Below are 57149 nucleotides of genomic sequence, written 5' to 3' on the forward strand. Positions count from 1 at the left end.
ATCTGCAAACGATGGACAATCGAGCCAAATCGTTTCATCCTAAATCCGATCCATCAAATGCCGGGACTGAACAACTAGTTCATGACTGGAGCCTTTTTTCATGCAGAAGCAAGTTTTCTTTGACGCCGTGCGCGGACCTCTGTTTGGCGGAGCGCTTGCGGTGCCCCAGGTACAGGGAATGGATGGCATTCTAGACAGAGCGCTTGCCGATCGCACACCGCTGCGGCATCTCACTTACATGCTCGCCACGGCTTTCTGCTGCCCGACGAGATGCGTCGTCTGAAGGCTTTGGAAGACGAGAACAACCGCTTGAAGCGGATCGTTGCCGACCTGACGCTGGATCGCGAAATGCTGCAGGACGTCATCCGCCGAAAGCTCTAAGGCCTGCCCGCAAGCGCAAGCTTATCGACGGGATGCTGGTGGATTGGGGGATATCGATCAGACGGGCCTGCAAGGTCCTGACGTTTGACACCTCGAGCTATCACTACAAATCCCGAAGAACCGGGCAGGCCCCTCTCGAAAGGCGGATTAAGGAAATATGTGAAACGCGTGTGCGGTTCGGATATCGGCGCGTGCATGTCCACTTGCGCCGTGATGGATGGACGATCAACATGAAGAAGACACGTAGGATTTACAGCGAGTTAGGTCTCCAATTGCGCAATAAGCGCCCCAAGCGTCGGGTGAAGGCAAAGCTTCGGGACGACCGCCAGATAGCCGTTGGTCCGAACGATGTATGGGCGATGGATTTCGTTCACGACCAGCTCGCGACAGGTAAGAAATTGCGCATCCTGACCGTTGTGGATACGCATTCTCGCTACTGCCCCGCGACCGACGCACGGTTCACCTATCGCGGTGAGGATGTGGTTCAGACGTTGGAATGTATTTGTAAAGGGGCTGGCTATCCCAAGACGATCAGGGTTGATAACGGCAGCGAATTTATCTCCCGCGACCTCGACCTTTGGGCTTATGCCAACAACGTCACCCTGGACTTCTCTCGGCCTGGAAAACCGACCGATAACGGCTTTATCGAGGCGTTTAACAGCAAGCTGCGAGCAGAGTGCCTGAACGCGCATTGGTTCTTAACCCTTGCGGATTCGCGCGAAAAGTTGGAGACTTGGCGTCGATACTACAATGAGGACCGTCCTCACTCGGCAATCGGATATAACGTCCCGATTGCCATACATAATCCCGGTGGCGCAACCAGCCCGTCATCGTGAAGAAAGCCGGAAAACTCTAACATCCGGCGGTCCAATGTTGGGGCTCAGTGCAGAAAACCCCAGACTCTCCTTAAAACTGAAGGGAAGATGGGTCTCAGGTCAGGCTGATTGTTACATATGAAGGTAGACCACCGTCTGTCGAGGATGGTAGCACACGAATGTCGCGCAACTCCCTTCGAACATCCGAACGCGAGAAAGTCTGCTTCTCGGTGTCTCTGGTGAGAATTATCGTGTAGGGATCATCCCACCGCGGTCCGCCGACTAAGACCGCGAAATGACGGTCATCATCTGCCATGGCGGCGTGATAGAGCCGGGGGTCCCACTCTCCGTAAAGCTCTTCGAAACCTCCGTCGTGATCCATAGCGTCGGCGCTCCGATCTGTCGCTTCTCACATCAGAAGCCAGTTCTAGTTCTCCGTCCCCTTGAATTCGCGCTCGAGAAGCTCCTGAGGTACTTTCACTGCCTTCCAATCGTTACCGTCGAACGTTTGGATGCCGTGTTTGGAGTCGAAGTAGTACAGTACGTCGCCTACCGCTTGCACCTTAAGAGGCGTTGGAATGCTCTTGTTAATGTTCGGGTCAAGGACGGGTTTGAGTGGGGTAAGTATGTGTTCGTCGAACCAGTGCAGAGCATAGTCCGAGGCAATGACCATCCGATCACGGAATTTAGTGATCGAACGCAGGTTCTCATCGTTCCCCTTAAATGAAATGTCTTGAAATCCGTCGCGGGCGTTGCCGACGAGAATCACGCCGTTGTTTCCGACTGCCCAAACGCGATCATTGGTCTCGATTAGAATATCCGAAAGAACTGCCGGCTCAGAATAAAATTTCCCCGAACGCGGCGTAGCCACCATTCGCCATTCATTGCCGTCCCAGTGATGGAGGCGACCTTCGTTAACGCGTGTCTGGCCTTCCTTCGCGGACTCCTCCAAGTCAAGCGCCTCTTCGTAGCGTCCTTCTTTAATCAGTTCACTTCGCCGTTTTTTCTCCTCGTCCGTCAGGCCTCTAGCGGAATTTTCCGGGAAATAGACGACACTCATGTACATATCAGTGCCGGTGTCGCCACGTACCGTGCCGAAAGCGAGGTATTCAAAGCCCTGAGGGGCTGTAGGCAGCTTCTCCTTGTGAAACCATTCGGTCTTTTCTCCGGCGATACGATAGAGTTGGGAATGATAACCAGCTACCAAGATCATATCATCAACGAGGGTCGCTGAGTTAATGTATCCTAACCCGGTCGCATCCTCGGAATACACGCCAGCACCGATAATCTTCATGTGTTGAGAAGCTTTGCCCGGCCAAATTGTATAAACATCCCCTTCGTCACTAACAGCGTGAATGACGGGACGACCTTCGCTATCGAGTTTTCCGGTCAACCCGTCGATCTTGCGAGGGACGTCCGCCCGTGACCAAGGCTGTTCGAAATTCCCCTCATATGTGAGGATGTAAGAGTAGGAATCGTCGCTGTCGTTTTCACTAAATACGGCACAGAAGGTGTCACTGTCGAATGCAATTGCCGCGTCTAGTCTTATTATCTTATCCAATGTGGCCACTCCTCACCTCAGTAACTCCCCGCTTGTAATCTATCTATTACGTCCTTGCCTCCTGGCAACTGCGGAGGCCGAAGAGTCGTTCTACCGGGCTGCTCCTCATTTTCTCCCACTTGGGCCATCGCCGCCAGCTTTGCCATTCTCTTGCACTTTTCCGGTAATTCGGGAACGCGATCTATCGCCTTGTTGACCTCTCCTCTAATTTCACCAAGTGGTGCCGTTCCCTGTGGTCTATAGCGCAGGCCGAGCGCTGAGAGTGCGGGATTAAGGGACTTATGGACTGCGTCATCATCGGTTCGGTGCATCCCGGTCGTGAGACAAATTGCCTGTCCCTCGTTGTAAGTCGGAGAATTCTTGATACGCCCAGCTTTGGAATTCTTTTCAGCCTCATTGGAAGGCGCGTTGCCAATGCGATAGACCATGTCGGGTATGATGTGGTGGGCTTCACCCGGGCAGACCATTTTGACATATTTGTAAGGCCCAACGACACATGGCCATTCGTCCTTGTTCGAAGTGTCGATCCTCACTCCCTCTTTCAGAGCGGTCGCCAACCGTCTCGATCGATCAATCTTCAGATGTTGTTCGAGATATTTCCGTTCCTGTTCGATGTAATTCTCGTCGGGACTGCTGAACGGGTCATTGTAGGCATCGTATATATGTGTCGAAATACGCTGCTTCGTTGCGTCGTACAGAGCTTTTTCCTCTGTACCAAGCGGAGTTATTCCCTCCAGCGCCCTGCTAGCGGCATTGTCCGCCAAAATTGCGGTGTCCAGATCAGGCGTTCCGCCGCTCGTAATGAGCGCCATAGGTGCAGCCACGCTGCCCAATACCCTGCCGAAAATTCCAAGCCTCTGTAAAATCGTGCTGGTCCCCGACGGCGGCGGCGTGGGAATCTTAGGTAGCGAACTGGGTTTCGCAGGATTATCGCGCATCAGTTCTTTAAGAAGCCTTTGGCCTTCCGGCGAGCTCGTGTCCAACGCGACCTCGATTGGCTTTGGCTGCGCTCTCAAAGACCCTCTTATTGGATCATTCTCTTTCGGGGGATCGAAGGTTTGAGTGCCGCGAACGAAAATTGCTTCACCAACCGTGTTACGGCTGTTCATGTGGAAACGATCGAGGTGACGAATGACGTGCGAACCCTCGGCGCGAACCTGATCGGCGTGACCGATAGGTTCACAGATGTCTCCGACCGTCCCCGATATGCGGCCCTTGCGGACGCCTGGCCTATCGCCATGCACATGCGTCGTGCAAGAGCGCATGACCATGGCTTTCTTGCGCGTAAAGCGCACAGACGGTGTGTAATCTTTATCATCACTGCAGAAATCCATGACCGTATACGGGATCGGCACGACAGACGAACCCACCGGGGTCCAGCAGACGTCTGGTGATAAATAAACTATTTTAGCTTCGTCTATGTCCCGAAGCCCTTCACGAGGTTTCTTTGTTGTCCATGGGGCCGGATAGTCCGGTTCACCGGTATAATCGTCGCGAGGGATGCTCATGCCATCTCTCCCTCATTGACCTTGGCAGTCTCGACTTCCGGCGGTATTAACCGGACACGCGTCAAGGTGAGGGTCGTCTCACCTGCATCTGGCAACGGAAATCTCACCCGCCAGGTTAGCAGGACCCGCCCATCGTTACGCCAGTCGAACTGGACACCGTCCAGTTCAAGTACGTGCCAGTCGTCTCGATCCTCGCGAGAGCAATGAACGCCGAGCTTGAGACCAGGCAGCTCGCCTCGGGCGACCAGGTAGTGAGGATGCAAGTTTGACAGCTCATATGCTTCATCGCCCCGAAGATGGGGAGCCGTGATCAGGTCGGGATGTGCGGACTGCCAGAAGCGACGATCGAAATCGCGCGGCAAGAGAGGGTGCCGTTGTTCCACCCAGTCGTCGTCGTAGGTTCCCGCATGTTGTTGTCGCGAACGCCACCACGGCGACACGAGACCCAGCCCCTGAGGCTCCGGCGTTTGCCGCCAGTCCAGCGGCTCATCGGGTGCGGTGATCTGAGGCGCTGGTACGGGCTGGGTGTTGGATGGCATCTCGAGGTTGACGATGCCGCATCCGAGCGGGTTCCTGCGTTCAACGTCAACAGGTGTCTCCGTTTCGATGTCGCCAGTGCCGGGGATCGCTCCACCATAGGCGTTGCGCCAGCAGACGCTGACACTCCTTGCTGGTTCGGGTTCCGTCAGCGTCCAGTCGGCGATGACACGCTTTGGCTCCTTTGCGGAAAACCCGGCCCACTTCTCCTTGATCACGGGCTCCCAGAAGCGTGGCCCGGAAACGTCGATCTCCTTGAACACCAGTCCCAGCTTCAACGAGGCTCGCCAGGACGGCTCAGGCTCTCCCGAAGGAGACCAGGCATGTCCGAGAAACGTGACGTCAGTTCCAGGTTTGTCGGGGGTGAGATCGCTCTGGCGCAAAAGGGCGGTTTGATGCGGATCGCCCTCGTAGGCGTCCTCCCACTGGAAGCTTTCCTGCTCCTCGGCGATCTCAAGCATACCGTCCTGAACATGCGTGAATGTCGCGCGAACGGAGACGACACAATCCAGTTCGCCCTCGGTGTCGAATTGACGAAAGGCCATGGCGGGAAACGGAAGTCGATTATCAAGCTCCACGTGCCAGCCCCTCCATCAGTTCAGATCGATCGGCTTGCCGCGAAGCTGGAAATGATCGGTCGCCACGAAGTTGAAAGTCTTGCCGAGGATGATAACCTCGCCGTTGGACTTCATGATGAACTTGGAATCGCCGCACTCGATGACGAACTCCTCGCCGACCGCGATCTTCTTGAACTTGCCCACGCTTTCCAGCGAGGTCTGCCCAACATTCGTGACCTTGCTGACACCGATCTGTTCGGCATGCGCGACACCCACGCTATCTGACTTGAAGGTGCTGACGATGGTGTTCATGATGCCGGGGAGCGGGAAGAGACCGGAAGCATCGGTGCCCACACCCGTACCTGAGCCTGCAAGCGCCGTTCCTGCGTCAGACCGCGGGCTGGGGCCTGATACCACACCCTCTCGTGACGACATGCCGCCAGCGCCAAGGAAGCCGAGGGCGGACGAAGCGAGTGTCGTGGCGAATGCCGCCACGCCAGGACCACCGCCGCCCGCGATATGAGCGGCCTGCGACAGCAGTCCGGCGGTGTGACCCGATAGGGCTTGCACGCCCGCCATCGCCATCATCGCCATCGGGCCTGTCCCGCCAACGACCGTATTTACCGATCCCCCAATCTCATGCTTCTGGTTGCCCGAGACTTCAACGGCACGGTTGCCGCCAACGGAGGCCACCTCGTGGCGGTCGATGCGCTTCGTGCGGTCGTTCAGCACGCGGGTCGTCTGGTCCTTTTGTGCGTGGAAGAACTGGTTCTCCTTGCCTGCTTCATCCTCAAAGGTGATTTCATTGAAGCCATCGCCCTTGTGCGTGTTGGAGCGCAGGACCATCCGCGTCTTGTTAGCGGGAAGATCGTAGGGCACCGAATTTTTCGGGTTGTTGACGACACCTGTCACCAAAGGTCGATCAGGATCGCCATCCACGAACGCGACCATCACTTCCATGCCGATGCGTGGAATGACCTGCGCACCCCATGTGCCCCCGCCCCATGCCTGACTAACCCTTACCCAGCAGGTATCCGTCCCATCCTTCTTCGCCTTGCGGTCCCAAGGGAACCACAGCTTGATGCGACCATATTGATCTGGGTGGATTTCCTCGCCCTCGGGACCCGCGACGATCGCCACCTGCGTGCCCTCGATCTTTGGGCGCTTGGTCGTGCGGTGCGGGGTGAGGGGCACGCGGGCGGGAATGGCCTCGAAGGCGTTGCGGTATTCCGGCTCGTTGCTGTTGGTCTCGTAAGAGCGATCCACGATGGTATGGCTGGCCCTGATGATGACGTGCTCTTCGTATTCGTGCTCGGGATGGGCTTCCTCATAGGGCGTAAAGCGACGACCGGCTTCGAGAATGCGCGATGTCGAGCCACCGAAAACGCGATCGTGGTCCGCCTCGATCGATTGTGCTCGTAGTTTTTGGGCTCGCTCGGCTTCTTCCACCGTTTTGATACGGGCCGGGTATTCATAAAGCTCTCGCTTGGTCGCGTCCGGCATCTGCACCAGAGACGGTGTCATCGTACCCGGCACCATCGAGGGCGTTTCGAAATTCCAGTCGGCGCCCGCGCGCTGGCCGGGCACATAGGAAAAGCGACGTGCCCAGTCATTGATGTGGTTGCGATCCGATGATCCCTGTGCCAATCTCACTCTGCCTTCGCCTTGAGCGGAATGCGATGGCCCAAGCCATCCATTGGCGGTATCGGCCACATGCAGCTTGTGAGAGCCGTCCTCGTGGCTGAACCAGTAAAAAAGTCCATCTTCCTCTAAACGTCTGAGAAGATACGACAAATCGTCTTCGTTATATTGCACGCTGTAGATTTGCGCAGGTGGTGGTGAAAGGATGCCTGACGTATCCGGTGCTGGAATGCCGTGCTCGGAAAACAAGGTTTCAACGATATCGATCGATGTCTTGTTCTGCCAGATGCGGCAATCCGAGCGGCGGGACAGAAGCCACATCTGCGGACGAATGGTCATGGCATAGGACCGCAAGCCACGTGTGATGGGTGGCCCCTCATGCAGGTCGGTCACGAGGCCGTTGAAGGGTCGGCGCACGCCACCATCGTCTTCACCCTGCTGAACCTCGACCGAGACATCGACCAGACGACCGATCAGTTCCTCTGGCTTCACCGCTTCCTTCTTGGCGCGAACATTCAACTGTATCTCGAAGAGTTGCGAAACGCCCTCGTTGATGACCATCCGTTCCGGCAGCAACTGGTCTTCGCCGAGCGGCGACTTGACCTTCAAAACACGGCTGGCCTGGATGAAATCGGACGACGAAGGCTGGTCGGTCATGGGGAACCCCGGTGATCGGATGAGACAAAATATCAATCAGCTGTCAAAATCTGGTCGGAATGCAATCAATCATTGTGGCAAAAGCAAGGATTCTACGAAAATAAGGCGCAGACAGCTTGTCCATCGCGGACATGACATTTGCACCGTCGCGAAATCAGCGTGAGCTCAACGATAAGGTCTTCGGATAAACGTCGCTGATCGGGCACTCGTGCCCTAGCAGGATGACGGAACTTTTAATCGAAATACGGGAGCGTCACCAGAAGCAATGAGGGCTACATATGACCATCGAAAACAACCCGAGAATTATCAAAGTTACCGGCACAGTATCGTCGGCGAATTCCACCCCGGCGTCACCAACGACCATGTTTGGGGAATTTGGCGAAAACCCACGTTCGAGGAGCTTGTGCAGGCGTGGCCGTCGAAAACACCTGTGCCCGATGGAGCGGAATGGTGGTAACTGACGATCGAAGAACTCAGACGGGCTGGGCGGGCGGCGAGCCAAAAGAGAGTATAACAACAGCCGCAGACGACGCCACCGTAGTGTCGGCCGAGAACCGGGGAACATCGGCAAACACGTTGCGTTCAGCGTCTAAACTCCCGCACCAAGGCCAAAGCAGATCAGGATTATGAGGTGTGAGGCATACGGAAGAGGTGTTATCCATTGAAGATGGTAACAGTGCGAGCCCACCGTTTCTCAGTGATGGCCAGCTCGCGGAGATATCGCTGTCGCTCCCCAGAAATTCAGACCTCACGGCAAAGGCTGAGATATTGAACGGGAGTCGAAAGATAACGCTTCATGACCATTCGCTCTGGCGAAGTAGCGCTCGTGATCTTGGCGGCAATCCCATCCTTAGCCTTTTGCGAAGATGCCCCGAAAACTGTGCTGGACACGGAAGCGACCGATGGCCTGTCGGTAACGTGACGCCGCTTGTGGCTCCCGTCCCCAAACCGCGTCCAGACGACAGCAAGCTGGCAGACAGCATTGATTCCGGTGAACAGGGCGGCTAACAGAATCAATGGCGGATAAAACTCGTGAGACCAAGCCGCTTGACTTAGCCTATCATTACAGTTGCGTATTTTTATGACTTCTGAATCTATAGGTCTCGAAGGTTCGGAGGTCATGGATGATGGGTGCATCGATCGAGACAACGTTAGAACTTTGGGCATCGTCGCTGCGTGATGTTAAAGTGCGTATGCGCGGATATCGATCGAGCCTTGTACTTGCCAAAGAGTTGGACCAGCGATCCGGCAAGGCGTGCCGCCGCTCATGTTCCTGAAGCTGTAGCCTTCGCTACCAAGCCTGCCCTTGCTGTCGATATGATCCGGCGAGCGCTGACAGCCAAAGTGCCGTTTTCATGGGTGGCAGCAGACGCTGTGTATGGCGTCGGAGACGTCGAAGGGGCGCTACGCCGAGCCTGCAAAGGTTACGTTCTTGGGGTTAAATCTGACCATCATTTTGGCGCTTGGTCAGGTAAGCCTTTCGTCGCAGGAACCGCTCTTGAGATTGCCCGTGATCTCGATCCGGCTGCATGGCAGCGCCTTTCCGCCGGTGATGGCACAAAAGGCGCCCGGCTTCATGACTGGGCCTACTGCGAACGAGCCGATCTCGATGCTGACGAATACAGTGAGACGCAAACCGGGCTTTGGACGCGTGGCTTGTTGATCCGGCGCAATATCCAGTAATAGTGATCTCGCATTCTTCACGACCTGGTGCCCGGCCGGAACAGGCATTCAGACGCTCGTATCCGTCGAAGGTCACCGTTGGGCGATCGAAGATAGCTTCGAGACAGCCAAGAACGAACTCGGCCTCGATCATAACGAGACCCGCTCGTGGCATGGCTGGCATCGCCATGTCTCGCTCGTCATGCTCGCCTTCGCAATGATGGCTGTCATCCGATATCGCGCCAATAATGCGGCACCCCGAAAAAGACCGAGGATGCCGACCATCAGGATCTGATCCGCTGGTCCATCCAAGAGGTCAGACGCCTTGCAAACAAGCTTGCTCAGCGGCGTATAAAGCCCGCCTATATCATCGCATGGTCACGTTGGCGACGAGCGCACCAAGCTGCCGCACGACCCGCTCATTTGAACTAAAAATGCAACTGTAAGGCTAACAAGCCGTCCAGGAAAAGGTTCGCTGATGCGGCAACGCGCTCCTGCGTAAACAATCCGCGCATACGCACTTTAACGTCACGCAGCGACGATGCCCAAAGTTCTAACGCTGTCTCGATCGATGCACCCATCATCCATGACCTCCGAACCTTCGAGACCTATAGATTCAGAAGTCATAAAAATACGCAACTGTAATGATAGGCCCAATCGACATTCACCGTAGCCATAGCATGATGGCTGCGAGATGGATGAAGCCTTTGAAGTGGATGGTTGTGCGTTCGTAGCGGGTGGCAAATCGTCTGAAGTGCTTGAGCCGATTGAAGCAGCGTTCGATGCGGTTACGATGCTTTTAGACGAAGGGATCGTGAGGAATGAGTGCCTTACGGGTACGGTTGGACGGGATGACCGCTTCTGCGCCCATGTCTTTGATCGTTGCCCGCAGGGCATTGCTATCGTAGCCGGTTCGGCAAGATAGGTCGAATTCGGACTGGATTTCTCGTAGAAAAATGTGAACCAACTGCTACGAAAAAAAATAGATGCCCGAAAACCGACGGCAAATCGCCTCAAACGAGGCTAGAAAAGTCGCATGTTATTTGACCTTCCAGACCATGACACACTCTATGCAGCTCTACTCGCCCGGAATGAATGTTTCGATGGGCAGGCCTTCGTATGTGTTTCATCAACCGGCGTTTTTTGCCGTCTGACATGCCCCGCGCGCAAGCCGAAGCGCGAGAATTGTACGTTCTATCCCACGATCGGGGAGTGTGTTGAGGCTGGCTTTCGCCCCTGCAAGCGTTGCCACCCTCTCCAGGCAGCCGCACTTGCCGATCCTGCGATTACAGCCCTCCTGCACGCTTTGGACACGCGGCCGGATCTCCGTTGGTCTGAAGACCATTTGATCAGGCTCGGTTATGACCCCTCAACCGTTCGGCGAAGCTTTAGGCGGCAATTCGGAATGACATTCCTAGAGATGGCGCGTCAACGGCGACTCCGCGAAGGGTTCGAGACGTTGGCTGTCGGCGGGAAAGTCGTTATGGCTCAACACGAAGCGAGCTTTGAATCGGCCAGTGCGTTTCGCGCCGCATTTGCTCGTCTTCTCGGCCAGTCTCCATCTGAGTTGCGACCGGATAAGCTGCTGCGGGCAACATGGATACCGACGCCACTGGGCGATATGATCTCCGTCAGTAGCCGAAGCCATCTTCATCTTCTTGAATTCGTGGATCGAAAGGGCCTTCCTGGGGAGCTGAAAAAGCTACAAAAGGACTGTAGGGAGGGTATAGGCATCGGCATCATGCCTCCCTCAGAGCAGGCTACGGCAGAACTCATCGAGTATTTCGCTGCCCGTTCCGACAGGTTTCTGACGCCACTTGCAGTGCCCGCCAGCCCCTTTACTCAACGAGTATGGGATGCCTTGCGCGAAATTCCTGCTGGCGAAACCCGAAGCTACTCTGAAATTGCCCGCCAGATCGGACGCCCTACGGCAACTAGGGCCGTGGCACGCGCCAATGGTGCCAATCAAATCGCGCTGATGATTCCTTGCCATAGAGTCATCGGAGCAGATGGGTCTCTGACTGGATATGGCGGTGGCCTTTGGCGCAAACAGCGGCTTATCGAAATCGAACGCCAGCTCAGATCAGTAAATAAGGAACACATTGCGTGACATCTCAAATCGAAAATGCCCAGTTTTTCCGAAGCCTACATACGCCTCAATCCCCTCTGTTCCTGTACAATGTCTGGGATGCCGGTAGCTCAAAGGCCGTGGAGCGAGCTGGTGCGAAAGCTGTTGCGACCAGTAGTTGGTCCATGGCTGCCGCCCAAGGTTACGAAGATGGCGAACAGTTTCCCCTAGAGGATATGCTAGCAGCCGTCGCAAGAATTGCAAAATCGGTGAACGTGCCGGTCACCGTTGACTTCGAGGGTGGGTATGCTGCCAATCCTGAAACTGTCCGACGAAATGTTCACAAATTATTGGAAATCGGCATTGTCGGCTTCAATTTTGAAGACCAGATCGTGGATGGCCCCGGTCTCTACAGTGTTGAGGATCAAGTCTGTCGGATACGAGCGGCTCGCCATGCGGCCGATTCTATGGGTGTTCCAGCATTTATAAATGCCCGGACGGACGTCTTTTTGAAGGCCGATCCGGCAACCGCACACGACGGTCTCATGGCGGAAGCGCTTATACGCGAAAAGGCATATGCGTCGGCCGGCGCTGACGGCTTCTTCGTGCCTGGATTGACTGATGATACGTTGATCCGCCAAGTCTGTGACGTGGCAACTCTGCCGGTCAATATCATGACGACGAGCACTCGAGAATTTGGCAAGTTAGTCAAGTCAGGTGTCAGCCGTATCAGCTTAGGACCGGTACCATATATCGCTCTGATGTCTGCGCTCGAAAAAAGAAGCGAAACGGCCCACGTAGTTTGAACGGATGCACTGAGCAGTAGAGCATATCTGTGACCCTTTCAATGTTCTGGAGACGTCATGCTCGAAGGAGCTGCTTCGCGCCAGAGCGGTCAATGTCAACCAAGCTGTCCTCTAAACCCACGTAGAAGACGAAAAGAACTCTAGACCAGACGCGTCCAAGGTCGACGGCTCATTCGGCTTCGGTGCGGCGGTGAAGCCTGCATGGTTTGAGAGGAACACTCTTCACGGCCGTTGTCTTGGTCAACGTGGGGAAAGGTCCTGGCTACATCGGCAAGGCTCACTGCCGCAAACCTTTTGCGCAAAAGCTCCTCCGCCTCATTTAAGACGTCCTTGACCGCTTGCTCGATAGGACAACCAGGCATGTCGAAGGCTGGTCCGACCGCAAATATGGAAGGCTCCCCGACAGCGCGATGAATGTCGAGAAGGGTGAGTTCCTCAAGAGGACGAGCCAGGCTGACAGCGAGGAAGTTGGCCGAGCAAGGAAATTAGCGCGACGCGCCCTGGAGCGAATTTCACCACGTCACGGCCATTTCAGACCTCCCATGGATCGATGTGGTACTTGATTATGGGGAAGCTGCCGATCAGTTGCTAGTTGGCAACGGTGTGATGATATTGGGTTATGCAAGGTAATCTGATGGCTTCAAAATCATGGACCATCGCGCCGTACCGTGACCAAATCAGAATCATCGGCGGGGGCTGGTACTGAAAGGTTTTTTTATGAAGCGCGTTCTCAAGCTTGTTGGTGTACTCGGGCTCCTTGCCTCTTCCGCACATGCAGCCGATATGGTCACTCCGACTGAGCCAGTTGTTGCATCCAACCCTGGTGGGTTCTATCTGGGTTCGCTCAGCAGCGTGTCGTTCATGGACGACACCGGCTTTGGCTTTGCTGGTACAGGTGTCAGCACGGATTACGACACCGGCTTCTACAGTGCATTGCGTGCAGGTTACAGCTTCGGCTCTTACGGCATCGTCTCTCCACGCCTGGAACTGGAAGTCGGTTATGGCACAGCTGACGTGAATGAACACACCATTGGTGGCGTCAACTTCGGCGGTTCGTCCTTTGGTGAAGCGCGCGCGATCCAGGGTTATGTCAACGGCTATCTCGACATCAACACATCGACGGCCTTCACGCCCTACCTCGGCGGCGGCGTTGGTGCTATGAATCTCGAATTGCACCGCCAAGGCGTCAGTGGCATTGCCATGGACGATGACGACACGAAGTTCGCCTACCACCTCGACGCAGGCGTTGGTATCAAGCTGGATACGATCTCTTTCTTCAGAGACAGCGCGTTGTTCAGCAACACGACGTTCGATATCGGTTACCGTTACACAGCGGCTGACAACTTCAACTTTACGGCGACGGACGGCAGCACGTCCAACACCGATTTCAGCAGCCATGCGATCACCGCAGGCTTCAGACGCCAGTTTTAACAACCGGCGTCTAGCCCAAACCCAACCAAGGTTTTGGGCCGGGCAGGGCATCCGTGGAAAAATGAGGGCTCGTGGCAATGCCGCGAGCCCTCAATCGTTTAATCGATGTCGCAATCCGGCTGCAGCAGAGCGGTGGGTTGGGAAAAGCATAACGCCCTCGGAGACCATCCGGGGGCGTTTTTGTTGAGTGCTACCTGGCGTGTCTGCCAGATGTTTGACAGCCTCAGTGCACGTTTAAAACATGTGCGTGATTGCTGGCCAGCAGAAACGACTCGCGCGCTTTTTCGATGTCGCATTTGCCTTCGATCGCTTCCAGGCAGTTGCGACGTGCCTCTTCATATTCGGCGCCGTGATCGTTGGGCCAGCGATACATGAGTATATCGAGCGCGATCAGCGGACTGTAGATTTCCAGGGCTGCGCAGAGCGGCAGATGGATCGCCACCGGTTTGACCCAGCGAGCGTGATGGCATGGTTCCGTTCTATGGATGAGCATTGGGATCCTCCTCCCGTCGTCCGGCTCGGAAACACCAGATTCACGAATTAGTTCCCGCTCACGTAAAATGTGAACGATCCAGGGGTTCCCTTTTCGGCAGATGAATGGAATATGAACAACTTAATGAACTGAAGATGAACGAAAATACGAATCAAGCGTTTACCGCTCACGATGTAGGAGATCCGATCATGTTCAATATGTCTGGAATTCAGGAAAGCTTCTTTGGTGACCGTCTGGCCGGCGTCGGCCAAGCTATCACGTCTGCACTGGCATTCGAGTCTGGTCTCGAGAAGTCCAGCATCATGGCGACCGTCGACAACGACGTCATCTATCTGGAAGGTACGGCTGACTCCGTCGAGGCAATCGATATCGCTATCAACCTTGCGTCATCCATTACGAACTGCCGTATCCTGAGCCACATCGAGCCTTGCTACTGATGTGAGCATGCTACCGGGCGGTTGCCGCCCGGTCTTCGGCTGCTACTGAGCGTTGCCGATCTGCTTGCTGAGCACGGTATCGCCGCGCTTGATATCCAACTTTTCTGCTGCACCGCCATTCAGCTCCAGAACGTAGCGCACGGCGCCGTTTGAGCTGATGATCGCTTCCGAATGTGGAACCGCGTTCGGGTGGATGTGCTCAATCTTTCCCTCTTTCGAGATGAACAGCATGTCGAGTGGAATGAGCGTGTTGCGCATCCACATCGTGACATCGCGGTCTTTTCCAAAATCGAACAGCATGCCGTTCGTCGGCGCCATCGTCTTTCGATACATCAGTCCCTGTTGGCGCTGACCGTCCGTCGTCGCGAGCTCAACGGTGAACGGATGCGTCTTCCCCTCTGCGGTCTGGATCGTCAGTTGCTCGGATGGAAAGGTTTCTGCCGCCGCCGCGGGTAGCGCAGCCACAACGCAAAACGTGAGCGCAGCGAGGGCGCTCACGATGGACTTCGGCAACAATGTCGCGATCATCAGTGCGCCATGCCTATCGGTGCCGGATTGTCGGGGTGAATTTCAGCCGCCATCAAACCCTTGTCACCATCGCCAAAGCGCACGAGAACCACTTGACCGGGACGAAGCTCGGCGAGGCCGAAGCGGCGCAGCGTCTCCATGTGGATAAAGATGTCTTCTGTGCCTTCGCCACGGCTCAAAAAACCGAAACCCTTGGTACGATTGAACCATTTGACGATCGCACGCTCCAGCCCGCTGGATGGGGTGACCTGAACATGGGTCCGCACAGGCGGCATTTGCGACGGGTGAATTGCCGTGGACTGATCCATGGAGAGAATCCGGAATGTCTGGTAACCGCGATCCCGGCGCTGGATGAGCGCTACGATGCGCGTGCCTTCCAGAATTGTCTGGTAACCGTCGCGCCGCAGGCAGGAAACGTGTACAAGCACATCCTGCATGCCATTATCCGGCACGATGAAGCCAAACCCCTTGGCGACATCAAACCACTTCACGACCCCGGTGATCTCGATGAGGTCTACCGCATCACTCGAAAAGTCTTCGAATTCCGCTATATTTTTCGACGACATTCTTTCAGCCATTTCGCCCCAGCCCCTCTACGCATACACCACTACCGGTCAACTGATTCCCTAACGGTAGATTAACATCTTGGTAACGGTTTCGCGCAAGCCCTAGTTTTTGATTTATCCACCTGCTTTTATGTCTTTGGGCTTGCTCAAGGCTGACTTACCTGCCGTAACGGCAAGTTTAGAAATCAAAGGAGAAGTACATGCGATATCTGCACACGATGGTTCGTGTAAAAGACCTCGAAAAATCCCTGGAATTTTACTGTCATCTTTTCGAGCTTGTCGAGGTTCGCCGGATCGAGAATGATAAAGGCCGCTTCACGCTGGTGTTTCTTGCTGCCAAAGACGATGTTGCCGCCGCACGCGATAACAAGGCGCCGTGCCTGGAGCTCACCTATAATTGGGATGCAGAGGATTATACCGGCGGGCGCAATTTCGGCCATCTGGCCTATGAGGTGGATGATATCTACGAGACCTGCGCGAAGCTTCAAGCCGGTGGCGTAACGATCAACCGCCCGCCGCGGGACGGTCATATGGCGTTCGTGCGCTCTCCGGATGGCATCTCCATCGAAATATTGCAAAAAGGCGCAAGCCTTGCACCAGCCGAGCCGTGGATATCCATGGAGAATACTGGCTCTTGGTAAGGTGATTCCACGACCTGTGGATTGTCATATCTCCGCATGAGCGTTGCCAGATGAGCATTTCGTCCCTAAACCTACGAGGTGCTCATCGCTTTGAGGGAACGCTGCGCGACAGCGCCGGTCTGTTTGAAACGCATCTGCGGAGGCCTGGCCTTGAACATCGTAAACGGCAGTTCGGCATATAAGGCTCAACGCTGCCTGGCTGCCGCTTTTCTTTTGGCACTTACCGGCTGCGTTTCGGCGGTATCGGAAGACAAGGATGCGTCGGTGGGCGTGGCGCCAGCCGTTGCCGCAGCTCCCCCCGGCGCACCCACGACGGAACAGGCTCAGCTCGCTGCAAATCAACACGCTGTTCCCGGTTATGTGGACCCGGCCATGGTTTCCGGCAACGGAGCCCAGGCGCCGTCGCCTGTTGCAGCCACTGCGCAGGCGCCGGGCACGCCCCAGGTTTATGGGCAAGCGCCACAGATGTCTGGCCTTGCGACACAGCCGACCGGTATTTCTGCGAGCTCACTGAGCATCTATGCGAGCTCCGCTTCCCCTGTGATACCCGCAGCAGGCTCTTCAACAGAAAACATTCCAGCCTACTCGGCGTCGCCCAAAGTCGCGCCGGCTTTCAACAGCGTCTATTCGACACCTGAGGGCGCGCAGCCGCCGCAGGCCGGTCCGGCTCCCGTGCCACAAGAAAACTCCGCAGTCGCGCCGATGCCCAATACCGCACCGAAGATGGCTGCGCAAACCGAACCTGTCAGCGGCAAGCTTCCCGCCGATCCGTCAGGTGTGCCGATTGCAGCGTTTTTTGCCAGCGCCGCCAACAAGCGTAGTGTAGGCACGTCCGAGGGCCTCACCCAGATCGCTGCCTTGCCTGCGCCTGCTCAAGCCGGTATCGCATTGGCCGGTCGCTCGACGATGAGTGATGCATTCGACGATAGCCATGCCGAGGACGACGACAAGCCTGCTGGCCTGATGAAGCTTGCCTCGCTTTCCGGTCTCAGCCGCGTGGCGCCCAACGGGCTGCTCCTCCAAACGGAACAGGTCAATGTCGGCTGCTTCAAACCCGAGATGATCCGTCGCATCAAGGAAGTGGAAGCCCATTACGGGCGGCGTGCAATGGTCACGTCCGGTTACCGTTCGCCAAAAGCAACGACCCAAGGGTCAAAGCACTATACGTGCGATGCGGCGGACATTCAGGTCACCGGCGTTTCCAAATGGGAGTTGGCCAATTATCTTCGCTCCATTCCAGATCGTGGTGGCGTTGGCACCTATTGCCATACCGAATCCGTTCACATGGATTTGGGGGAGCCGCGTGACTGGAACTGGCGTTGCCGCCGTACGTCCAAAAGCCTCTGATCTCGCGTCGACTCCCAAAAAGTTTTCTGCCTTATGATCGGCATGGACATTCGACGACACGACACAAAATGTCGGCTTTCCGAGTGTGTCCGGGTGTCAGCGGCGAACGACAGGCAGGCATGTCACCGTGATTTCACGGCGTCTCAGCCGTCGTGCTGTTGTTCTCGACGTCATCAAACTATAGATGCGACTTGGGCTCATCTGCCGATAAACAACGTCGCGCCACGGATCTGCGTTGCATATCTCGATTATAGAAGAGAGCATGAGGGTTTTTCATTGAAAAGTGGTGAGAGGCGTGGGACTCGAACCCACGACCCGCGCATTAAAAGTGCGCTGCTCTACCAGCTGAGCTAGCCTCTCTCACCATTCTCATGACACGCATTTCGACGCCTTATCGGCAGAATTGCGCCCGTTCCAATTGGCGGCGAAGCGCCCGTCGGAAGTGGGCGGAACATAGGGAGGGGCAGGTCTGCGGTCAACCCATAAAAACCGGAATATTCCGCGTCACCGCGTTTTTTTGTCACGGGCGCAAAAAGGTGATTGGTCGTAAGGGGTTGGCGGGGTTACAAGCACGTGGAAATGTAGCGGAGCTTCTCCTTGTCCATCGCCGATATCTCCCTGTTTACAGCGCTTCTGGCCGGCGCACTTTCGTTTTTGTCGCCCTGCGTGTTGCCGCTGGTGCCGCCTTACCTCTGTTATATGGCTGGTATCTCAGTGGAGCAGTTTCGCGATGAGCGTTACGAAGCGAAGCCGCAGATGCGAAAAGCCGTCATGCTGGCGGCGCTATTTTTTACACTCGGATTCGCCACCGTGTTCGTGGCGCTCGGGGCGGGTGCGTCAAGTATCGGCATGGTGCTACGGCAAAACCTCGATGTTCTGGCCAAGATCGGTGGCTTCATCATCATTGTGATGGGCCTGAATTTTCTCGGCGTTTTTCGCATTGGCCTGTTTTCTCGTGAGGCGCGGTTTCAGGGCGGCGGTAAGCCTGCAACGCTTTCTGGCGCCTATATCATGGGCCTTGCTTTCGCGTTCGGCTGGACGCCCTGCATCGGGCCGGTCCTGGGAGCGATCCTGGGTGTCGCGGCAGCGAAGGATACGGTTGGTGATGGGGCGATGCTGCTTGCCGTGTATTCGGCGGGCCTTGCCATTCCGTTCTGGATCGCCGCTGCCTTTTCCGGAAACTTCATGCGGTTTCTTGTGCGCTTTCGCCGGCATCTTGGTGTCGTTGAAAAAGCGATGGGCGTGTTTCTCGTTCTGACCGGCATAGCGTTCATGTCGGGTTTCATCACCAATGTGGCGATCTGGTTTCAGGAAAGCTTTCCAATCCTGATGCAAATCGGCTAAATCCGCTCGGGTATTATCGACGGCGAGGGGAGCCATGGCCGACATCGCCGGATTGCTATTTCCTTTTTTCGGGTTGATCTTCATCGGCTATGTGGCCGGGCGGGTGACGAAACAGCCCGCCGAAGCTCTTGGTTGGCTGAACACATTCATCATCTACGCTGCCTTGCCTGCGCTGTTTTTCAAACTGGTTGCGAAAACCCCGATCGATCAACTGGCACGTATGGATTTTGTGGGCCTCAGTCTTCTGGGGACCTACAGCATCTTCGCTCTGCTGTTTGTGATCGGCTATGTCATCCGTCGCAACAGTCTGGCTGATTCCACCATTCAGAGCTTCGCGGGAAGTTACGGCAACATCGGCTATATGGGGCCGGGACTGGCGCTGCTCGCCTTCGGTGACCGTGCGGCGGTGCCGGTGGCGTTGATCGTCTGTCTGGAAAACGCCACGCACTTCATCACCGCTCCCGCGCTCATGGCATTGGCCGGTGGGGACAAGCGTTCACCGCTGAAACTGGCGGGTGATGTGACGAAGAAGGTGCTGACGCATCCCTTTATTCTGTCGGTCATCGGTGGTTTTCTGGTGGCCTTGATGTCTTGGCAACCGCCGCAGCCGGTTCAGCAACTGGTGGATTATCTGGCGCAATCAGCTGCACCCTGTGCACTTTTTTCCATGGGCGTCACGCTGGCGCTGCGGCCATTGAAGCGCGTACCCGTCGAGATCAGCTATATCGTTCCAGCCAAGCTCATTCTGCACCCGCTGCTGGCCTATATCATTCTATCGTCATTCGGCTCGTTCGATCCGGTGTGGATATCGACGGCCGTCCTGCTTGCGGCGCTGCCAACGGCAACCAATGTTTTCGTCATTGGCCAGCAATATGAGGTCTGGCAGGAGCGCGCATCTGCGACCATTCTGATTTCGACCGTGCTTTCGGTTTTCTCTGTCTCGCTGGTGCTTTATGTCATTCGCGCCATGAGCCTCTGAGGCTGCCGGCAAGAAGCGAGGGCAGTGCTTTCAGTCCACGCCCCGGCTCGATGCCCTCGCGCATGACGAGACTGCGCAAGGGAGCCACGCTCGACAAGACATGGAGGCCTGCGGCACGCGCTACCTGCATCGGCAGGAACCCGGAAAGAAGCGAGCGGTTGAGAAGATCCACGCTCAGGGTGCGGCTGACGACATCGGCACGGCGGCGGCGGTCGAATTTTGCACCGGCATCTGAAGGGATTGGCCCACCCGTCAGCGTGCCCAAGAGCTCCGTCAGAACGATCACGTCACGCAGGCTCAAATTCAGACCCTGCGCCCCGATGGGAGGGAAGCCGTGGCCCGCTTCGCCGATCAGCGCCACGCGCCCCTTGCCGAAGCGGTTTGCCGTCATGCTGGACAGCGGCCACGTCTGCACATTGTCCTCGACGGTCACGGAGCCCAGCATCGACTGCATGCGTTTCTCCACGCGCAGGCTCAGCTCTTCCAGCGAGAGGGTCGACAGTGTCTCCGCCTCCTCCGGCTTCACAACCCACACGAGGCTGGAACGGCTCCCTGTGAGTGGTACCTGGGTGAAAGGCCCAGTTGGTGTGTGAAACTCGGTCGAAACATTTCCGTGTGGGCGGGTATGCGAGAAATTCAGGACCATGGCCGTCTGTGGATAAGACCATGAACGGACACCGATGCCGGCAACCTCCCGCACTCTCGACTTGCGTCCATCGGCGCCAATCAGGAAACTTGCCGCGATTTGCTCGCCCTGATCAGGGGTGATGGTTACACCGTGCTCGCCGATCTCAATCGTCTCGGCGACGCCATCGATGAGGGTGATGTTGTTTTCCTCGGACACCGCCGCGCCGAGCACCGTGAGCAGCGCTTCATTCGGCATGTTCCAGCCAAAAGAGGCAAGGCCAATTTCCGACGAGCGGAAGGCAACGGTTGGCGCCCGCAGAAGCCGGTCGGTGCCATCGATGATCTGCATGGTGGAGAGCTTGGCTGCCGAAGGCTCAATTTGAGACCACAGGCCTAAACGGTCGAGAAAGCGGATGGACTGATCCATCAACGCCGTGGTGCGTTTGTCCAATTTGTCGGTTTTCGGCGCGATCAACGCGACGGTGCGGCCTGAGCGCGCGAGGGCGATGGCGGCGATCTGGCCGGCAAGGCCCGCGCCCACAATAGCGATCTCGACGTTTTTCATCGTTCAATTCCTATTCACGCAAAGGGCCACTTCGCAAACATAGGCGTTTGGCTCCGTCAAATCCAGAAGGCAGATGTGTCTCAGGGGCCATGATCCTGATGCAAAATCAATATTAGTCCGAGGATAAGCCGTGGGGAATGGTTGCAAACAGTGGTGAATGGTCGCATACGGGAAGGGACGTAGCGGATGAAAAGCGAGGCGCCTGCGCTGATTATGAAGATATTCAACTACAGGCGCGTGCCCTATGCCGAGATAAGGGCCTTTTCGGTCCATATTCTCACCGCCTCCGGTTCCTTTCTGGCCTTTCTGGGTGTCGTGGCTGCGGCGGAACATCGCTTTGTCGATATGTTCTGGTGGCTGGGTCTGGCTCTAGCCGTCGATGGTATCGATGGACCAATTGCCCGTAAAGTGCGGGTGAAGGAGGTCCTGCCAAACTGGTCAGGCGATACGCTCGATAATATTATCGATTACGTCACCTACGTGCTGTTACCAGCCTTTGCGCTCTATCAGAGTGGTATGATTGGCGAGCCGTGGTCATTCGCGGCCGCAGGCATGATCGTCGTTTCCAGTGCGATCTACTACGCCGATATGGGCATGAAGACTGATGAGTATTTCTTTTCCGGCTTCCCCGTCGTGTGGAACATGGTGGTTTTTACGCTCTTCGTGATCGACGCAAGCGCAACCACAGCGATGATTATCGTGACGATATCCGTGATCATGACGTTCCTGCCGATCAACTTCCTGCATCCTGTCCGGGTCAAGCGCCTGCGACCGCTGAATATGGCCATATTTCTGGTGTGGTGCGTCTTGAGCGGATATGCGCTTTTGCTGCACTTCTCCTCACCGGATTGGGTCGTTGCAGGCGTCGTCATCACGGGACTTTATCTTTATTGCATCGGAGGCTTCATGCAGCTTTTCCCGTCTCTCGGTGGCCGTTAACTTCAGTCGTTCAAAACCTTCGTCTGGACGCTTTTTAGAGTTGTGCACAGCATCAAAACCGGTATCTAGTACCAATTAAGGGCACTGCCCAATTTTAGTGCATGATGATCAGTCCAGTCGTTCAACACTTCAAAGAAAGTGCGAGGGTGGGTTGGAAAAGGGGAACAGGTGACGGAATCGGTGACGTCTGGGGTTTTGCCTCTCTTGTCCGTTCGCCAGCTGACCAAGCTGTTTGGAACGTTCGCCGCATGCGATTCTATCGATCTCGATATTGTGCCCGGTGAAATTCACGCGCTTCTGGGTGAGAATGGCGCGGGCAAATCCACGCTGGTGAAGATGCTGTTCGGTGTGCTGGAGCCATCGGCAGGCGAGATCGTCTGGAAGGATGAGGCGGTTCGCATCGGGTCTCCGGGCGAGGCGCGCCGACTCGGCATCGGCATGGTGTTCCAGCACTTCTCCCTGTTTGAGGCGCTGACGGTCGCCGAAAACATCGCGTTGTCGCTGGATCCTAAAATTTCACTGAAGGAAATTGCCCGCGAGGCGGAAGCGCTATCCAGGGCCTATGGTCTGCCGCTCGACCCTTACGCCCATGTCGCCGATCTTTCGGTGGGAGAGCGTCAGCGTATCGAGATCGTGCGCGCGCTGCTGCAAAATCCGCGATTGATCATTCTGGACGAACCGACCTCCGTTTTGACGCCACAGGAGGCGGATCGCCTGTTCGAAACGCTGGCGAAGCTGAAGGCCGAGGGGCGTTCTGTTCTTTATATCAGTCACCGGCTGGAAGAGGTGCAGCGCATTTGCGACCGCGCGACCGTGCTGCGCCACGGCAAGGTGACGGGTTCCTGCGATCCGCGCAAGGAAACGCCGTCGTCGTTGGCGCGGATGATGGTGGGCGCGGATGTGGCGAGCATTCAGCGTGCTGATGATGGCGTCATTGGTGACGTGGCTGTCGAGATCGCTGGCCTCTCAGTCTCAGCCCGCACGCCGTTCGCCGTTTCCCTCAAAGATATTACGATGAAAGTCCGCTCCGGCGAGGTTCTCGCCATCGCCGGGGTTGCCGGAAATGGGCAGGGCGAGCTGTTCGATGCTCTCTCGGGTGAATATCCTGTGGCCCACAACGAAGCGATTTTCCTGCGCGGAAAGCCGGTGGGGCGCACTAATATCAATGGCCGTCGATTGCTGGGGGCCGGTTTTGTGCCCGAAGAACGCCATGGCCATGCGGCTGTGCCAACCATGACGCTGTCGGACAATCTGCTTCTGGCTCGCTGTCGTTCCGACCAGAAAGCGTTCCTCAGCGGTGGATTTCTGAAGGTCATCCGCAGTTCCACCATCAAAAATGCGGCCAAGCGCATTTCTACCTCCATGGACGTGCGTAAAAGCGGTGATGATCCGCTGGCCGGTTCTCTGTCGGGCGGTAATCTGCAAAAATTTATCGTCGGGCGTGAGCTTGATCGCCAGCCATCGGTTCTCGTCGTCAACCAGCCGACATGGGGTGTGGATGCCGGGGCCGCAAGCCGCATTCGCCAGGCGCTGGTCGATCTCGCCAAGGCCGGTTCGGCTGTTATCGTTATCAGTCAGGATCTGGATGAAATCTTCGAAGTGGCCTCCAGCATATCCGTCATTTCCGACGGGCGTTTGTCGCAATCCTATCCGGCTGGTGAAATGACACGCGAAAAGATCGGGCTTTTGATGGGCGGTGTTCACGCAGGACATGCGGAGGCTCGCGCCCATGCGGATTGAACTCGAAAAACGCACCGGCGTTTCCAACCTCTTCGCCATGTTGTCGCCTCTCCTGGCGCTTGCGCTGACGCTGGTTTTCGGCGCCATCATGTTTGCGCTTCTGGGGAAGAACCCTTTCAGCGCGCTCTACAGCTTCTTCATTGATCCGCTTCTGGAAGTCTGGTCGCTGCATGAGCTGGCGATCAAGGCCGCACCGCTGATCCTGATCGCGGTCGGCCTGTCGATCTGCTATCGCTCGAACAACTGGAATATCGGGGCCGAAGGGCAGTTCACCATCGGCGCCATCACTGGTTCCATCCTGCCGGTTCTCTACCCCCAGTGGCAGTCGCCAATGATCCTGCCGCTGATGCTTGTCATGGGTGCTGTCGGTGGTGCGCTATATGCTGGCATTCCCGCGCTCTTGAAGACACGTTTCAACACCAATGAAATTCTGACCAGCCTGATGCTCGTCTATGTCGCCCAGCTGCTTCTCGACTGGCTGACGCGGGGCATCTGGCGTGATCCGGCGGGCTATAATTTCCCGCAGACAACGGCCTTCAACGAAAGCACCGTGCTGCCGGAAATTCTCGAGTCTGGCCGCGCCCACTGGGGCATCGTTTTCGCTATTATCGCTGCCATCGTACTGTGGTTCATGATGCGTTTCATGCTCAAGGGGTTTCAAGTGACCGTGCTTGGCCAGTCGCCAAGGGCAGGGCGGTTTGCCGGCTTTTCCTCGCGTGGCATGGTGTGGTTTTCGTTGCTTCTGTCTGGCGCGCTGGCGGGGCTTGCGGGTATTTCCGAAGTTTCCGGCTCGATCGGGCATTTGCAGCCATCCATTTCGCCCGGCTACGGGTTCACCGCCATCATCGTCGCATTTCTGGGGCGCCTCAATCCGCTGGGCATCATCGCCTCCGGTTTCGTGCTGGCGCTGACCTATCTCGGCGGCGAGGCGGCACAGCTTTCCATTGGTGTGTCCGACAAGGTCACGCGTGTCTTCCAGGGGCTCATGCTGTTCTTCGTTTTGTCCTGCGATACGTTGATCATCTACAGGATCCGCATCCGTTTCGGGCGTGGTAGCAACTCCGAAGGAGCCGCATGATGGATATGTTTCAGGCGATCCTTCTGACCGTCATCACCGCGGCCACACCTCTGGTCATCGCTGCACTGGGCGAGCTGGTGACGGAGCGTGCCGGGGTGCTGAACCTCGGTGTCGAGGGCATGATGATCATGGGTGCGGTCTGCGCCTTTGCCGCCGCCCATTTGACCGGCTCGCCCTATCTCGGGATTGTCGCCGGCATCGCATCCGGTGCCGTCTTCTCGCTGCTGTTCGGTTTCCTGACACTGACGCTGGTCACGAACCAGGTGGCGACTGGGCTGGCGCTGACGCTGCTGGGCCTTGGTGTCTCCGGTATGCTGGGTGAAACCTTTGTCGGCCTTCCGGGCGTGAAGCTGCCGCCTATTGTCTTTCCTGGTCTGTCGGACATTCCGGTCATCGGACCGGCGCTGTTCCGGCAGGATCTGATTTTCTACATGTCGATCGCGCTCGTCATCGGCATCGGCTGGTTTCTGTTCAAAAGCCGCACAGGCCTGAAAATCCGCGCCATCGGCGACAATCATGGCTCGGCCCATGCGCTTGGCATCAACGTCATCCGCACGCGTTACCTTGCCGTCATGTTCGGCGGTGCCTGCGCGGGCCTGGCCGGGGCGCAGCTTTCGTTGGTCTACACGCCGCAATGGGTGGAAAACATGTCTGCCGGACGTGGCTGGATTGCACTGGCGCTGGTGGTGTTTGCCTCATGGCGGCCATGGCGGGTTCTGGCGGGTGGATATCTTTTCGGGGCTGTCACCATCGGACAGTTGCACGCGCAGGCGCTTGGCATCGGTGTGCCGTCCCAACTTCTTTCAGCAATGCCTTACATAGCGACTATTGTGGTCCTCATCATCATCTCTCATAATCGTCGCACAACGCTGATCAACACACCGGCATCGCTCGGCAAACCGTTCGTACCGGATCGCTAAAAAAACAGGTTCAAAGACTAACCAAGCAGGGGTAAACATGAAGAAACTCATCATCGCACTGGCGGCATCCGCCGCCGCAATCGTCGGCGCGGTTCCCGTAGCTCAAGCCGCAGACGCCAAGAAGGTCTGCTTCGTTTATGTCGGCACCAAGACCGATGGCGGCTGGACGCAGGCGCACGACATCGGCCGTCAGGAACTGCAGAAGCATTTCGGTGACAAGATCGAAACGCCGTTCCTCGAAAGCGTTCCCGAGGGACCAGATGCCGAGCGCGCCATCGAGCGTATGGCCCGTTCCGGCTGCGAACTGATTTTCACGACATCGTTCGGCTTCATGGATGCGACCGTCAAGGTCGCCCAGAAGTTCCCGAAGGTGAAGTTCGAACACGCAACCGGCTTCAAGTCGGCTGAAAATCTCGGCACCTATAATTCGCGTTTCTATGAAGGCCGTTACATTCAGGGCCAGATCGCAGCCAAGATGTCGCAGAAGGGCGTCGCGGGCTACATCGCGTCCTTTCCTATCCCTGAAGTCGTGATGGGCATCGACGCCTTCGTTCTGGGCGCTCAGTCGGTCAATCCCGAGTTCAAGGTCAAGGTTGTCTGGGCCAATACATGGTTCGACCCCGGCAAGGAAGCCGATGCTGCCAAGGCACTGATCGACCAGGGCGTCGATATTCTGACACAGCACACCGACACCACCGCACCGATGCAGGTTGCTGCGGAGCGTGGCATCAAGGCCTTCGGTCAGGCGTCGGACATGATCAAGGCTGGTCCGAGCACGCAGATGACGGCGATCGTCGATACCTGGGGCGCTTACTACATCAAGCGCACACAGGCGCTTCTGGACGGCACATGGAAGTCGGAGTCGGTCTGGGACGGCCTGAAAGACGGCATCCTGACCATGGCACCTTACACCAACATGCCCGACGACGTGAAGAAAATGGCTGAGGAAACCGAAGCCAAGATCAAATCTGGCGAGCTTCACCCCTTCACCGGTCCGATCAAGAAGCAGGACGGCTCCGAGTGGCTGAAGGCTGGCGAAAAGGCTGAAGACAAGGTTCTCCTCGGCCTCAACTTCTACGTCGCAGGCGTGGACGACAAGCTGCCGCAGTAAGCTGTTCGATTGCTCTCGATCGTCATCCTCGGGCTTGTCCCAAGGATCCGACACGTATCACCAAACCAAGCCGCGCCCGGAAACAGGCGCGGCTTTTTCTTGGCCCGCGCTCACGGCAGGTTTCCAGCGTTCACGCAATTTCCATGGTTTCTTTATTCCTGAGCGTTTATAGCGGGAAAACAGCCCGCCCGTTGATTGGCGGCCAATGATTGCAGATTCGGAGATATCAATGGAACGCAGTTGCCTTGCCGTCATTCTCGCCGCTGGTGAAAGCACACGCATGAAATCGTCCATGTCGAAGGTGCTGCATCCGGTGGCTGGTCGGGCGATGATCGCGCATGTGATGCAGGCTGTTGCAGGTGCTGGCGTCAACACCGCCGCTCTCGTGGTTGGCCGTGATGCGGACAGGGTGGTGGATGCAGCGCGGGGTGCTGGCGTCAACGTCGATCCCTATCTCCAGAAAGAGCGTCTGGGCACCGGCAATGCTGTTCTGGCTGCGCGGGATGCGATCGAAAGCGGCTATGACGATGTTCTGATCGCCTATGGTGACGTACCGCTGCTGACATCTGAAACGCTCAACAAGGCGCGGCAGGCTCTGGCGGAGAATGTCGATGTCGTGGTCATCGGCTTTCATACCGAGAGGCCGACAGGCTATGGCCGTCTGCTGGTCGAGAATGAGGAACTCGTTGCTATCCGGGAAGAGAAGGATGCGACCGATGAGGAGCGCAGGGTCACGTGGTGCAATAGTGGCCTTATGGCGATCAACGGTCGCCGCGCGCTCGATCTTCTCACGCGCATCGGCAACAACAATGCCAAGGGCGAATATTATTTGACGGATATCGTCGAAATCGCCCGGTCTCTGGGCGGCAAATCCGTTGCCATCGATGCGCCTGAAACCGAATTGATCGGCTGCAACAATCGCGCCGAACTGGCTTACATCGAAAAGCTCTGGCAGGAGCGGGCCCGTCACCAGTTCATGATCGATGGTGTCTCGATGATCGCGCCGGAAACCGTGTTTTTATCCTGGGATACGCAAATCGGGCAGGATGCCTTGATCGAGCCGAATGTGGTGATCGGACCCGGTGTCACTATCGAATCGGGCGCTGTCATCCACGCGTTCTCCCATCTGGAAGGCGCGCATGTCAGCGGTGGTGCGACGGTCGGCCCCTATGCCCGGTTGCGCCCCGGCGCCAATCTGGCCGCCAATTCCAAGGTTGGCAATTTCTGCGAGGTCAAGAAGGCCGAGATCGGCGAGGGCGCCAAGGTCAACCACCTGACTTACATCGGCGATGCCTTCGTGGGTGCTGGCAGTAATATCGGGGCAGGGACGATCACCTGCAACTACGATGGCATCAACAAGCACGAAACGCGGATCGGCAGGAATGCCTTTGTCGGTTCCAACTCTTCACTGGTGGCACCCGTTAGCATTGGCGACGATGCCTATGTCGCGTCTGGTAGCGTCATCACCGAGAATGTGCCCGCCGATGCGCTGGCCTTTGGCCGTGCGCGTCAGGAGATCAAGGAAGGTCGCGCCAATGCTTTGCGTGCCCGCGCACAGGCCATCAAGGATGCCAAGAAAAAGTTCTGACAATGGTAACGGATAGACACTGAAAGTGACTACAACCGCAATTGCGGATTTTACGGAAATCGCTAGGACTTCCGCTAGTTAAAATGGTTTGGAGACGTATATGTGCGGCATTGTTGGTATTGTTGGAACGCAGCCGGTTGCGGAGCGCCTTGTGGATGCGCTCAAGCGTCTGGAATATCGGGGGTACGACTCCGCTGGCGTCGCAACAATTCATGATGGCGCGCTGGCCCGCCGCCGCGCGGAAGGCAAGCTTTTCAATCTCGAAAAGAAGCTGTCGGAAGAGCCGCTACCCGGTCTCACGGGCATTGCCCACACCCGCTGGGCGACCCATGGAGTGCCGAATGAGACCAACGCTCATCCGCATTTCGTGGATGGCGTGGCGGTCGTCCACAATGGCATCATCGAAAATTTCTCCGAATTGCGCGACGAGTTGACGGCAGAGGGCGCTACCTTCACCACGCAGACGGACACGGAAGTCGTGGCACAGCTGCTCGCCAAGTTCACCCGTGATGGGCTAGACCACCGCGCCGCCATGCTGGCCACGCTGAACCGGGTGACCGGCGCTTATGCGCTCGGCGTTATGTTTCAGGACGATCCTGCAACGCTGTTGTCGGCCCGGTCCGGCCCACCTCTCGCCATCGGTTATGGTCGAGGTGAAATGTTCCTCGGCTCGGACGCCATCGCGCTTTCGCCCTTCACCAATGAGATCACCTATCTGGTCGATGGCGATTGCGCGATTCTGACCGCAAATGGTGCTGAGATCGTCGATTTCTCCGGCAATCCCGTCCAGCGTGCGCGCCAGATTTCGCAGGCCACGGCCTATGTGGTGGACAAGGGAAATCACCGCCACTTCATGGAAAAGGAAATCTACGAGCAGCCGGAGGTCATTTCACACGCACTCAGCCATTACGTGGATTTTGCCGAAAAGCGTGTGAAGCCAGCCGATCCGGCCATCGATTTCTCGAAGCTCACGGGCCTTGCCATTTCCGCTTGTGGCACGGCCTATCTTTCCGGCCTCATCGGCAAATACTGGTTCGAGCGTTATGCGCGTCTGCCGGTCGAAATCGACGTAGCCTCTGAATTCCGTTATCGCGAAATGCCGCTATCACCGACTCAGGCTGCACTCTTCATTTCGCAATCGGGCGAGACTGCGGATACGCTGGCATCGCTGCGGTATTGCCAGGAAAACGGCCTCAAGATCGGCACGGTCGTCAATGTGCGCGAATCGACCATGGCGCGCGAATCGGATGCGGTGTTTCCGATTCTGGCCGGTCCTGAAATCGGCGTCGCGTCCACCAAGGCCTTCACCTGCCAGCTGGCCGTTCTGGCGTCGCTCGCCATTGCCGCTGGCAAGGCGCGTGGCACGTTGACTGCCGAGCAGGAGACAGACCTCGTTCGTCACCTGATCGAAATGCCCCGTGTCATGAGCGAAGTGCTGAACGCCATCCAGCCGCAGATCGAAACCCTGTCGCGCGATCTCTCGCGCTTCAAGGATGTCCTCTACCTTGGTCGCGGCACCAGCTATCCGCTGGCGCTGGAAGGTGCACTCAAGCTCAAGGAAATCTCCTACATCCACGCCGAAGGTTATGCCGCTGGCGAGTTGAAGCACGGACCAATCGCGCTGATCGATGAGAACATGCCGGTCATCGTCATCGCCCCGCATGACCGTTTTTTCGACAAGACCGTGTCCAACATGCAGGAGGTCGCAGCCCGCGGCGGCAAGATCATCTTTATCACCGACGAAAAGGGCGCTGCCGCCTCCAAGCTCGAAACCATGGCGACGATCGTTCTGCCAAACGTGGATGAAGTCATTGCCCCGATGGTCTTTTCGCTGCCGATCCAGCTTTTGGCCTACCACACCGCCGTCTTCATGGGCACGGATGTGGACCAGCCGCGCAACCTGGCAAAGTCGGTGACGGTGGAATAGACCCATCCACACCGGTTCAGCTGAACGGAGAACACGTGGCGATAACGCACTTGCGAACGGGATTATTTTTCGCAGTGCACATCGCCACGATAATTCACTTGAAAGGCGGAACACGTTTCGCCACTGTCCGTTTCAAGAAAGTCTTCATCTCCTGACGTTTCTCGAATTTATGCGGATTCATGACCGAAATCCCTGGCAAAATTTCTTTCGCAACCCGCTTGCGTAACAGCTTCCTCACCGGAGTTCTCATTCTCGCACCGGTGACCATCACCATGTGGGTGGTGTGGACATTCCTGCAATGGGTGGACAGTTGGGTTAAACCCTACATACCCGCGCGCTACGATCCCGAGCAATATTTTGATGTCGCCATTCCCGGTTTCGGCCTTCTGGTGGCGGTCATCGGTATTACGCTGATCGGCTTTCTCGGCAATAACCTGATCGGCAAATGGATCGTCGGCTTTGGCGAGTCCATTCTCAACCATATGCCCTTCGTGCGGCCTATCTACAAAAGCATCAAGCAGCTCTTCGAATCGGTTTTGAAAGAACATTCCAGCTCGTTCAAAAAAGTCGGCCTTATCGAATTCCCATCACCTGGCACATGGGCCATGGTGTTTGTATCGTCCGATGCCAAGGGCGAAGTGGCTTATCGGTTCAATGAAATCGGCCAGGAAATGGTCGCGGTTTTCCTGCCGCCGACGCCGGTTCCGACCGCAGGTTTTCTGCTGTTCGTGCCGAAGGACAAGATCATCATGCTTGAGATGTCGCCAGAAGACGGAGCGAAGCTTCTGATCTCCGGTGGCCTCGTCGCCCCGGATTTCGAGTTGCCGAAGGCCATCGCACCGGTTTGACGATCACTCGTCGTCAAACACTTCGTCAGTGGTCGATGACGAGTGAAACACCGGCACGAAGACGCGCATATAGACAAAGCGCACGCTCCAGCCTTTTTCCTGTGCCTCTGCCCACGCTTTCTTGCGCCCCGGTTTCTTGAAGGTCTTGCTGATCGCCTTCCGTTCGCTTTGGGCAAAGGTTTCCGGCAGCAACTGGTTGTCGGGCGAGCAAAGGGCGTAGCCTTTGCTGAAGGCTGCGGGCGGTAGGGGCATGTCATTCATTATCGTTAGCCTGCATGGAGGAAACGGATCGCCTCGTCACGACGATGGAGATAGAGCAGGGTACGCAGATTGCGGCCCCGCTCGCTTGATAGGTCCGGGTCACGCTCGATGATATAGGCGGCGTCCTTGCGGGCGATCTCCAGGAGGTCGGCGTGCGCTTCGAGGCTGGCAATACGAAAACCCGGCGTGCCGGATTGACGGGTGCCGAGAAGCTCGCCTTCGCCGCGCAACTTCAGATCCTCTTCGGCAATCAGGAAGCCATCTTCGCTGTCGCGCAGAATGGAAAGCCGCGCCTTGCCGGTTTCGCTCAGGGGACCCTTGTAGAGCAGAATGCAGTTGGATGCCTCGTCACCGCGACCCACGCGCCCGCGCAACTGGTGAAGCTGCGCAAGGCCGAAATTCTCCGCGTGTTCGATGACCATGATCGTCGCATCCGGCACGTCCACACCAACCTCCACGACAGTGGTCGCCACCAGCAGGCGCGTTTCGCCGGTCTTGAAGGCCAGCATCGCCGCGTCCTTCTCCGGCCCGCTCATGCGGCCATGGATGAGGCCAATGTCAGCGCCCAGTGACTTGGACAGAACGGCATGACGTTCCTCTGCCGACATCAGGTCTGATTCCTCCGATTCTTCCACCAATGGGCAGATCCAGTAGGCTTTCTTGCCTTCGGATAGTGCAGTTTTCAGCCGGGCGACGATATCGCCAATGCGCTCGGTCGGAATGGTCACGGTCGTGATCGGTTTGCGGCCTGCCGGTTTCTCGGTCAGCTTGGACACATCCATGTCGCCGAATGCGGCCAGAACCAGCGTTCGGGGAATGGGGGTTGCCGTCATGACCAGCATATGTGGTGAGATACCCTTGGCGGTCAGCCGCAGGCGTTGGTGTACGCCGAAACGATGCTGCTCATCCACCACCGCCAGCACGAGGTTCTTGTAGCTGACGCTGTCTTGAAACAGCGCATGGGTTCCGATGATGATCTGAGCCTCGCCGGAGGCGATGCGCTCCTCGATGTCTCGCCGCTCTTTGCCTTTGGTGCGCCCCGTCAGAACCGCACAGGAAATGCCAGCTGCTGTGCCGAATTTCGAAATCGTCGAGAAATGCTGGCGGGCCAGAATTTCAGTGGGGGCCATCAGCACGGCCTGACCGCCGGCCTCGACGGCGGTTGCCATGGCCATTAACGCCACCAGCGTCTTGCCCGCGCCGACATCGCCCTGCAACAGACGCAACATGCGGTCTTCGCCGGCCATGTCGGTCAGAATATCCTTCACCGCAGCGCTTTGGCTCGCCGTCATCGAAAACGGCAGGTTCGCCAGAATTCTGGCAGCAAAATCGCCCTTCGCACGGATCGGTTGGCCGGTGACCTTGCGCAATCGTTGACGCACCAGCGCCAGTGACAGCTGACCTGCCAGAAATTCGTCATAGGCAAGGCGGCGGCGGGCAGGGGCCTGCGGATCGATGTCGGCAGCGTCACGCGGATCGTGCAGATCGCGGAAAGCATCGGCCACATGCGGAAAGCTCTCACGCGCGGCCAGCGCTTCATCGATCCATTCCGTAAAGATCGGCATCTTGGTGAGTGCGCCATCGATGGCGCGTCTCAAGACCTTGGGCGAAAGCCCGGCTGTCAACGGATAGACCGGCTCGACCAGCGGCAGGTTTTCGGCCTCCGAGACCTTCACCATGAAATCCGGGTGCACCATGGAAGCCCGACCGTTGAACCAGTCGATCTTGCCGCTGACCATCACCTCTTCGTCCACGGGCAGTGCCTTGGACAGCCAATCACCCTTGGCACGGAAGAAGGTCAGCGCCAGTTCGCCGGTCTCGTCATGCAGAAACACCCGATACGGCGCGGAGCGGTTGCCGGGCGGCGCTGGCTGGTGGCGGTCTACGCGTCCCTGAATGGTGACAATGGCACCCTGTAGTGCCAGCGCAATGCCCGGGCGGTTTCGTCGGTCGATGATGTTGTAGGGCGCGTGAAAAAGGAGGTCGACAACGCGGCTTTCCTCGACGCTGTCCCGACCCAAGAGCTTCGCCAACAAATCGGCAAGCTTCGGCCCGACGCCTGCAAGCGTGGCGACGGTGGCAAACAGCGGATCGAGGAGGGTGGGGCGCATGGCGAGCAAAATCGTGGAAGGGCGGGCGCAATGCAAGAGTGGTCTTGCGATAAACTCGATTTATCACCGGCAGTTTTTGGTTGATGCGACAATATTTCGATAAAAACCGGTTCCCAATCGTTCCTGTCCTGTTCTATAGGAAAGGCCAAGTCAACAAACAGGTGAATGCGATGACAGGACTGGTGCGCACGAGCGCCGACCTCGATCCGAGGCGCAGGCGAATTCTTTATCGGTGCTGGCATCGCGGTATCAGGGAAATGGACCTTGTTCTCGGCCAGTTCGCCGAAGAAAACATCGCCGACCTTTCCGAAGAGCAATTGGACGAGCTCGAAACCATCATGAACGAGGAAGATCAGGACCTCGTACAGATGGTGACGGGCGCGCAGCCTATTCCCGAAAAATTCCAGACGCCGTTGTTCATGACGATCATTTCCTACCGCCCAGATTTCGATCTGGTCACCGCGCAGAACGGACACAGCCCAAAATGATAGCCGGATTCGATGTCAGGCTGGTGGCATCGGCCGATACGCCGTTGACCATCGGCAACGTGCCCTCCGGAACGGAAGCCTTTTTGCTGGCTGATCTGGCACGGCAGGGCACGCCCGTTGCCTATGTCCTCTCCGATGGCCAGCGCGTGGCCGATTTGGAGCAGATGCTGAGCTTCGTTGCACCTGATATTCCGGTTCTCACCCTGCCTGCCTGGGATTGCCTTCCTTACGACCGCGTGTCGCCCAGTGCGCATGTGTCGGCCCGTCGTCTTGCGACATTGTCCGGCCTCATCCATCACCAGAAAAAGCCGCATCCGGCCATCGTGCTTGTTACCGTCAATGCCATGTTGCAGAAAATGGCGCCACGCGATGTCATCGAGAGCCTCGCTTTCTCGGCCAGGCCCGGCAATCAGATCCGCATGGAGGATATTGCTGCCCGGCTGGAGCGCAACGGTTTTGACCGTGTGGCGACCGTGCGCGAAGTGGGTGAGTTCGCCCTGCGCGGCGGTATTCTCGATGTTTTCGTTCCGGGTACGGAAGAGCCTGTCAGGCTGGACTTCTTCGGCAATACGCTGGAAAGCATTCGCACCTTCGATCCCGCCAGCCAGCGCACCATCGGTCAGGCCCATTCGCTTGATTTGAACCCGATGAGCGAGGTAACCCTCACGCCGGATACGATCAGCCGCTTCCGCAAGAACTATCTGTCGCTCTTCGGAGCCGCGACGAGGGACGACGCGCTGTACCAGGCCGTGTCCGAGGGGCGTCGTTATGCGGGCATGGAACATTGGTTGCCGCTGTTTTACGAAAAACTGGAAACCGCCTTCGATTATCTCAAGGGCTTTCGCATCGTCACCGACCACACGGCGCGCGAAGCAGCCGTCGAGCGGTCCAAGCTGGTACATGATTATTTCGATGCGCGGCAACAGTCCGGCCAGACGAAGGGCGCAACGCAGGGAGCGCCCTACAAGCCCGTCTCGCCAAGCCAGATCTATCTCGGCGGTAAGAGCTTCGACGAGGCGCTCAACGCCGTCAACGCAGTCCGTCTGACACCGTTCAACGAGCAGGACTCCAGGGATAAGCCGGTCGCCACGCTGGATGCCCATGTCGGTCCGCGCTGGGCGAAGTCGCAGACGGAGAACGAAAGCGAAGAGCGCGTCAATGTCTTCACGCTTGCCGTCAAGCACATTGCCGAGCGACGCTCCAAGGGCTGGAAGGTTCTGATCACCGGCTGGTCTGAGGGCTCGCTCGACCGCATGTTACAGGTGCTGAATGAGCATGGCCTTGAAAACATCAAGACGATCCAGTCGTTTAAAGAGATCGAAAAGCTTGGCAAGGGCGAGGCCGCCGCTGCGGTTCTGAGCCTTGAGGCCGGTTTCGAAACCGGCAATCTCGCCGTCATCGGTGAGCAGGATATTCTCGGCGACCGCATGGTGCGCCGATCCAAGCGCCGCAAGCGCGGAGCTGATTTCATCTCGGAAGTCGCCGGTCTGGACGAGGGCTCGCTTGTCGTCCACGCCGAACACGGCATCGGTCGCTTCGTTGGTCTTCGCACGATCGAGGCGGCGGGTGCGCCGCGTGATTGTCTCGAGCTGCATTATGCCGATGAGGCCAAGCTTTTCCTACCCGTCGAAAACATCGACCTTCTGTCGCGCTACGGCTCGGATGCGGCGGAAGCCAACCTCGACAGGTTGGGTGGCGGCGCATGGCAGATGCGCAAGGCCAAGCTCAAGAAACGTCTTCTGGATATGGCGGGCGATCTCATCCGCATCGCCGCTGCGCGCATGGTGCGCCATGCGCCAGCGCTGATTGCGCCAGATGGTCTCTATGATGAGTTCGCCGCCCGTTTCCCCTACGACGAGACGGAAGACCAGCAAAACGCCATCGATTCGGTTCGCGACGATCTGGGCGCCGGTCGCCCGATGGACCGCCTGATCTGCGGTGATGTCGGCTTCGGCAAGACGGAAGTTGCACTCCGCGCCGCGTTCCTTGCTGCCATGAACGGCGTGCAGGTGGCGGTCGTCGTGCCGACCACATTGCTGGCCCGTCAGCATTTCCGCACCTTCTCCGAACGCTTCCGTGGCCTGCCGATCCGTGTGCAGCAGGCATCGCGCCTTGTCGGTACGAAGGAACTGGCGCTGACCAAGAAGGAAGTGGCCGAGGGCAAGACCGATATCGTCGTTGGGACCCATGCGCTGCTTGGCGCTGGCATCAGCTTCGCCAATCTGGGCCTTCTCATCATCGATGAGGAGCAGCATTTTGGCGTGAAGCATAAGGAGCGCTTGAAGGAGCTGAAGAGCGACGTGCATGTGCTGACGCTGTCGGCGACGCCCATTCCGCGCACGTTGCAGCTTGCCATGACAGGTGTTCGCGAGCTGTCGCTGATCACGACGGCACCGGTGGACCGCATGGCGGTGCGCACCTTCATTTCGCCTTTCGATGCCTTGGTTATCCGCGAAACGCTGATGCGCGAGCATTATCGTGGCGGCCAGAGCTTCTATGTCTGCCCGCGTCTGGCTGATCTGGCCGATATTCACGCCTTCCTGCAATCCGACGTGCCGGAACTGAAGGTCGCCGTCGCGCACGGGCAGATGGCGGCGGGTGAGCTGGAAGACATCATGAATGCCTTCTATGATGGCAAGTATGATGTGCTGCTCTCCACCACCATCGTCGAATCCGGTCTCGATGTTCCCACGGCCAACACGCTGATCGTCCACCGTGCCGATATGTTCGGCCTGGCGCAGCTCTACCAGCTGCGTGGTCGTGTCGGCCGGTCCAAGGTTCGCGCCTTCGCGCTGTTCACATTGCCGGTCAACAAGGTGCTGACGACAATGGCGGAGCGCCGCCTGAAGGTCCTGCAATCGCTTGATACACTGGGCGCTGGCTTCCAGCTTGCCAGCCATGATCTCGATATTCGCGGTGCTGGCAATCTTCTGGGTGAAGAACAGTCGGGCCATATCAAGGAAGTCGGTTTCGAGCTTTACCAGCAGATGCTGGAAGAGGCCGTGGCCGAGGTGAAGGGCGAAGACGATGTTGTCGATACCGGCTGGTCGCCCCAGATTTCGGTTGGCACTTCGGTCATGATCCCGGAAAATTACGTGCCGGATCTGCATCTGCGCATGGGCCTGTATCGTCGCCTTGGCGAGTTGACCGATCTGAACGAAATCGACGGTTTCGGTGCAGAGATGATCGACCGCTTCGGCCCGTTGCCGAAGGAAGTCCAGCACCTTCTCAAGATCGTCTACGTCAAGTCGCTCTGCCGCACGGCCAATGTCGAAAAGCTGGATGCGGGGCCGAAGGGCGTCGTCGTGCAGTTCCGTAACAAGGAATTCCCGAACCCTGCGGCACTCGTCGGCTACATCGCCAAACAGGGTTCCATGGCGAAAATCAGGCCCGATCACAGCGTATTCCTGACGCGTGATCTGCCGACGCCTGAGAAGCGTCTGGCAGGGGCGGCCATGGTGATGACGCAGCTGGCTGAACTGGCAAAGGGCTGACGGACTGATCAGTGCGTCTTGTCCCCATCGCTCTCCGGCGTCATCGCGACGGCAACATTCTGGTCTGCCGCCGCAATCGATGTTGGAAGAGCGACATGTCTCTGGCGTTCGCGGATAAGCGTGATCAGCCCCGAGCCGATGATGAGCGCAATGCCGACCAGCATCCAGCTATCCACGTGATCACCGAAGATCAGATAGCCGAACAGAATGGCCCACAACATCTGGCTGTATTGCGTCGGGCCGATGACCGCAGCGGGCGCGTATTTCGCTGCATACATCACCAGCACGTTGGCGACGGCGCCAAGAAGGCCGTAGCCCGCCAGGAACATCCATTGTTCGACATTGGGCAGGGTGAACGACGATGTCATCGCCACGCCGCAGATGACCAGCGTTCCCAGCAAGCCCGCGCCATAAAGCGAGATATTCTTTTCCGATGGCCCCATGGCGCGGAAAATAACGATGGAGATCGCGCCGCAAAGACCGGCGATGATGGCCGCGAAATGTCCGGTCGAAAGCTCGCGGAAACCCGGTCTCAAGATAATCAGAACACCGGCAAAACCGATGATGACGGCGGACCAGCGCTTGATCCCGACCTGTTCCTTCAGGAACAGAACAGACATGATAGTGACGAAGGCGGGCAGCAGAAAGATCAGCGCGAAAGCTTCTGCCATGGATAGATGGGTGAAGGCCGTGACCGAGGTGATGGCACCAAGGCCTGATGTCCCGAAGCGCAGAAGCCAGAGCGGGCGGTTGGTGGTGCGCACAATATCGCGCCAGTCGTCGTTGCGCTTGCGGATGAAGGGCAGGGCCGCAAGGCCAAAGAGCGCGCCAAAAAAGGCGGACTGAATGGGCGACAATTGCCCTTCGATGAGCTTCACGCTCGCATCGCTCCAGGCGTAGGCCGCAAAGGCTGCGAATGCGAGCAGAATTCCCTTCAACGTGCTATCGGACACGGAAACACCAAAATATTAGGGGCCGGAAATCGACAGCAGGGAGGCGCTGACGATCAGTTCAGTGCCCTATGCTCTTCCAGCTTCAATCTGGCAATATCCCGCAGTGCATTAATCAGCACTTCCTTGGTCTGCGCACCGCTGACGGCATATTTCTGGTCGAGGATGAAGAAGGGAACACCTGATACACCCATCTGTTGGGCAGCATCAATTTCCGCGACGACTGTGTCCTTATCCGCGTCAGAAGCCAGCAGCTTCTCCACGACGTCGCGGCTCATTCCAGCCTTTTCACCAATATCCGCCAGCACGGCGTGGTCGCCGATATTGCGGCCTTCCTCAAAGTTGGCGCGGAACAGTCCGTTCACGACCTTTTCCTGAAACTCGCGGCCTTCGGCGTGAGCCCAAAGCGAGAGGCGGTGGGCATCCAGCGTGTTGGGCCCGACCTTGATAGCGTCGAAGTCGAAGGCGATGCCCACTTCCTTGCCAAGCTGCGTCAGCATCTCGTGCGCCTGCTCCACCTTTTCCTTGCCGCCCAGCTTCTTCTCAAGCTCTGCCTTCTGGTCCACACCTTCCGGAGGGTAGTCCGGGTTGAGGCGGTAGGGACGCCAGTTGACGTCGACGCTGACTTCATCGAGAATTTCAGCCAGCGCCAGATCGAGCCGCGCCTTGCCGAGATAGCACCATGGGCAGACCATGTCCGAGACGACGTCGATAACAATGCGTTGCATGGTGCTTCCCTTTCAAACCTTAAAATGTCCGCTCCATCTAGGGGCGTCTCTGCGGTTGCGCAAGGCGTTACCTCAAGAGAACCGCCAGACTGGCCTTACTGAACGCGCGCATCCCACCACGTGGTTTTCTGGTTACCCAGAAGCGGCGTGGCCTCGGGGCGCTCTATATATTTCCACCGCGCGACCCACTGCGCACCGATGTAATAGAGCGGGATGATGTAATGCCCCGCCGTCAGCAGACGGTCATAGGCACGCACGGCGGCCTGGAAGTCCTCTGTGGAGCGCGCCTGCAACAACGCTTCCAGCATGCGGTCCACATCAGGATCGGCAACGCCCGCATAATTGAAGCTGCCATTGGCATCGCGTGAGCCAGAGCCCCAGCGGTTGAGCTGTTCAGCCCCCGGCGACAGCGAGGATGGAAGCGAGCGGATGATCATATCATAGTCGAAGCTGTTGGAGCGTGCCTGATACTGCCCGTCATCGACGGAGCGAATGGCCATATCCACGCCGATGAGACGCAGCGAACGCTGGTAGGCCAGCGCAATGCGTTCCTGCGCGGGGTTCTGCGTCATAATTTCGAAGGCGAGCGGACGACCCTTGGCATCCGACATCTTTCCGCTTTTGATCGTGTAACCGCCCGCCTTCAACGTGTCGACGGCGAGCTTCAGTACCTTGCGATCGGCGCCGGAGCCATCGGTGACGGGCATGGCGTAGGTGCCAGCCAGCAGCGCCGGTGGAAGTGTCCTGGCGGCATCACCCAGCAAAGCCAGTTCCCGCTCGTCCGCCGCATTGCCAAAGGCGCCGAGCGCCGAGTTCTGCCAATAGCTTTGCGTGCGCTGGAACGCGCCGCCGAGAATATTGCGGTTCATCCATTCAAAATCGAGTGCGAAAGACAGCCCTTCGCGCACGTTCTTATCAGCAAAGATGGCGCGTCTCGTGTTGAACACGAGCCCGAACATGCCCGATGGCAGCCGTGACTCGAAAACGTCGCGGGCAATGTCTCCGCGATGCACCGCAGGGAAATTATAGGCTTGGCCCCAGTGGGAGCTGTCTGCCGAGCCGTTGATGGCGTCTCCTTCCGGGTAGATGTCGATATCGCCCTTCTTGAAGGCCTCGAACATCGTCGTGACCTGCAGAAAATAGAGGATGCTGATCTCGTCGTAATTATCAGAGCCGACCTTGGACGGCACATCCTTGCCCCAGTAATCCGGGTTGCGCTCCCACACGACGCGCTCACCAGGGCGCAGGGTTTTGATTCGGTAGGGACCGGAGCCCACCACGGGGCCGAGGCCGCCTTGCTCGAATGTTGCCTGATCGATGGCGTGCTTGGGCAGGATCGGTGTCGAGGAGGCCAGAATGAGCGGTGTTTCGCGATTCGCGTTTTCGTTGAACGTGAAGCGCACGCCGTGCTCGCCAATCTTCTCCATTTTCGCAACGCCGTTCAGGCGGCTATTGAAGGGTGGACGGCCTTTTTCCTTCAAAAGATTGAAGGTGAAAATCACATCATCGGGCGTCACCGGCTGGCCGTCCTGCCATTTCGCTTTCGGATTGATGTTGAACTGAATGTAGGTGCGGTCGTCGTCCCACTCGGCCGTTTCCGCCAGCAAGCCATAGAGCGAGAATGGCTCGTCATTGGAGCGCTGCATCAGCGGCTCATAGAGAAGATTACCGAACTCCGGGTCCCAGACGCCACGTGCCGTTGTGCGCATGCCCTTCAGAACAAAGGGATTGAGGCTATCGAAGGTCCCGACGACGCCATAGGATATGCGACCGCCTTTTTTCACGTTGGGGTTCACATAGGGAAAATTCTTGTAATCGGATGATAGGGCAACAGTGCCATGCATCGAAATCCCGTGGAGTGGTTCTGCCAGCGCCAGACCTGAAAAAAGAAGGGCCGGGATGAGCGCCAAAAGGCTTCGCATGTTCATGTCCTGTCGCATTCGGGCTGTTTGATCCGCAGATCGTCACGGCTCGCCCGTCTTGTATTGATTCCCGCGCGAATGTATCACACACGACTATGGCAGGCATCCGACGAGAGAAAACTTGTCGGGCTTCTCTAAAAAGTCAAAGAAGTGCTGGATATCGCCTTCAACGGGATGTAACAGGTTTGCCGAAACCCTCGGGTCACGCATTTGCCTCATTTAAACGACAGTGGAACGGGCAGACGGATACCGGTGATGCTAAGCAGTTCGTCCTGTTCTGCTTCGCATAAGAAAATTCAGGAGACGGAACTCTTATGATGCAAAACGCAAACACATTCAGCCGCGCAGCCTTGTCTGCTCTCGTTCTTTCGCTGGGTGCCGTGTCTGCACCGGCCGTATCGCAGGCTCAGCAGGCGGTTCCGGCTGCCGGAGGTCCTGGCGCACCACCGCTCGGCTGGTTCAAGACATGCAGCAAGCAGGAAGACAATGATGTTTGCGTCGTGCAGAACGTCGTTCTGGCGCAGAACGGCCAGATGATCACGGCTGTCGGCCTCATCAGTGTCGAAGGTAAGGTCAACCGCAAGCTGCTCCAGGTTTCGGTTCCGACCGCACGTCTGCTGCCTCCAGGCGTTATGATGCAGATCGATGGTGGCAAGGGACAGAAGCTCGATTATGCCGTCTGCCTGCCCGACAAGTGCACAGCTGAAGTGCCGCTCACAGACGCCATGATCGCCAGCATGAAGAAGGGCACGGAAATCGTGTTCACTTCCATCAACTTCCGTCGCGCACCGAACCCGATCAAGATCGCTCTCAGCGGCTTTACCGGCGCTTATGATGGCCAGCCGATTACACAGTCGCAGCTCGCGGAAAGCCAGCGTTCGCTCCAGGAAGGCATGCAGAAGAAGGCTGAAGAGGCGCGTAAGAAGCTCGAAGCTGCGCAGGACGCTGCCAAGACCAAGCCTGCAAACTAAGATATCGACATTGAAAAACCGGCCTGAAGTCTCAGGCCGGTTTTTTTGTGAAAAATTTCTGGAAACAATCAGTGAGTCATCGCTGCCTTCGCTCGCAGCTCGCCGCTGGGAGTGGTGTCGAAAATACGGGAAATATTCGGGTTTCTCAGGGGCTGGTCGCTCTCGTCGTGGACGAGGTTTTGTTCGGACACATAGGCGACATACTCGGACTCATCGTTTTCCGCCAGCAGGTGGTAAAATGGCTGGTCACGCTCCGGACGAATTTCCGGGGGAATCGCGTTCCACCATTCCTCTGTGTTGGCATATTCCGGGTCTACGTCGAATACCACACCGCGGAACGGAAACACTCTGTGGCGAACGACCTCACCAATCGTAAATTTTGCGTCTCTTTGTTTCATGGCATGCACATCCTTTCCCACTACAATTTGGGGGGTGGATATAAAATATCAAGATATGGCGTTGCATGGCTGGCTTTCGTCCTTCGCACATGTGCGTTATTGCGAAAGAAAAAAGGCGCCCCGAGAGGCGCCTTTTCAAAATGTAACTGTTACGCCGAGTAGTACATGTCGAATTCGACCGGGTGAGGGGTCATTTCGAAACGCATGACTTCGTGCATCTTCAGTTCAATGAAGGCATCGATCTGGTCGTCGTCAAACACGCCGCCGGCGGTCAGGAACTTGCGATCCTTGTCGAGGCTGTCGAGTGCTTCACGCAACGAGCCGCACACGGTCGGGATCTTCTTCAGTTCCTTCGGTGGCAGATCGTACAGATCCTTGTCCATCGGCTTGCCGGGGTGGATCTTGTTCTTGATGCCATCGAGGCCAGCCATCAGCATCGCTGCAAAGCCGAGATATGGATTCTGGGCTGGGTCCGGGAAGCGCACTTCGACGCGCTTTGCCTTCGGGTTGGAGCCGAAAGGAATGCGGCAGGATGCCGAGCGGTTGCGGGCGGAGTATGCCAGCAGAACCGGTGCTTCGTAACCTGGGACCAGACGCTTGTAGGAGTTGGTCGTCGGGTTGGTGAAGGCGTTGATCGCCTTGGCATGCTTGATAATGCCGCCGATGTAGTAGAGGCAAGTCTCAGACAGGCCAGCATATTCGTCGCCAGCGAAGGTCGGCTTACCGCCCTTCCAGATGGACTGGTGAACGTGCATGCCCGAACCATTGTCGCCGAAGATCGGCTTTGGCATGAAGGTTGCCGTCTTGCCGTAAGCGTTTGCGACCTGATGGACCACATATTTGTAGATCTGCATCTTGTCGGCGCTGGATACCATCGTGTCGAACTTCACGCCCAGTTCGTGCTGAGCCGAGGCGACTTCGTGGTGATGCTTTTCAACGACCACGCCCATTTCGCCCAGGACAGTCAGCATTTCGGAACGCATGTCCTGAAGGCTGTCGACGGGCGGAACCGGGAAATAGCCGCCCTTGACGCGCGGACGGTGGCCGAGGTTGCCCGTCTCGTAATCCGTGTCGTCGTTAGACGGCAGTTCGGACGAATCGAGCTTGAAGCCCGTGTTGTAGGGATCGGCCTTGTACTTGACGTCGTCGAAGACGAAGAATTCGGGCTCAGGTCCAACGAAGATCGTATCGCCGATACCGGATGCCTTGAGGTAGGCTTCAGCCTTCTTGGCTGTGCCGCGCGGGTCGCGGTTATAGGACTCGCCAGAGACGGGATCGAGAATATCGCAGATGATGACCATGGTGGACTGCGCGAAGAACGGGTCCATATGGACCGTGCCCGTGTCCGGCATCAGCACCATGTCGGATTCGTTGATGGCCTTCCAGCCGCCGATCGAAGAGCCGTCGAACATGACGCCATCGGCGAACATATCTTCGTCCACGCAGGCCACGTCCATGGTCACGTGCTGCAGCTTGCCCTTTGGGTCGGTAAAGCGCAGGTCCACGAACTTGACGTCGTTGTCCTTGATCTGCTTGAGAATATCGTTTGCGGTCGTCATTTGAAACTTTTCCTTGAGTGTTTTGATAACAAGGTGAAGCCCCGGCTTTCCCGGGTTCAGTCTTTTTATATGGCGTCTACGCCTGTTTCACCCGTACGAATACGGATGACCTCTTCCACGTTGGACACGAAAATCTTTCCGTCACCAATGCGTCCGGTCTGCGCGGCATTGCGAATGGCCTCGATAACGGCATCCGCATTTTCATCCGCAAGCACGACTTCGACTTTTACCTTCGGCAGGAAGTCGACGACGTACTCTGCTCCGCGATAGAGTTCCGTATGGCCTTTTTGACGACCAAAGCCCTTAGCTTCCGTAACCGTTATTCCCTGGAGTCCGACTTCCTGAAGGGCTTCCTTCACTTCGTCGAGCTTAAAAGGCTTAATGATCGCTTCGATCTTTTTCATGAGAAAATATCTCTCCGCTTCTCCCGTTCAAGCGGTCTTTCCGCTCTGCCACAAGAATGCACGTATCGTGCCAGATCGGAAGTCGGTTTGATTAAAAAATCTTTGAAAAAGAGCTGGACACAGCGAAATTTGATGCAGCTTCACTGTTTCCCTGGATAAAAATACTGCGTGTTGTCCACGCAGCAGTCATTTTTTCACGATTTTGCCAAATTTCAGGCCGGTCGCGAGCAGGTGAGTGGATGAAAGGTGCTGGTCAAATTTAATCCAGGTGCATATATTTTATGCAGTCTTAAATGCCTATTTTTCCACCGATTGCCTTTTGTCTGTTTTTGAGCTGAATATGTGGACATGATGTTTTCAGTTCAGCACGCCCTGTTTGATCCAGCCACCATGGCGCACATTGATGCAAGCGCAGAAGCGAGTGGCATTTCCCTTTCATCTCTGATGGAACGGGCAGGGCAGGCCGTCGCAGCTAGCGTTCTCACGCATTACCCACAAGCTTTGCGCTATGTCGCGCTGTGCGGAACCGGCAACAATGGCGGCGATGGCTTTGTCGCAGCGCGGGCCCTGAAGGCAAGCGGTGCCGAGGTTGCCCCTTACGTGTTTGGTGATGTTTCCCGGCTGAAGGGCGCCGCAAGGCAGGCGTTCGATGCCATGGGGATCGCCAGCGAGCCGCTTGGCAGCTACGTGCCACGCTCTGGCGATGTCGTGATCGACGCCATCTTTGGCGCCGGACTTTCGCGGGATGTGCCCGTTGAGGTGGCGGCTGTGATCGATGTTGTCGAGACGGCTTCCATTTCCGTGATCGCCGTTGATCTTCCATCCGGTCTGTGCGGACGGCGCGGGGTGCCGCTTGGACGTTCGTTTCGGGCAGAACGAACCGTTACGTTCATGGCTCGCAAACCGGGTCATGTTCTGATGCCGGGTCGCTCCCTGTGCGGCACGCTTGACGTTTTCAATATCGGTATCCCGCAAAGACTTCTGGAAGCGCATTGTGGCTGCGTCTATGAAAACGGCCCCTTCTTGTGGATGGGATGCTTTCAAAGGGCTGACGAGGACACCCACAAGTTCAAGCGCGGGCATTTGACGGTGTTTTCTGGTCCCTCCCACGCCACGGGTGCGGCCCGAATGGCTGCCATGGCAGGGTTTCGTGCGGGTGCGGGCATCGTCACTGTTGCTGCACCTCAGGACGCCATTGGTGTTTTATCGGCGACGCTCACGGCGGTCATGGTTCAGGGTATCGAAAGCGAAGACGAGCTTTCTGCCTGGCGGGACGACACGCGTCATGGGACTTACATCCTCGGTCCCGGCTTCAGTGATATCGAGCGCGCGCGCCGGTTTGTGTCGCTTCTGAAGGACAAGGCGCTGGTGCTGGATGCCGATGGCATCACAGCCTTCCGGCACGATCCGCAGCAGCTTTTCGATCTCTTCGCCACAGACGCGCCCCGCATTTTGACGCCACATGAGGGTGAGTTCGGGCGGCTTTTTCCCGACATCGCTGCAGACGAAACGCTGAGCAAGATAGAAAAGGCGCAGGCGGCTGCGGAACTCAGCAACGCCGTGATCGTCTACAAGGGCGCTGATACCGTGATTGCCGCGCCGGATGGGCGTGCGACCGTCAACACAAACGCGCCACCTCATCTGGCGACGGCCGGATCTGGAGATGTGCTGGCTGGCATTGCCGGCGGCTTTCTGGCGCAGCAGGTTCCCGCGTTCGAAGCCGCCGCTGCCGCTGTCTGGCTCCACGGTCAAACCGCACAGCGGCTCGGTCCAGGACTGACGGCCGAGGATTTGGCTGCGGCGGTCAGGCCTTTCTCATCTTAGAGCGTTTCCTTGTTAACTGGAAACGTTCTGCCGGAGCAGATTTTCGTCAGGACAAAGGCGATTGGCGAAGGGCATACCCTAAGGTACGGTCGAGCCGATCGCCTTTGTCCTGGCGGAAAGATGCCCGGCCCTCCGGGTTGGTTGAAACGGGCCATCTGCCTGCCCGGACGGCTTGGCCGTATGCTAAGGCTACGCCACGCGCCCTCCGGACAAGCAGTCGATCCCGTTTGAACCAACAGAACTGTTTCCATTTAACAAGGAAACGCTCTAATGCACGGGCTTGCTCTGGTTGGTGATGGCGGCCATGCGGGATGCGTTGACGACAAGCTTGCGTTCAGCGCGTTCCTGCTGTGGTGTGCGATTGTAGATTTCGCGATAACACTTGGAAAAGTGCGATGCGGAAACGAAGCCGCAGGCAACCGCCACTTCCACCACGGGCATGGCGGATTGGACCAGAAGATGGCGTGCCCGGTCCAGCCGGATTTCCAGATAGTAGCGGGCAGGGGAACGCCCCATTTCCTGCCGAAACAGCCGCTCCACCTGTCTGCGTGAAAGATCGGCATCGTCGGCTATGTCGAGCAAAGACAGCGGCTCTGACAGGTTGCTTTCCATCAATTCGATGATCGACAGGACCTTGTCGTTCTGGACACCGAGACGGGCCCGGAGCGGCAGGCGTTGGCGGTCATGCGGATTGCGCACCCGGTCCGTCAGTTGCTGCTCACAGACGCGGTTGACGAGGTTTTCGCCAAAATCCTGGCCAATCAGATTGAGCATCATGTCCAGAGAGGCGGTGCCACCCGCGCAGGTATAGATGTTGCCATCGACCTCATAGAGATCGGCGTAGACTTCGACCTGTGGAAAGGCCTCTGAAAAGCCTGGCAGGTTCTCCCAGTGGATCGCGCAGCGCTTGCCATTCAGCAGTCCCGCCTGGGCAAGCACATGCGCGCCTGTACAGAGACTGCCGACAGCAATGCCCCGATTATGCGCCTCCCGCAGCCATGCGTTGACGGATTTGTTGCTGTATTGCTCGATATCGATGCCGGAACAGATCAACACCATGCTGGGGCGGTTCTCACCGCTGACGGATTTTCGCTCGTCTGCCAGCGATGTGTTGGCCTCCAGTGCAATCCCGCTGGAGGAGGCGACCTTCTGGCCGTCGCTGGAGGCGAGACGCCATTCATAGGCGGCATAACCCAGCATGCGATTGGCGATGCGCAGCGTTTCGACAGCCGCCGTAAAGGGCAGCATGGTGAACTGCGGAACCATGAAGAACACGATAATGCGCTTTTTGGGAGGCGTTTTGCTCACGGCGACCATGCTCCATTGCGGAAACGCAATTCCTTGCTTGGAAATGGTCCGCTGTATATCGCGTTTGCGACACTCTAGGCACAAGATACGACGCGCGCCTGTTGCTGTCAAAAAACTTATTCGGGATACCCTTCGCCGAGGAAGCGATAGCGTGCAGATGTGAGGTGCGCCGGCACTTGGCGCCCGATCTTTTGCATTTTATTAATATTGTTTTCAATTTTTAAGCGCAGTCTCCAGACTTATCGTCCACTTGCGCGTTCTATCGACGTAAACGATGGCGGCGGCTCTGAAATGAAATGCCACCGGGTCGTCTTTTGTTACGGTGTCGGGCTGCCCGAGAATGGCTCTGCTGTTCCTGCCCGGCGCTTTCGAGCGGAGTATTGCGTATGCATGAAGCTTGTCTCACTGTTCTCGTCGTCGAAGACGAGCCGATCATTCGATTTACACTTGTGGATGTGCTGGAAGAGGCGGGCTACCGCGTACTGGAAGCCTCCAACGTGCTGGAAGCCATTGCCGTTATCGGCAAGGTGGATACGATTTCCGCCGTTATCACAGATATCGACATGCCGGGCGGCCTGTCGGGTCTGGATCTGGTGCGGATGTTGTCATCGTGTCAGGAGCAGATTGCCGTGATCGTCACCTCCGGTGGCCATGCGCCCGATGCGCTGGAACTGCCGGATGACGTCCGCTTCTTCAGCAAGCCCTATCATTTCGATGATATCTTTTTTGCACTGCGCGCCGGCGTCGCAGCCAAGACCAAGAGCGTCCGTCGAAAGATCGCTGTGCGGCTGGAGGGCTTACAGCTCAGCCATTGAATGAAAAAAAGCCGGGATTTCTCCCGGCGTTTCCTTTTGTCTCCGCAACCGCAGGATCAGGCAGCGCGCAACAGCACCATGGCACGACCTTCGACCGAGTGGGTCTCTCCATTTGCGATCTTGTCGGCGTTCGCATCCGGCTCGGCGGTCGTCAATTCCGTCATCCAGCCGTGCTCGGCGTCCGGCAGCTTGAACTCCACCACCCCGTCATGCGGGTTGAAGAGTATCAGCACATCACGCCATTCGTCCGCATCGCCGTTGTCGTCGCCTCGCGACAGGCGAAGACCGAGCGAGGTGCTGCCTGGATCTTCCCACTGCGCCTGAGTCTGCTCTCCGCCGCCCGGGTTCAGCCAGGTGATGTGCGTGCCGTCGCGCCAGTTCTCACGACGCAGCACCGAGTGGTTCTGGCGCAGCTCGATCAGCTTTTTCGTAAAGTTGCGCAGTGTCTCTGCACTTTCCGGCAGATTTTCCCAGTGGACCCAGCTCAGTTCGCTGTCCTGGCAGTAACCATTGTTGTTGCCCATCTGGCTGCGACCGAATTCGTCACCAGCCAGCAGCATAGGCGTACCGTGGGAGAGGAGAAGGGTTGCGAGGAAGTTGCGCTTCTGGCGGTCACGCACGGCGATGATGCCTTCGTCTTCCGTCGGACCTTCTACGCCGTAGTTGTAGCTTCGGTTGTGGTCGTGGCCGTCCTTGTTGTCTTCGCCATTCGCTTCGTTGTGCTTCTCATTGTAGGAAACGACGTCGTTCAGCGTGAAACCGTCATGCGCGGTGATGAAGTTGACGCTTGACCACGGTCTGCGGCCACGCAGATCATAGACATCGCCAGAACCCAGAACGCGCGCGGCGAAGTCGCCAGCGGTGCCGTCCTCGTCCTTCCAGTATTCGCGCACGGTGTCGCGGTACTTGTCATTCCACTCTGCCCAGCCGGGTGGGAAGCCGCCGACCTGATAACCGCCGGGACCGATATCCCATGGTTCGCCGACCAGCTTCAGCCTGGAGAGAACAGGGTCCTGACCCACGGCATCGAAAAAGCCGCTGCGCTGATCGAAGCCTTCCGGCTCGCGGCCAAGAATTGTGCCCAGATCAAAGCGGAAGCCGTCGATGTGCATGTCTTCGGCCCAGTAACGTAGCGAGTCTGTCACCATCTGGAGAACACGCGGATGCGATGTGTTGACCGTGTTTCCCGTGCCGGTGTCGTTGATATAGTAGCGCGGCTGGTCGGGCATGGTGCGGTAGTAGGAGAAGTTGTCGATACCCTTGAACGAAAGGGTCGGTCCAAGCTCGTTGCCTTCTGCCGTGTGGTTGTAGACCACGTCGAGGATGACTTCGATCCCGCCGTCATGGAAGGCGCGAACCATATCGCGGAAACCCGCCATGCCCTTTGGGCCATAATAGCGTGAGGCAGGCGAGAAGAAGCCGAGGGAATTGTAGCCCCAGAAATTCTTCAGGCCCTTGTCCAGCAGATGCGAATCATCTGGGAAGGAGTGGATGGGCAGCAGCTCGACGGAGGTCACTCCGAGGCTCTTGATGTACTCGACAATCTGCTTGTCGCCGAGACCTTCATAGGTTCCGCGTAGATTTTCAGCGATGCCGGGGTGGAGTTGCGTGAAACCCTTGACGTGGGTCTCGTAGAAAATCGTTTTCGACCACGGCACATTCGGCTTCTGGTCTCCCGACCAGTCATAGTCCGACGGATCGATGACGCGGCACTTCGGCATTTTCGCCGCACTGTCGCTGTCGTTGAAGGACAGGTCTTTTTCCTCTGCATCCAGAATATAGCCGAACTGCTCGGGACCCCACGCGATATCGCCGACGAGTTCGCGGGCGTATGGATCGACCAGCAGCTTGTTGGGATTGAAGCGGTGTCCGTTCTCCGGGTCGTAAGGGCCGTGAACGCGATAGCCATAGAGTGCTCCGGGCTTCAAGCCGGGAATGAAACCGTGCCAGATTTCGTTGGTGAATTCGGGCAGGGTGATGCGTTCGATTTCGTTTTTACCGCTTTCGTCGAAAAGGCACAATTCGACGCGCTCTGCGTGGGCGCTGAAAATGGCGAAGTTGACGCCATCGCCGTCGAAATTCGCGCCAAGGCGGGTAAAGTCGCCGGGCAGAATGCTGGAACCGAACTGGGCCATAAATATCCTCATGCTTGATAGGTGCGTGGGGAAATGTGGCGGCGGGGTATTTGTTCCGCACTGCAAAAAAATGGCTCGCAGAGAGTGTCGTGCGAGCCATTCAAAGCGGGTTGGAAACGGGTGCTATCGACGAACGATCCGCGTCTTCGTTGTGTCTGTGGTTGGCCATCCAATATCCTTGAGCGTGTCTGTCGGTAGGGCTTCAAGGGCGCGCAGGTTCTGCTTGCGACGCCATGCGGTTTGTAGCGCCAGCACGCGCTCGGAAATCCGCGACAGCAACCTCTGGGTGAGCAACCTTCCCCTTGCGGGGCCTGGGCTTTGGTGAACGATCATCGTCATTTTGATACTCCTTTCATGCTCCGTATTCTGCTTCGACATCGCCGGTATGCGCCTGGAATATTCATCAATCAATTGAATGATTTTCATGTCATTGATGACGAAAACTTATGCGTTTCTGGTGAGAAATTCGGCGATTTTCTCGTGCGCTTCCGGCTACGTTTTTGAGGATGCGGCCTTGTTGACATTCAATCAAACGAAATGATATCCATCTATTGATCAGAAAAATTGAAGGCATGTGCCATGACAGTTTCCTTCCGCCAGCCTTTGCCCCTGCTGGACAATGACATCCTGCGGACGTTTGTTGCGATTGCAGAAACAGGCAATTTTTCGACGGCTGCCGAAGTGGTGTTCCGAACCCCGTCAGCCGTGTCCATGCAGATCAAGAAGCTGGAAGAGCAACTCAAGACCACCCTGTTCCTGCGTGACGCGCGTTCCGTCACATTGACAGCTCATGGCGAGACGCTGCTAACCTATGCGCGGAGGATGATCGCTTTGTCCAATGAGGCGGTCGCGCGTTTTGTGATGCCTGAGCTGTCGGGCGTGGTGCGCCTTGGCGCGCCTGAGGATATTGGAGAGCGTGGGCTGCTGCCCGGCATCCTCAAGCGCTTTGCCGATGCGTTTCCGGCCATCATGGTGGACGTGGTGATCGATTCCAGTTCGCAGCTTTACAGGCGTATGGACGAGCAGCGGCTGGACCTCGCGCTCGTCAATTGCGCGTCGCTGCCGCTTCGTACCAGCGGAGAGGTTTTGATGCGCGAACGCCTGGTTTGGGCCGGCGCCAAATGTGGTACGGCCCATTTGCGCGATCCCATCCCCATTTCGATATGGGAGGATGGCTGCATCTGGCGCTCCGAAGCCACGTCATCGCTCGAAAAGCAGAACCGTCCTTATCGGGTGGCTTACCTCAGCGGCCATACGATGGCGCAGAAGGCGGCCATCGAAGCGGATCTGGCGGTCGCCCCGTTACCGCGTTCCTATGTGCAGAACAACATGGTGATCCTGGGTGAGAAGGATGGAATGCCGGAGCTTGGCTGCTTCGATATCCGCCTCATCGTTGCCGACAAGCCGACGCGTCCCGTGCAGGCGGTGGCCGATAGCATTCGCAACGCGTTCAAGGAATTTGCGCAGCCCGTTTAACGCGCTGATTTTTTTTTGACACGCTACGGAACCGCTTTGACTTACCTGCGTTTTCAGCGCGCTAATTCAGTTGTCTTTTGCGCCCATGCGCAGACTTTAAGGGGAGTTTCCATATGTCCACACGTTTCTTCGCAACCACTGCCGCCGTTCTTATTGCTCTCGTCTCCCTTTCTTCCTGCGGCAACACGATCCGCGGCGTTGGCAAGGACGTTGCAGGCACTGTAGATGGCACGCAGGCTGCTGGACAGAGCGTGGATCGCGCAGCGCGCCGTTAATATTGTTTCTGGTTCAATCTTAAGAACCGAATGAAAAGGCCGACGCCAACCCGTCGGCTTTTTTGTTGTGACGCTTGGCAAAGATGACTCGTCTTTGCCCTTCCGGTCACAAGGCCATATTCTCGTCCCGATCAAGCGGTCTATCGCTCGACAGCCGAACATGATCGACGTTGGGACCATATGCTCAGACTCATCCGATATCTGCTGGCGGCTTTGTTGCCGACGAGCGCCAGCGCCGCGTCTTTGCCGGACTTTTGCCAGTCGCTGGACCACATGGGCGCCCGCTATACCGTGTGTCGCTTTGACCCTACGAAAAGCGACATCCGGCTTTACCACTGGGATTATGTTTCATCGAAACCCTATGGCTCGTTCGATGCTTTGTCTTCGGCACTATGGCGCCAGCACAGCTTCGTTACCTTTGCGATGAATGCCGGGATGTACCACCGCGATCTGTCGCCGGTCGGGCTGTTCGTCGATCACGGTGTGGAGACCGCGCCCATCAGCACCGGCGGCGGCTGGGGCAATTTCCATATGCAGCCGAATGGGGTGTTCTTCATGAAGGGCAAACAGGCAGGAGTGCTGGAAACCAGCGCATACCTCAACGCCAACGTGTCACCGGACTTCGCCACCCAGTCCGGCCCTATGCTGGTGATCGACGGAAAGCTTCATCCGCGATTTCTTCCCGAAAGCGACAGTTTGAACACCCGCAATGGGGTGGGCGTATCTGAGGATGGCATCGTGCATTTCGCAATTTCGGAAGATCCGGTGCGGTTTTACGATTTTGCGACCCTGTTTCGTGACAAACTGCACGTGGCCAATGCGCTTTATTTCGATGGCAGCATTTCAAGCGTCGATATTCCCGCCGCAAAACGTCGCGACGGTTGGTCTGATCTGGGGCCGATCGTTGCTGTTGTCGAGCGAGTGCCGGACTAAAGTCATTCCCCTATAGCGGCGCTTTCGGATAGGCTTTTTCCAAGCCGCCGGATTTTGAGAGGCCGGTGCGGAATGCCGAAAATGCGGCGTGCTGACTGCTCTTCGACACTTCGTGAAGGCGGATCTGCAAACGCGCTGGGGCATTCTCGCCGAACCATTCGCCGCATTTTTCCAGCTTCAGAGAGTTGAGGAAGCGCGCTTGTGCCTGCTGGTCGAGAAACAGACGCAAACCTTCCAGCAGGTTTTCGTCCTGCACTGCGTTCTCCAGAAGCAATGTCAGCCAGGCGTGATCTTCCGCACCCCAGCTAGAAATTTTCGTCGCGACCGTGTCACGGTCAGGGAAAGAAGATGGGGTCGCCTGCATTGTGTCACCACTCCAGCTTTTGATGTTTGCCGGATATTCCAGTTGCGCAGCCGGTTCAATACGACCGACGCAGGTTTGGTGAAAAAGCCTTTATTTCGGCAAGCTTATACACAGCTCAGCGTTCACTGGTGAACCAAAGCTGACCAAGTTTACACTTTGGACCAAATTGAGACAGGGGGATTTGAGGCGGTGTGTCGGAAAGAACTGATAAGCCATTGTTTTTTATTACACCTATGCGTGGGATGAATAGCAGGTCGCCGGATTCGCCTTCCTTTAGCCGTTTTTTGCATTTGCGTTTGTCACAAGTTTTTAATAAATGCTTCATCCACTGGCTGACGCATGAGCGGCTTGAGAGTAACACGCTGGAGTAATCATGGACGAAACCGCACAGAAATCCTGCTGGGCCGTAACATTTCGCGCACTTGCAGGTTTTGCCGCCTTTCTCGCATTGACCTACGTATTTGGTAGCCCGTAACAATCTCTCATAGACACTTTAGACTGTTCAGCACGGTTCCCCACAGGACCGTGCTGTTTTCGTTTACGCCGAACACATGTCGCGCTCAGCCTACTCCATGCCTATTTTGATATGGCGCATTTTTCCGGTTCAGATAGACTGAGGCCATAAGTCTATACATAGGGCAGGCAGATATGTTTCTTTCGGTTTTCGACGTGTTCAAGATCGGTATTGGACCGTCCAGTTCGCATACGATGGGACCGATGTCTGCCGCGAACAGATTTCTCGAAACCCTGCTGTCCAACGATTGGCCGCGACCTTCGAATGCCGTCGTGTCTGCCATCAAGGTCAGTCTGCATGGCTCTCTTGCCTTCACCGGCATCGGCCATGGTTCAGGACGCGCGGTTGTGCTGGGTCTGATGGGCGAACAGCCTGATCAGGTCGATCCCGACGCGATGGACGGGTTGATCGCCACGGTCGAATCCACGGGTCGCGTTTCGCCTGCGGGCCACCCGAGCTACGCCTTCCGACCTGCCGAAGACCTCGTATTCGACAAGAAGAACCCGTTGCCCGGCCATGCCAATGGCATGAGTTTTTCCGGCTATGACAATCAGGGCCGTATGCTGCTCAAGCGCATCTATTATTCTGTTGGCGGCGGTTTTGTTGTCACCGACACAGAGCTTGACGCCATGCGTCAGCGGGGCAAGACCGTTGATACTGGCCCCAGGGTTCCCTATCCCTTCGCCACCGCCAGGGCGATGCTGGACATGGCCGAGCGGTCGGGGCGCACCATCGCGCAGATGAAGCGTGCCAATGAAGAAACGGTGATGTCGCGCCAGCAACTGGACGACAGGCTGGACGTGATCTGGGAAGCGATGAACGGCTGCATCGAGCGCGGACTGAAGGGCGAGGGCATCATGCCGGGTGGCCTGAAGGTCAAGCGCCGCGCGCGCTCCATCCACGACAAGCTGAATGCCGAATGGCGCAGCAACCGCCTCAATCCCCTTCTGGCCAATGACTGGCTGAGCGTCTACGCGATGGCGGTCAACGAGGAGAATGCGTCCGGCGGTCGTGTCGTCACGGCGCCCACCAATGGGGCGGCGGGTGTGATACCGGCGACGGTCAAATATTTCCGCCATTTTCATGAGGATGCGAGCGTCGAGGATATCAGGGACTTTCTGCTGACGGCTGCGGCCGTTGGCGGCATCATCAAGCACAACGCTTCTATCTCGGGCGCCGAAGTCGGCTGTCAGGGGGAGGTGGGTTCCGCTGCGGCCATGGCGGCTGCGGGTCTGGCCGCTGTTATGGGTGGGTCACCGGCGCAGGTGGAGAATGCGGCCGAAATTGCGTTGGAGCACCACCTTGGCATGACGTGCGACCCGATCGCCGGTCTGGTTCAGGTGCCGTGCATCGAGCGTAACGCCCTTGGTGCGGTCAAGGCCGTCACGGCTGCATCTCTGGCGCTGAAAGGTGATGGCTCGCATTTCGTCCCTTTGGATGCCTGTATCGAAACCATGCGCCAGACCGGCAACGACATGAGCGAGAAATACAAGGAGACCTCGACGGGTGGCCTTGCCGTGAATGTCGTGGAATGTTGATCCGCGCCGACCAGCTTTGCAGTCTAGGCGCTTGACGCAAGGCCTGAAACCGCATTGATAGCGGCATGTCTTTACATCTCATCAAGCTCTGTGTTGGCGCTGACACGATCGAGGATTTGCGCGGTTGGGTCTCCCAACGCTCTCTTCTGGCCATAGCGGCGGGCATGGAGCCACACAGCGTTCACACCACCCGTATGTTCCCAAAACGGGCAGAGGAGCTGCTGGATGGTGGCTCGCTCTACTGGGTCATCAAGGGCCAGGTTCAGGCGCGCCAGAAAATTCTCGATATCAAATCCTTCAAGGGCGATGACGGTATCAGCCGCTGCGATCTCGTGCTTGGGCCGGAGGTAATCGAAACGTCGCCTGCACCCAAGCGACCCTTTCAGGGCTGGCGATATCTGAAGGATGAGGAAGCCCCGCGTGATCTGGGCGGTGGCGGTCTTTCCGACGAAATGCCATCCGATCTTCGCCGGGAACTGGCCGAACTCGGACTGCTCTAAGCGAACGTCCTCTGATGAATTTCAGGCAAAAAAAAGCCGGTTCCGGGGCGGGGAACCGGCTCTTGGAGCGATCACATCAAGAACTGGGTGACGTGATTGTCCAATGGAAAGGTCGCGTCGCGGGGAGACCGCTCGTCGCCTTATTCGTTGATGGCTGCAACAGCGTTGACGGCGCGGCCATCCTGTATCTTGACCCAACGGCCCGGGTTGTTGCTGTCCTGACGCTTCAGGTAGGTATATTCGGTCTCAGACCAGTCGATGACCTTGTTGCGAAGATTATCGAGGATGAAATCGCCACGGTCGGTACGCACGGTCAAAACCGCATGGCCCGCTCCGTTTGGCTGCAAAACGACTGTGATCAGGAGGTCGGACGGTGAGATGCCCTTGTTCATCAGCATCTTGCGCTTCAGCAAAACATAGTCTTCGCAATCCCCAGCGGTTGTGGGATAAGCCCAGCGCTCTTCTACGCCATAGACTTCCAGGTCCGTCATCGGGGTGATCGTCGTGTTGGCAGTGTAGTTGACGTCGAGGATCATCTGCCAGTTCTGTTCCGTCAGCTTCAGAGGGCCACGGTCCGCAGATGTCGGCTGGCATTCGCTCTGATATGTCTGACAAAATTCGTAATGACCAATGGGTGGGTTGGCCTTGCCCATGATGCGCATGCTAGCGGCTGGCGAAGCGTGAGCCTGTGTCGAAAAGGCGCCGAAGATCAGTGCCGCAATCATGAAACCGAAACGGTTGATGTTTTTCATTTTCTTGTCTCCCCGTTGTGAGGAGGACAATGCCAGCGATATTTTGAGCGCTCGGAAATAACGGTGCTCAAATTCGACGCAAAATTTAGGGAAAACAGAGCTTTATTTTAACTTTACTTGATAGGAA

Annotated in this window: 52 protein-coding genes, 1 tRNA gene and 3 pseudogenes; 30 read left to right on the forward strand and 26 right to left on the reverse strand. The window is 57.2% G+C overall.

What is annotated here, in order from left to right; all coding sequences use genetic code 11:
• Positions 1-100 precede the first annotated feature (100 nt).
• Complete coding sequence (locus EKM04_RS03385) at positions 101-283, forward strand: hypothetical protein (RefSeq protein ID WP_183897183.1); 183 nt, start codon at positions 101-103, stop codon at positions 281-283.
• Positions 259-1217: pseudogene (locus EKM04_RS03390) on the forward strand (IS3 family transposase); the annotation flags it as partial. The gene EKM04_RS03385 and the pseudogene EKM04_RS03390, both read left to right, overlap by 25 nt.
• A gap of 94 nt (positions 1218-1311) precedes the next feature.
• Here the strand turns inward: EKM04_RS03390 and EKM04_RS03395 are convergent.
• From EKM04_RS03395 to tssI, 5 genes are read right to left on the reverse strand one after another with little or no spacing between them, the layout of a single operon-like run.
• Complete coding sequence (locus EKM04_RS03395; protein WP_234911003.1) at positions 1312-1578, reverse strand: hypothetical protein; 267 nt, start codon at positions 1576-1578, stop codon at positions 1312-1314.
• A 45-nt stretch (positions 1579-1623) separates the two neighbouring features.
• Positions 1624-2757: a hypothetical protein gene (locus tag EKM04_RS03400; protein WP_210290157.1), complete on the reverse strand. Its 1134-nt coding sequence runs from the start codon at positions 2755-2757 to the stop codon at positions 1624-1626.
• 17 nt (positions 2758-2774) lie between these two features.
• Positions 2775-4265, reverse strand: coding sequence for a DUF4150 domain-containing protein (locus EKM04_RS03405; RefSeq protein WP_183897184.1), 1491 nt, complete (start codon positions 4263-4265; stop codon positions 2775-2777).
• A complete protein-coding gene (locus EKM04_RS03410) occupies positions 4262-5380 on the reverse strand; it encodes a DUF2169 family type VI secretion system accessory protein (protein WP_183897185.1) in 1119 nt (372 codons plus the stop codon). Before EKM04_RS03410 ends, EKM04_RS03405 begins: the two co-directional genes overlap by 4 nt.
• Before the next feature lie 15 nt (positions 5381-5395).
• Complete coding sequence (gene tssI / locus EKM04_RS03415) at positions 5396-7657, reverse strand: type VI secretion system tip protein TssI/VgrG (RefSeq protein ID WP_183897186.1); 2262 nt, start codon at positions 7655-7657, stop codon at positions 5396-5398.
• A 796-nt stretch (positions 7658-8453) separates the two neighbouring features.
• Between tssI and EKM04_RS22880 the strand changes: the two genes are divergently transcribed.
• Complete coding sequence (locus EKM04_RS22880) at positions 8454-8579, forward strand: hypothetical protein (RefSeq protein ID WP_268842318.1); 126 nt, start codon at positions 8454-8456, stop codon at positions 8577-8579.
• 275 nt (positions 8580-8854) lie between these two features.
• A pseudogene (locus EKM04_RS03420) lies at positions 8855-9614 on the forward strand (IS701 family transposase); the annotation flags it as partial.
• A 145-nt stretch (positions 9615-9759) separates the two neighbouring features.
• Here EKM04_RS03420 and EKM04_RS03425 read toward each other — a convergent pair.
• Positions 9760-9903, reverse strand: a pseudogene (locus tag EKM04_RS03425) (IS701 family transposase); the annotation flags it as partial.
• Positions 9904-9983: 80 nt separating this feature from the next.
• Positions 9984-10103, reverse strand: a complete 120-nt coding sequence (locus EKM04_RS03430) for a transposase (protein WP_183897266.1) — start codon at positions 10101-10103, stop codon at positions 9984-9986.
• Positions 10104-10355: 252 nt separating this feature from the next.
• Here EKM04_RS03430 and EKM04_RS03435 point away from each other — a divergent pair, with 252 nt between their 5' ends.
• Positions 10356-11429: a bifunctional transcriptional activator/DNA repair enzyme AdaA gene (locus tag EKM04_RS03435; RefSeq protein ID WP_183897187.1), complete on the forward strand. Its 1074-nt coding sequence runs from the start codon at positions 10356-10358 to the stop codon at positions 11427-11429.
• A complete protein-coding gene (locus EKM04_RS03440) occupies positions 11426-12193 on the forward strand; it encodes an isocitrate lyase/PEP mutase family protein (RefSeq protein WP_183897188.1) in 768 nt (255 codons plus the stop codon). Before EKM04_RS03435 ends, EKM04_RS03440 begins: the two co-directional genes overlap by 4 nt.
• 140 nt (positions 12194-12333) lie before the next feature.
• Here the strand turns inward: EKM04_RS03440 and EKM04_RS23005 are convergent, their stop codons facing one another.
• The gene (locus tag EKM04_RS23005) at positions 12334-12645 is read right to left on the reverse strand and encodes a hypothetical protein (protein ID WP_350310106.1); all 312 of its coding nucleotides are present in this window, start codon (positions 12643-12645) and stop codon (positions 12334-12336) included.
• Between the two features lie 265 nt (positions 12646-12910).
• Here EKM04_RS23005 and EKM04_RS03445 point away from each other — a divergent pair, with 265 nt between their 5' ends.
• Complete coding sequence (locus tag EKM04_RS03445) at positions 12911-13624, forward strand: outer membrane protein (RefSeq protein WP_174153319.1); 714 nt, start codon at positions 12911-12913, stop codon at positions 13622-13624.
• A gap of 223 nt (positions 13625-13847) precedes the next feature.
• Here EKM04_RS03445 and EKM04_RS03450 read toward each other — a convergent pair whose 3' ends face one another.
• Positions 13848-14117, reverse strand: a complete 270-nt coding sequence (locus EKM04_RS03450; protein WP_174153363.1) for a DUF982 domain-containing protein — start codon at positions 14115-14117, stop codon at positions 13848-13850.
• Positions 14118-14305: 188 nt separating this feature from the next.
• Between EKM04_RS03450 and EKM04_RS03455 the strand changes: the two genes are divergently transcribed.
• On the forward strand, positions 14306-14554 hold the full coding sequence (locus EKM04_RS03455; protein WP_174153318.1) for a BON domain-containing protein: 249 nt from the start codon (positions 14306-14308) through the stop codon (positions 14552-14554).
• A gap of 42 nt (positions 14555-14596) precedes the next feature.
• Here the strand turns inward: EKM04_RS03455 and EKM04_RS03460 are convergent, their stop codons facing one another.
• A complete protein-coding gene (locus EKM04_RS03460) occupies positions 14597-15082 on the reverse strand; it encodes a DUF192 domain-containing protein (RefSeq protein ID WP_183897189.1) in 486 nt (161 codons plus the stop codon).
• Entirely contained in the window at positions 15082-15660 is a 579-nt protein-coding gene (locus EKM04_RS03465) for a cold-shock protein (protein WP_174153316.1), read from the reverse strand. The genes EKM04_RS03460 and EKM04_RS03465 overlap by 1 nt, the downstream gene beginning before the upstream one ends.
• 188 nt (positions 15661-15848) lie before the next feature.
• Here EKM04_RS03465 and EKM04_RS03470 point away from each other — a divergent pair, with 188 nt between their 5' ends.
• Both EKM04_RS03470 and EKM04_RS03475 read left to right on the forward strand, forming a co-directional pair.
• Positions 15849-16289, forward strand: coding sequence for a VOC family protein (locus EKM04_RS03470; RefSeq protein WP_183897190.1), 441 nt, complete (start codon positions 15849-15851; stop codon positions 16287-16289).
• Between the two features lie 150 nt (positions 16290-16439).
• The gene (locus EKM04_RS03475) at positions 16440-17636 is read left to right on the forward strand and encodes a YcbK family protein (RefSeq protein WP_183897191.1); all 1197 of its coding nucleotides are present in this window, start codon (positions 16440-16442) and stop codon (positions 17634-17636) included.
• Positions 17637-17920: 284 nt separating this feature from the next.
• Here EKM04_RS03475 and EKM04_RS03480 read toward each other — a convergent pair.
• Positions 17921-17996 (reverse strand) — tRNA-Lys (locus EKM04_RS03480).
• 237 nt (positions 17997-18233) lie between these two features.
• Between EKM04_RS03480 and EKM04_RS03485 the strand changes: the two genes are divergently transcribed.
• Entirely contained in the window at positions 18234-18980 is a 747-nt protein-coding gene (locus EKM04_RS03485) for a cytochrome c biogenesis CcdA family protein (protein WP_183897192.1), read from the forward strand.
• A gap of 34 nt (positions 18981-19014) precedes the next feature.
• Positions 19015-19959, forward strand: a complete 945-nt coding sequence (locus EKM04_RS03490) for an AEC family transporter (protein ID WP_183897193.1) — start codon at positions 19015-19017, stop codon at positions 19957-19959.
• Here EKM04_RS03490 and EKM04_RS03495 read toward each other — a convergent pair.
• On the reverse strand, positions 19937-21151 hold the full coding sequence (locus tag EKM04_RS03495; RefSeq protein WP_183897194.1) for a UbiH/UbiF family hydroxylase: 1215 nt from the start codon (positions 21149-21151) through the stop codon (positions 19937-19939). The genes EKM04_RS03490 and EKM04_RS03495 overlap by 23 nt on opposite strands.
• 213 nt (positions 21152-21364) lie before the next feature.
• Here EKM04_RS03495 and pcsA point away from each other — a divergent pair, with 213 nt between their 5' ends.
• The 8 genes from pcsA (at position 21365) to EKM04_RS03535 (ending at position 31302) form a co-directional block, all read left to right on the forward strand.
• Entirely contained in the window at positions 21365-22090 is a 726-nt protein-coding gene (gene pcsA / locus EKM04_RS03500) for a phosphatidylcholine synthase (RefSeq protein ID WP_183897267.1), read from the forward strand.
• Between the two features lie 168 nt (positions 22091-22258).
• Positions 22259-23830: an ABC transporter ATP-binding protein gene (locus EKM04_RS03505; protein ID WP_252094038.1), complete on the forward strand. Its 1572-nt coding sequence runs from the start codon at positions 22259-22261 to the stop codon at positions 23828-23830.
• Positions 23820-24908, forward strand: a complete 1089-nt coding sequence (locus EKM04_RS03510; protein ID WP_183897195.1) for an ABC transporter permease — start codon at positions 23820-23822, stop codon at positions 24906-24908. Before EKM04_RS03505 ends, EKM04_RS03510 begins: the two co-directional genes overlap by 11 nt.
• On the forward strand, positions 24908-25828 hold the full coding sequence (locus tag EKM04_RS03515) for an ABC transporter permease (RefSeq protein WP_183897196.1): 921 nt from the start codon (positions 24908-24910) through the stop codon (positions 25826-25828). Before EKM04_RS03510 ends, EKM04_RS03515 begins: the two co-directional genes overlap by 1 nt.
• A gap of 37 nt (positions 25829-25865) precedes the next feature.
• Complete coding sequence (locus EKM04_RS03520) at positions 25866-26939, forward strand: BMP family ABC transporter substrate-binding protein (protein ID WP_174153308.1); 1074 nt, start codon at positions 25866-25868, stop codon at positions 26937-26939.
• Between the two features lie 229 nt (positions 26940-27168).
• Positions 27169-28527 (forward strand): bifunctional UDP-N-acetylglucosamine diphosphorylase/glucosamine-1-phosphate N-acetyltransferase GlmU, encoded by a 1359-nt coding sequence (glmU, locus tag EKM04_RS03525; protein ID WP_183897197.1) that lies wholly within the window; start codon positions 27169-27171, stop codon positions 28525-28527.
• A gap of 100 nt (positions 28528-28627) precedes the next feature.
• A complete protein-coding gene (gene glmS, locus EKM04_RS03530; protein WP_183897198.1) occupies positions 28628-30454 on the forward strand; it encodes a glutamine--fructose-6-phosphate transaminase (isomerizing) in 1827 nt (608 codons plus the stop codon).
• A 179-nt stretch (positions 30455-30633) separates the two neighbouring features.
• A complete protein-coding gene (locus tag EKM04_RS03535; RefSeq protein WP_174153305.1) occupies positions 30634-31302 on the forward strand; it encodes a DUF502 domain-containing protein in 669 nt (222 codons plus the stop codon).
• A 3-nt stretch (positions 31303-31305) separates the two neighbouring features.
• Here the strand turns inward: EKM04_RS03535 and EKM04_RS03540 are convergent, their stop codons facing one another.
• The gene (locus EKM04_RS03540; RefSeq protein WP_183897199.1) at positions 31306-31563 is read right to left on the reverse strand and encodes a hypothetical protein; all 258 of its coding nucleotides are present in this window, start codon (positions 31561-31563) and stop codon (positions 31306-31308) included.
• A gap of 5 nt (positions 31564-31568) precedes the next feature.
• Positions 31569-33674: an ATP-dependent DNA helicase RecG gene (gene recG, locus EKM04_RS03545; RefSeq protein ID WP_183897200.1), complete on the reverse strand. Its 2106-nt coding sequence runs from the start codon at positions 33672-33674 to the stop codon at positions 31569-31571.
• A gap of 170 nt (positions 33675-33844) precedes the next feature.
• On the opposite strand from recG, the gene EKM04_RS03550 reads away from it, so the two are divergent.
• Together EKM04_RS03550 and mfd are read left to right on the forward strand one after the other, a co-directional pair.
• A complete protein-coding gene (locus EKM04_RS03550) occupies positions 33845-34162 on the forward strand; it encodes a succinate dehydrogenase assembly factor 2 (protein WP_174153302.1) in 318 nt (105 codons plus the stop codon).
• Positions 34159-37656 (forward strand): transcription-repair coupling factor, encoded by a 3498-nt coding sequence (gene mfd, locus EKM04_RS03555; protein WP_183897201.1) that lies wholly within the window; start codon positions 34159-34161, stop codon positions 37654-37656. Before EKM04_RS03550 ends, mfd begins: the two co-directional genes overlap by 4 nt.
• Before the next feature lie 8 nt (positions 37657-37664).
• Here mfd and EKM04_RS03560 read toward each other — a convergent pair whose 3' ends face one another.
• From EKM04_RS03560 to EKM04_RS03570, 3 genes are all read right to left on the reverse strand, one after another.
• Positions 37665-38609, reverse strand: coding sequence for a DMT family transporter (locus EKM04_RS03560; RefSeq protein WP_183897202.1), 945 nt, complete (start codon positions 38607-38609; stop codon positions 37665-37667).
• 53 nt (positions 38610-38662) lie between these two features.
• Positions 38663-39334 carry a DsbA family oxidoreductase gene (locus EKM04_RS03565; RefSeq protein ID WP_183897203.1) on the reverse strand — a complete coding sequence of 224 codons (672 nt, stop codon included), beginning with the start codon at positions 39332-39334 and terminating at the stop codon, positions 38663-38665.
• A gap of 95 nt (positions 39335-39429) precedes the next feature.
• Positions 39430-41256: an extracellular solute-binding protein gene (locus tag EKM04_RS03570; protein ID WP_183897204.1), complete on the reverse strand. Its 1827-nt coding sequence runs from the start codon at positions 41254-41256 to the stop codon at positions 39430-39432.
• 314 nt (positions 41257-41570) lie between these two features.
• Between EKM04_RS03570 and EKM04_RS03575 the strand changes: the two genes are divergently transcribed.
• Positions 41571-42227, forward strand: a complete 657-nt coding sequence (locus EKM04_RS03575) for an invasion associated locus B family protein (RefSeq protein ID WP_183897205.1) — start codon at positions 41571-41573, stop codon at positions 42225-42227.
• A 68-nt stretch (positions 42228-42295) separates the two neighbouring features.
• Here the strand turns inward: EKM04_RS03575 and hspQ are convergent, their stop codons facing one another.
• The 3 genes from hspQ to EKM04_RS03590 form a co-directional block, all read right to left on the reverse strand.
• Positions 42296-42625 (reverse strand): heat shock protein HspQ, encoded by a 330-nt coding sequence (hspQ, locus tag EKM04_RS03580; protein ID WP_174153296.1) that lies wholly within the window; start codon positions 42623-42625, stop codon positions 42296-42298.
• 149 nt (positions 42626-42774) lie between these two features.
• Positions 42775-44184 carry a type I glutamate--ammonia ligase gene (gene glnA, locus EKM04_RS03585; RefSeq protein ID WP_174153295.1) on the reverse strand — a complete coding sequence of 470 codons (1410 nt, stop codon included), beginning with the start codon at positions 44182-44184 and terminating at the stop codon, positions 42775-42777.
• A 65-nt stretch (positions 44185-44249) separates the two neighbouring features.
• Positions 44250-44588 carry a P-II family nitrogen regulator gene (locus EKM04_RS03590; RefSeq protein ID WP_007753933.1) on the reverse strand — a complete coding sequence of 113 codons (339 nt, stop codon included), beginning with the start codon at positions 44586-44588 and terminating at the stop codon, positions 44250-44252.
• Between the two features lie 348 nt (positions 44589-44936).
• On the opposite strand from EKM04_RS03590, the gene EKM04_RS03595 reads away from it, so the two are divergent.
• Entirely contained in the window at positions 44937-46412 is a 1476-nt protein-coding gene (locus tag EKM04_RS03595) for an NAD(P)H-hydrate dehydratase (protein ID WP_183897206.1), read from the forward strand.
• A 267-nt stretch (positions 46413-46679) separates the two neighbouring features.
• On the opposite strand, the gene EKM04_RS03600 is transcribed toward EKM04_RS03595, so the two are convergent.
• Entirely contained in the window at positions 46680-47678 is a 999-nt protein-coding gene (locus EKM04_RS03600; protein ID WP_412762988.1) for a GlxA family transcriptional regulator, read from the reverse strand.
• A gap of 428 nt (positions 47679-48106) precedes the next feature.
• Between EKM04_RS03600 and EKM04_RS03605 the strand changes: the two genes are divergently transcribed.
• Positions 48107-48535 carry a response regulator gene (locus tag EKM04_RS03605; RefSeq protein ID WP_183897208.1) on the forward strand — a complete coding sequence of 143 codons (429 nt, stop codon included), beginning with the start codon at positions 48107-48109 and terminating at the stop codon, positions 48533-48535.
• A gap of 56 nt (positions 48536-48591) precedes the next feature.
• Here EKM04_RS03605 and glgX read toward each other — a convergent pair whose 3' ends face one another.
• Positions 48592-50670, reverse strand: coding sequence for a glycogen debranching protein GlgX (glgX, locus tag EKM04_RS03610; RefSeq protein WP_183897209.1), 2079 nt, complete (start codon positions 50668-50670; stop codon positions 48592-48594).
• Positions 50671-50793: 123 nt separating this feature from the next.
• Positions 50794-51009: a hypothetical protein gene (locus EKM04_RS03615; RefSeq protein ID WP_183897274.1), complete on the reverse strand. Its 216-nt coding sequence runs from the start codon at positions 51007-51009 to the stop codon at positions 50794-50796.
• Positions 51010-51249: 240 nt separating this feature from the next.
• On the opposite strand from EKM04_RS03615, the gene EKM04_RS03620 reads away from it, so the two are divergent.
• The 3 genes from EKM04_RS03620 to EKM04_RS03630 all read left to right on the forward strand — a co-directional run bounded on the left by EKM04_RS03620 (position 51250) and on the right by EKM04_RS03630 (position 53354).
• Positions 51250-52146: a LysR family transcriptional regulator gene (locus EKM04_RS03620; RefSeq protein ID WP_183897210.1), complete on the forward strand. Its 897-nt coding sequence runs from the start codon at positions 51250-51252 to the stop codon at positions 52144-52146.
• 113 nt (positions 52147-52259) lie between these two features.
• Complete coding sequence (locus EKM04_RS03625) at positions 52260-52421, forward strand: entericidin domain-containing protein (protein WP_174153288.1); 162 nt, start codon at positions 52260-52262, stop codon at positions 52419-52421.
• A 180-nt stretch (positions 52422-52601) separates the two neighbouring features.
• Complete coding sequence (locus EKM04_RS03630) at positions 52602-53354, forward strand: phosphodiester glycosidase family protein (RefSeq protein WP_183897211.1); 753 nt, start codon at positions 52602-52604, stop codon at positions 53352-53354.
• A 10-nt stretch (positions 53355-53364) separates the two neighbouring features.
• Here EKM04_RS03630 and EKM04_RS03635 read toward each other — a convergent pair whose 3' ends face one another.
• A complete protein-coding gene (locus EKM04_RS03635; protein ID WP_174153286.1) occupies positions 53365-53718 on the reverse strand; it encodes a hypothetical protein in 354 nt (117 codons plus the stop codon).
• Between the two features lie 648 nt (positions 53719-54366).
• Here EKM04_RS03635 and EKM04_RS03640 point away from each other — a divergent pair.
• Together EKM04_RS03640 and EKM04_RS03645 are read left to right on the forward strand one after the other, a co-directional pair.
• Entirely contained in the window at positions 54367-55770 is a 1404-nt protein-coding gene (locus tag EKM04_RS03640; RefSeq protein ID WP_183897212.1) for an L-serine ammonia-lyase, read from the forward strand.
• A 65-nt stretch (positions 55771-55835) separates the two neighbouring features.
• Positions 55836-56270, forward strand: coding sequence for a DUF1489 family protein (locus tag EKM04_RS03645; protein ID WP_183897213.1), 435 nt, complete (start codon positions 55836-55838; stop codon positions 56268-56270).
• 140 nt (positions 56271-56410) lie between these two features.
• Here EKM04_RS03645 and EKM04_RS03650 read toward each other — a convergent pair whose 3' ends face one another.
• Complete coding sequence (locus EKM04_RS03650; protein ID WP_174153283.1) at positions 56411-57022, reverse strand: transglutaminase-like cysteine peptidase; 612 nt, start codon at positions 57020-57022, stop codon at positions 56411-56413.
• Positions 57023-57149 lie beyond the last annotated feature (127 nt).

The organism is Rhizobium skierniewicense Ch11, assembly GCF_023757665.1.
Lineage (GTDB): Bacteria > Pseudomonadota > Alphaproteobacteria > Rhizobiales > Rhizobiaceae > Agrobacterium > Agrobacterium skierniewicense.

Coding starts and splice junctions, on each gene's coding strand:
- EKM04_RS03465 (WP_174153316.1), bottom strand. CDS start 15,660: ATGGCTGAAAGAATGTCGTCGAAAAATATAGCGGAATTCGAAGACTTT.
- EKM04_RS03630 (WP_183897211.1), top strand. CDS start 52,602: ATGCTCAGACTCATCCGATATCTGCTGGCGGCTTTGTTGCCGACGAGC.
- EKM04_RS03510 (WP_183897195.1), top strand. CDS start 23,820: ATGCGGATTGAACTCGAAAAACGCACCGGCGTTTCCAACCTCTTCGCC.
- EKM04_RS03470 (WP_183897190.1), top strand. CDS start 15,849: ATGCGATATCTGCACACGATGGTTCGTGTAAAAGACCTCGAAAAATCC.
- mfd (WP_183897201.1), top strand. CDS start 34,159: ATGATAGCCGGATTCGATGTCAGGCTGGTGGCATCGGCCGATACGCCG.
- EKM04_RS22880 (WP_268842318.1), top strand. CDS start 8,454: ATGACCATTCGCTCTGGCGAAGTAGCGCTCGTGATCTTGGCGGCAATC.
- EKM04_RS03395 (WP_234911003.1), bottom strand. CDS start 1,578: ATGGATCACGACGGAGGTTTCGAAGAGCTTTACGGAGAGTGGGACCCC.
- glnA (WP_174153295.1), bottom strand. CDS start 44,184: ATGACGACCGCAAACGATATTCTCAAGCAGATCAAGGACAACGACGTC.
- EKM04_RS03445 (WP_174153319.1), top strand. CDS start 12,911: ATGAAGCGCGTTCTCAAGCTTGTTGGTGTACTCGGGCTCCTTGCCTCT.
- glmU (WP_183897197.1), top strand. CDS start 27,169: ATGGAACGCAGTTGCCTTGCCGTCATTCTCGCCGCTGGTGAAAGCACA.
- EKM04_RS03640 (WP_183897212.1), top strand. CDS start 54,367: ATGTTTCTTTCGGTTTTCGACGTGTTCAAGATCGGTATTGGACCGTCC.
- EKM04_RS03620 (WP_183897210.1), top strand. CDS start 51,250: ATGACAGTTTCCTTCCGCCAGCCTTTGCCCCTGCTGGACAATGACATC.
- recG (WP_183897200.1), bottom strand. CDS start 33,674: ATGCGCCCCACCCTCCTCGATCCGCTGTTTGCCACCGTCGCCACGCTT.
- EKM04_RS03405 (WP_183897184.1), bottom strand. CDS start 4,265: ATGAGCATCCCTCGCGACGATTATACCGGTGAACCGGACTATCCGGCC.
- EKM04_RS03450 (WP_174153363.1), bottom strand. CDS start 14,117: ATGCTCATCCATAGAACGGAACCATGCCATCACGCTCGCTGGGTCAAA.
- EKM04_RS03590 (WP_007753933.1), bottom strand. CDS start 44,588: ATGAAAAAGATCGAAGCGATCATTAAGCCTTTTAAGCTCGACGAAGTG.
- hspQ (WP_174153296.1), bottom strand. CDS start 42,625: ATGAAACAAAGAGACGCAAAATTTACGATTGGTGAGGTCGTTCGCCAC.
- EKM04_RS03635 (WP_174153286.1), bottom strand. CDS start 53,718: ATGCAGGCGACCCCATCTTCTTTCCCTGACCGTGACACGGTCGCGACG.
- EKM04_RS03565 (WP_183897203.1), bottom strand. CDS start 39,334: ATGCAACGCATTGTTATCGACGTCGTCTCGGACATGGTCTGCCCATGG.
- glmS (WP_183897198.1), top strand. CDS start 28,628: ATGTGCGGCATTGTTGGTATTGTTGGAACGCAGCCGGTTGCGGAGCGC.
- EKM04_RS03615 (WP_183897274.1), bottom strand. CDS start 51,009: ATGACGATGATCGTTCACCAAAGCCCAGGCCCCGCAAGGGGAAGGTTG.
- glgX (WP_183897209.1), bottom strand. CDS start 50,670: ATGGCCCAGTTCGGTTCCAGCATTCTGCCCGGCGACTTTACCCGCCTT.
- EKM04_RS03490 (WP_183897193.1), top strand. CDS start 19,015: ATGGCCGACATCGCCGGATTGCTATTTCCTTTTTTCGGGTTGATCTTC.
- EKM04_RS03455 (WP_174153318.1), top strand. CDS start 14,306: ATGTTCAATATGTCTGGAATTCAGGAAAGCTTCTTTGGTGACCGTCTG.
- EKM04_RS03650 (WP_174153283.1), bottom strand. CDS start 57,022: ATGAAAAACATCAACCGTTTCGGTTTCATGATTGCGGCACTGATCTTC.
- EKM04_RS03550 (WP_174153302.1), top strand. CDS start 33,845: ATGACAGGACTGGTGCGCACGAGCGCCGACCTCGATCCGAGGCGCAGG.
- tssI (WP_183897186.1), bottom strand. CDS start 7,657: ATGACCGACCAGCCTTCGTCGTCCGATTTCATCCAGGCCAGCCGTGTT.
- pcsA (WP_183897267.1), top strand. CDS start 21,365: ATGAAGATATTCAACTACAGGCGCGTGCCCTATGCCGAGATAAGGGCC.
- EKM04_RS03605 (WP_183897208.1), top strand. CDS start 48,107: ATGCATGAAGCTTGTCTCACTGTTCTCGTCGTCGAAGACGAGCCGATC.
- EKM04_RS03535 (WP_174153305.1), top strand. CDS start 30,634: ATGACCGAAATCCCTGGCAAAATTTCTTTCGCAACCCGCTTGCGTAAC.
- EKM04_RS03520 (WP_174153308.1), top strand. CDS start 25,866: ATGAAGAAACTCATCATCGCACTGGCGGCATCCGCCGCCGCAATCGTC.
- EKM04_RS03540 (WP_183897199.1), bottom strand. CDS start 31,563: ATGAATGACATGCCCCTACCGCCCGCAGCCTTCAGCAAAGGCTACGCC.
- EKM04_RS03600 (WP_412762988.1), bottom strand. CDS start 47,678: ATGGTTCCGCAGTTCACCATGCTGCCCTTTACGGCGGCTGTCGAAACG.
- EKM04_RS03570 (WP_183897204.1), bottom strand. CDS start 41,256: ATGCGAAGCCTTTTGGCGCTCATCCCGGCCCTTCTTTTTTCAGGTCTG.
- EKM04_RS03645 (WP_183897213.1), top strand. CDS start 55,836: ATGTCTTTACATCTCATCAAGCTCTGTGTTGGCGCTGACACGATCGAG.
- EKM04_RS03495 (WP_183897194.1), bottom strand. CDS start 21,151: ATGAAAAACGTCGAGATCGCTATTGTGGGCGCGGGCCTTGCCGGCCAG.
- EKM04_RS03435 (WP_183897187.1), top strand. CDS start 10,356: ATGTTATTTGACCTTCCAGACCATGACACACTCTATGCAGCTCTACTC.
- EKM04_RS03595 (WP_183897206.1), top strand. CDS start 44,937: ATGATGTTTTCAGTTCAGCACGCCCTGTTTGATCCAGCCACCATGGCG.
- EKM04_RS03515 (WP_183897196.1), top strand. CDS start 24,908: ATGGATATGTTTCAGGCGATCCTTCTGACCGTCATCACCGCGGCCACA.
- EKM04_RS03385 (WP_183897183.1), top strand. CDS start 101: ATGCAGAAGCAAGTTTTCTTTGACGCCGTGCGCGGACCTCTGTTTGGC.
- EKM04_RS03460 (WP_183897189.1), bottom strand. CDS start 15,082: ATGATCGCGACATTGTTGCCGAAGTCCATCGTGAGCGCCCTCGCTGCG.
- EKM04_RS03625 (WP_174153288.1), top strand. CDS start 52,260: ATGTCCACACGTTTCTTCGCAACCACTGCCGCCGTTCTTATTGCTCTC.
- EKM04_RS03575 (WP_183897205.1), top strand. CDS start 41,571: ATGATGCAAAACGCAAACACATTCAGCCGCGCAGCCTTGTCTGCTCTC.